Raw genomic sequence first — 53,128 nt, forward strand, 5'->3', positions numbered from 1 at the left:
ATGGTCATGCCCATCTTGACGATGTTTTCCACGCCCTTGGCGACCGAATGGTCGATGTCGAGCAGCTTCATGTCGAGGAAGACCTTCGTTCCGCCACTGGCCAGTTCCCTGGCGAAGTCGAGGCCGCCGGCGAAGGCCAGTTGATAGCCGATCTTGTAGAAGGAGACGATGCCATCGAGTTCGCGCACCGCCTGCTCGGCTTCTTTCACGGTCGGCACGTCGAGGCCGACGATCAACCGGTCCTGCATCGTCGTGGCAATCACGCCTCGATCCGCGTGGCCAGCATGCGCGAGGTTTCGATCAGCGTGCGGCATAAATGCTCCATCGATTTGTGCAGTCTTTCGTCACGGAAATGGCCGTCCTCGCCGAAGGCGTCCCCGCCGTCGGGCACCGAACATTCCGGTGTCACCACTTCCATCTGGCAGCGCACCAGAACGGCGCGCAGGTGGTTGATGCAGCGAATGCCGCCAAAATGGCCGTTGGAGGACGAGCAGAGGCCGGCGACCTTGCCGGCAAGCGGCCTGACCGATCGGCCGCCCTCCCGGCGCACGCGGCTCACCCAGTCGATCGTGTTCTTGAGCAGCGGCGGGATCGAGCCGTTATATTCCGGCGTGGCGATCAGCAATCCGTCATGGGCGGTGATCAGCCGCGCAAGCTTGTGGGCGTTTTCCGGGACGCCGTTCTCCTTTTCCAGATCCTCGTCGAGGATCGGCAAGGAATAATCGGCAAGCGAAATGCGGGTGACTTCGGCGCCCTGCACCGCAAGTTCCTTCTGCGCCAAGTCGGCGGTCCTGCCGCTATAGGCGCCGCTGCGCACCGAGCCGGCGAAGACGAGGATTTTCGGGATCACTGCCATTGGCCACCCTTGTTCCGGGACTGGTACAGCCAGAGGCCGCGCAAATCAACGCGCCAGAGCCATAAAACATTCGCGATTGGCCGAGGCCTTTCCAACTTCGTCATCCCTGGGCGAAGCAGGAGCGAAGCTCCGTCGCGGAGACCCTGGGATCCATTCCGTGACCTTGGCCGTGGAGTGTAGCGGAGCAGAATTCTGCACCGCGGCAGCGCACGGAAGCCACGGCGTGGATCCTCGGGTCTGCGCTGCGGCGCTATGCTCCTTGCTCCGCCCGTGGATGACGAAGTGACGGACGTTTAAGCCAATCGCAGTTATGCGATCCGCAAACAGCTCTGCGCCGTCGCTAATGCGCCTCGCGGCGGTAGATCCACAGCTGCGTCGGCGGGATGTTACGGAAGATGAAGTCGAAATGCTTGACCGTGTAGTCGCCGCGGCCGGCCGGGATCGGCGACATCGGACCATAGGTCAGTTGCACGATCGGCCGTCCGGCCGGGATGCGGTCGAGCAGGCTCTCTATATAGGCGATGCGCCGGGCGACCGGGAAGTTGAGCAGCGGCACGCCGGAAACGACGGAATCGAAGATCATCCCGCTTTTCTCGCCGAGCGTGGCGTTGAGGTTGAAGGCATCGCCCTCGATGACGTTGACGCCGGGATAGAGCCGGCGCAGATGACGGACGAAATCGGCGGAATATTCGACCGCGTAAAGGTTCTCGGGCCGCACCCCCTGCGCCAGGATGGCGCGGGTGATGACGCCTGTGCCGGGGCCGACCTCGAGCACCGGCAGGCCGGACCTGGGATTGACGATAGAGGCCATCTTGCGGGCGGTGATCGAGCTGGTCGGAACGATCGAGCCGACCGTCTTCGGCTTGTCGATCCAGCCCTTGAAGAATTTGAGTTCGTCGTCGAACTTTTCGGCAAGCGCCTTCCGCAGTCCGTGACTACGCGTCATGCAAGCTCTCCTCAGCGCTCCCCTTGAACCTACTTAACACCTGGTTGACGCAAGGCAAGGCGCGGCCATGCCGATGTCGTGGATAAGATAGATTTTGTCGCGCCTCAAAATGCGCGGTTTCTAGCGGCATCCTCGCGCTTCCGCCCAATGCAGAAGCCGGGCGGTGCTCAATGCTCGCCAAAGGATTCGAAGAAATCCTTCATGCGGGCGAAGAACCCGCTCGATTGAGGCGAATTGTCCTTCGATGAGAGTTGCTCGAACTCCTCCAGCAGTTCACGCTGGCGACGGGTGAGGTTCTGTGGCGTCTCGACCGCGGTCTGGATGTAGAGGTCGCCGACATTGGGCTGGCGCAGCACCGGCATGCCTTTGCCCTTGAGCCGGAACTGGCGTCCGTTCTGCGTGCCTTCCGTCACCTTCACCTTGGTCTGCGTGCCATCAAGCGTGGTGACCTCGAAGGAGCCGCCAAGGGCGGCGGTGGTCATCGAGATCGGCACCTTGCAGTAGAGGTCGGCGCCGTCGCGCTGGAAGAATTCGTGCGGCTTCACCGCCAGGAAGATGTAGAGATCGCCGGACGGGCCGCCGCGCAGGCCGGCCTCGCCTTCATTGGCAAGCCGGATGCGGGTGCCGTCCTCGATGCCGGCCGGAATGTTGACCGACAGCGACCGCTCCTCGGTGACGCGGCCCTGGCCGGCGCATTTCGGGCACGGATCCTTGATGGTCTGGCCGCGGCCCTGGCATTGCGGGCAGGTCCGCTCGATCGAGAAGAAGCCTTGCGTGGCGCGTACCTTGCCGTGGCCATTGCACATCGAGCAGGTGACAGGCTGGGTGCCTGGCTTGGCGCCGCTGCCCGAGCATTCCGAGCAGGAGATCGAGGCCGGCACGCGGATTTGCGCGGTCTTGCCGGAAAACGCTTCTTCCAGGGTAATTTCCATGTTGTAGCGCAGGTCGGCGCCGCGCTCGCGGCCGCCCGAAGAACGCCGCTGGCGCCCGCCCATCATGTCGCCGAAAATGTCCTCGAAGATGTCGGCGAAGCCGCCGGCGCCAAAGCCATGCGCGCCGCCATTCATGCCGCCCTGTTCGAAGGCGGCGTGGCCGAACCGGTCATAGGCCGCGCGCTTCTGCGGGTCCTTCAGCGTCTCGTAGGCTTCGTTGATTTCCTTGAACTTGTGCTCGCAGGCATGATCGCCGGGATTGCGGTCGGGATGGAACTGCATGGCGAGTTTGCGAAAAGCGCTCTTCAGCTCCTTCTCGTCGGCGCCCTTTTGCACGCCCAGCGTTTCGTAGAAATCAGCTTTCATTTTTTCCCGCAGTCCGGATGCTCAACGTCTTGATGCATGTTGCGTCGTTTGCCGGCAGGCTGTCTCGATTTAGGAGCGGTGCTGCCCGGATGCTAGAGCCGGCGCGTTTCTGTTCGTCTTTTTCGGCGATTTTTCCGCAAGAGGTTGCAAAAAAGCCCGGCTTTGCGCCGGGCTTCCTACAGCGCGCGTCCTCTCGGACGCGCAAAGAACACTGTAGCACCTCTGAGTGGGCGCATGACCCCAAAAACCGATGTCGATTTTGGGGTCATGCGCATTATTTTGCCGTCAGACCGTTCAGGCCGACTTCTTCTTGTCGTCGTCTTCGTCGATTTCCTCGAAATCGGCATCGACCACGTCGGAATCCTTGGAGGCGTCCGCCTTGGCATCGGCTTCCGCCGCTTCCTTCTGCGAGGCCTCGTACATGGCCTGGCCAAGCTTCATCGAAGCTTCGGCAAGGGTCTGGCTCTTGGCCTCGATGTCGGCCGGGTCGTCGCCTTCGGCGGCGGTCTTCAAGGCCGCGATCGCATCGGCAATCGCCGTGCGCTCGGCCTCCGAAACCTTGTCGCCATATTCCTTCAGCGACTTCTCGGACGAGTGCACCAGCGCCTCGGCCTGGTTGCGGGCCTCGACCACGGCGCGACGCTTCTTGTCGGTCTCGGCATTGGCCTCGGCGTCCTTGACCATCTTCTCGATGTCGGCGTCCGACAGACCACCCGAAGCCTGGATGCGGATCTGGTGCTCCTTGCCGGTGCCCTTGTCCTTGGCCGAGACGTTGACGATGCCGTTGGCGTCGATGTCGAAGGTGACCTCGATCTGCGGTACCCCGCGCGGCGCCGGCGGAATGCCGACCAGGTCGAACTGGCCAAGCGCCTTGTTGTCGGCGGCCATTTCACGCTCACCCTGGAAGACACGAATGGTCACGGCCGACTGAGAATCCTCAGCGGTCGAGAACACCTGGCTCTTCTTGGTCGGGATCGTCGTGTTGCGCTCGATCAGGCGGGTGAACACGCCACCCAGCGTCTCGATGCCGAGCGACAGCGGCGTCACGTCGAGCAGCAGCACGTCCTTGACGTCGCCCTGCAGCACGCCGGCCTGGATGGCGGCACCCAGAGCGACGACCTCATCGGGGTTGACGCCCTTGTGCGGCTCCTTGCCGAAGAACTGCTTCACGATCTCCTGGATCTTGGGCATGCGCGTCATGCCGCCGACCAGGACCACCTCGTCGATCTCGCCAGCCTTGAGGCCGGCATCCTTGAGCGCCGCCTTGCAGGGGTCGATGGTGCGCTGGACGAGGTCTTCGACCAGGCTTTCGAACTTGGCGCGCGTCAGCTTCAGCGTCAGGTGCTTCGGCCCGGTCGCGTCGGCGGTGATGAAGGGCAGGTTGATTTCGGTCTGCGTCGTCGACGACAACTCGATCTTGGCCTTTTCAGCCGCTTCCTTGAGGCGCTGCAGGGCGAGCTTGTCGGCCCTCAGGTCGATGCCCTGTTCCTTCTTGAATTCGGCCGCCAGATACTCGACCAGGCGCATGTCGAAGTCTTCACCGCCGAGGAAGGTGTCGCCATTGGTCGACTTCACCTCGAACACGCCGTCGCCGATTTCGAGCACCGAAATGTCGAACGTGCCGCCGCCAAGGTCATAGACGGCAATGGTCTTGCCATCCTTCTTGTCGAGGCCGTAGGCGAGCGCTGCCGCGGTCGGCTCGTTGATGATGCGCAGCACTTCAAGGCCGGCGATCTTGCCGGCATCCTTGGTCGCCTGGCGCTGGGCGTCGTTGAAATAGGCCGGAACGGTGATGACCGCCTTCTCGACCTTCTCGCCGAGATAGGCTTCCGCCGTTTCCTTCATCTTCTGCAGGATCATGGCCGAGATCTGCGAGGGCGACTGCTTCTTGCCGCCGGCCTCGACCCAGGCATCGCCATTGTCGCCCTTGACGATCTTGTAGGGGACAAGCTTCTTGTCCTTCTCCGTCACCGGATCGTCATAGCGGCGGCCGATCAGGCGCTTGACCGCGAAGATGGTGTTTTCAGGATTGGTGACCGCCTGGCGCTTGGCCGGCTGGCCGACGAGACGTTCGCCGTCGCTTGAGATGGCGACAATCGAAGGCGTCGTGCGCGCGCCTTCCGCATTCTCGATCACTTTCGGCTCCTTGCCGTCCATGATGGCGATGCACGAGTTGGTGGTGCCGAGATCGATACCGATTACTTTTGCCATTTTTCTAGTCTCTCCGCTAAGCAGGCTTTCAGGACCCGTAAGGCGTTCCGACGAAAGCCCCTGTTCAAAAGAAATCCCGTTCGGCAACCGGTGTTCCGACGCCAGACGGCTTGGCGCGTATATAAGAACAGCCTGCATCGGGCGCAAGCATTCTGCGCAAGGCTTCCATGAACCTTTCCACTCCGGCCTGCGACTGACGTTCAGGTGCCGCATGGCGCGGCTCGGAAAGGAAGTCCCATGACCAGCAATCCAGAGACTCCAGGGTCTCCGGGAACAACAGGAACTCGGCGCAGCCACCGCCTTCGGGACGGGGTCGATGCGCTGGGCTTTCGGCTGATTCCGTTGACCCTGCACAGGAGCAGGCGTATCGTAGAAGTGAGGAAAGCAGACAATTCGATCAGGGAAGAACGTGCCGGAACGCCGCGCCTTGCCCTGGTTTGCGCGGCAACGCCGGATGTTTCTCCCGTGGCTAACGGGGGTAGCGCCATGTCTCGCGTCCGCGGCACGCTCGTGTCCTCACTGAACGGCGGCGTGCGCGGTGCGGCGCGTGTTGGCGGCGGATTGCTGGCGGTGGCATTCACCGCCAGCCTGTGGCTTGGCGGCGCCCAGGCGCAGGAGAGCCAGACCCGGATCATTTATCCCGGCTCGATGGCGGTCACCGGATTTTCCGGCACCATCATTCCCAATCTCGACTCTCCCGATTCCGAAAGCGGGGGCTTGCCGCCCGGCGTCGATCCCGTGGATGAAACCTTCATCGACACCACCCAAGCCACCTTGCGCGTGTTCGACGTCTCCCATCTTGGCGGGCCGGCTTCCGGTCAACTCGTCTTCACGCCGCCGCCTTTCGAGGTGACGGCGGGCCAGATCGGCCAGGTGTTCGGCCTCACCTACGACGACGGTATGCGCGATGGCGTTCCGCCGGGCATTCCCAACCTCTACGCCGCCGCCACCTCGCTGCATGGCGTCGCGATCGTCACGCCGGACGCCGACAAGGACGGCAGGCCGGAGCGGCAGCGCCGCGGCAAGGCCGGCGCCACTTTCATGGACGGCCAGTTCGGCACCGAAAACGGTGGCGGACCGGGCACCATCTGGAAGATCGACGGCATCACCGGCCAGGTCTCCAAATTCGCCGAGATCGACACCAACAGCGGTCCCGGTATCGGCAACCTCACCTTCGATCCCAATCACCGTCAGTTCTTCGCTTCGGACCTCGACACCGGCCTGATCCATCGCATCGACGCCAATGGCAAGCTGATCGACACGTTCGACCATGGCGTCGCCGGTCGCCCGGCGCATGGTCTGGCTCCGGTCGCCGACGATGGCGCGGTGATGGACATACAGGGCGCGGCCTTTGACACCGAAGACCCCGAGACCTGGGGCTACACACAGGACGGGCGCCGCGTCTGGGCCGTCTCCTATCATGGCGGCCGGCTCTACTATTCGGTCGGCGAAAAGGCCGAGATCTGGTCGGTGGGCATTGCCCGCGACGGCACCTTCGCCGGCGACCCGCGCTGGGAACTGACGGTCAAGGCCGACAAGGACTATGCCGTCACCGACATCGCCTTCGACAACAGCGGCTTCATGTATCTCGCTCAGCGCGGCCCGGTCGAAAACCGTTATGATTACAGCCGCTTCGCCGATTCCGGCAAGGGCGAGGCGATCCGCTACTGGCGCGAAAATCCCGACGATCCGGCGACGGAATCGGCCTGGGTGCACATGCCGCAGGAATATGCCGTCGGCTTCCCGCAGGCCAATCGGCAATCGGCTGGCGGGCTCGACCTGCAGTATGGCTATGACGCCGACGGCAATCTCGACACCTCGGTCTGCACGCAGACGCTGGTCAACACCGGCGACAGATTGCGTGACAATCCAGCACTCGCCGGGCAACTCGCCGCCGGCGGGCCGCTTCCTGTGCATGGCGTGCAGATCACGCCCAAGGACCTGGTCAAGCCGGCGAATGTGCCGCCCTTCGGCTCCTGGTTCGTCGACTTCGACGGCTATTTCGAGGATCCCGAAATGGAAGGCCATGTCGGCGACGTCGCCATCTGGCATCCCTGCGAGGGCCGCGCCGGCTATTATGAAGAAATCCCGGGCGGCTATCTGCCCCCCTTCTACCCGCCGGACTTCCCACCGCCCGGCAATCTGCCTCCCTGTCTCGATGTCGACGATGTGCAGTATTTCTGCACGCCTTCAGGCCTTGAGGCCGATCTCTATCTCCATGACCACGCCGGCTTCGGCGGCGATTCGATCAAGGTCCAATCCAGGACGCCAGGCGTCGGGGTGACCACACCCATATCGCATGCGCCAGGCAGGCCGTACACGATCGACATCACCGGCCACAGTCCGGGCGACAGGGTCGATGTCGGGCTGTGTTTCTACAGGAAGTCCGACAAGGACAAGGGTGGCTACTACCCTTGCTGCAAGATGACCTTGCCGCTGCGCACGCCAGCCATCAGGTGCGAACGTTGAGGAGGGAAAGATGACCATTCTTGCTCCTTCCCCGCTCGCGGCGAATCCTCAAAACACTGTCATGGAGACGATCATGAAACCCCTGTCATATGCCAGGCGCGGTGCGCGCTGGCTGATGGCGGCCGGTATCGCGGTCGCTCTCGCGCCCGCACTGCCGGCTGTCGCCGCCCAGGGCGTCCAGGCCGCCAGCCCGGATGTCCAGCCGCTGCAGTTCGACAACCCGCGCATCATCAATCCTGAACCCGGACGCGTGGTGCCCTTCTTCACCAAGACGGGCGGTCAACGCAGCTGCGACTACGTCTTCTACACCTTGACCTTCGGTCTGCGCGGCGATCCCCAGAGCTTTGCCAACCCGCGCCTCGCGGCCGCGTTGAAGGCGGCAAAACTCGAATTCAAGGACCAGCTTCCGCATGGCCTCTCGATCGTCGACGTGCAGGTCGCCGGCGATGGCACGGACGCCTCCGGCGGGCCCTTGCCGGGTGCCGTCATCAGCAATTCGGCCGGTCCCAACGATACGGCAACGGTTTCCGATTTCCGGATTTCGGCTTCCGATCTCGATGGCTCGGGCGCGCTGAACGAACGCGTCATCACCTTCAGGATCACGGCCAAGATCGACCATGCGGCGTTCCCCGCGCCAACCGTGGTCGACAATCAGGGCCTGATCAAGGTCACGAACGGAACCGGCCCGGGCACCACCATCCCGTCGCAGGATCCGGGAAAGCCGGATGACGGCAACCTGCTGACCGGCGAAAAGACCTCTGTCCGCATCGACGTCACCAAATGCGAACCGCCGCCTCCACCCCCGACCGATCATGAATGCTTCAAGGTCGAGCGCGGCACGGTCGACTGCGTGCCCGGCGGCGGCGCCTTCATCTACCACTTGCCGGTCGGCTCCGAGATGGGCGGCAAGTGGATACAGCTTTCGACGACGACGCCAGGCATCGCCATCATCCCCGACACCCAGCAGGTGCCGGCGGGCGGCGGCGTGCTTAACTGGAAGATCGTCGGCGCCTTACCCGGCGAGACCATCCACATCATCGTCACCGGCATCAACACCTATGCCGGGCCGAAGGAGGGCTGGGGGCTCTGCTGCACGCAAACGATCGACATCGTCATTCCGCCCGATCTCAAATGCCCGCCACGGGACAAGGAGCCGGACCTCAAGGTGGAAAAACATGCCGATGTTCCGCGCTGCACGATGGCCGGCGGCTGCGATTTCACCATCCGGGTCACCAATGTCGGCACCGCGCCCTATAACGGCAAGATCGTGCTCGACGAGGTGACGCTGCCGGCCGGCTCGACGCTGAGTTCAGGGCCCAATCCGCCCTGGGTCTGCGTGCCCGGCGCCACTCCGATGACGTGCACCTATCCGGTGACCACGCTCAATCCGGGCGCTTTTGTCGACCTCACGCTCGGCTTCAAGCCGGCCGCGGGCTGGCAAGGCAGCGTCCTGCGCAACTGCGCGGCCTACAACTACGCGGCCAGCGGCAAGCCGCTGTTCGGCAGCCAGGCCAACGACCGCGGCTGCGCTTCTATCCCGATCTGCCGCCGTGGCGATCGTGACCGCGATTGCCAGCCGCCGGTCGAGAAGAAGGTCGACCTGATCCTGAAGAAGCGTGCCCGCTCCGAAATCTGCACCGCCGATGGCGTCTGCAGCTTCGTCATCGACATCATCAACAATGGCTCCGCTACCTATAACGGGCCGCTGACGGTGATCGACAATTACCCCGACGGCGCGCCTACATCCTCGACCTTCGGCCCGAGCCCGCCCTGGACTTGCGGTCCGAATGGTCCTGGCCAGTTCCGCTGCGACAATCCCGGCATCTCGCTGCCTCCAGGCGCCTCGACGCCGATCGTCGTCAAGGCGGTGGTGCCGGCCAGCTACCGGTCGGACATGGTCGAGAACTGCGCCGAAGTTAAGCCTATCCCCGGCGAGGCCGATCTCACCAACAACAAGGCTTGCGCCAAGGAACGCACCCGCCATCCCAACGCTGGCCAGCCTGGCCTGCGCATCACCAAGGTGTGCAGCGGCTCGTTGGCCGGCGCAGCAGTCGTCTCCTGCCGCATCACCGTCACCAATGCCGGCACGGCTGCCCCCACCGGTCCGGTGCGGGTCAACGACGCCGCTACATTGGTATCCGGCGGAGCGCCGGTCCAAATCCAGACCGTCACATCAGACGGCGCGGAATGGGCGTGCGGTCCGGTGCCGGCCAACACGCTGTCGTGCCAGCTTCCCGGTGCCGTCATGACGCCCGGAACCTCCAGGCACTTCGACGTGACGGTTTCGGCCAATGGCCAATTCGAGAACTGCGCGCGCGGCTCCTACGGTCCGGCGCAGGGCGACGACGTCGTCTATCCGATCGGCCAGGCCTGCGCCAAGGGCGGCGGCGCTTCGACCATCCGTGTCGAAAAGACCGGCGACCGCGAGTGCCGGCCCGGCCAGCCCTGCTCGTTCGACATCACCATATCGAACGATGGGACGAGCCCCTTCTCGGGTCCGGTCCGCATCGGCGATGCGATCGGCGTGGAAGGGCTTGGCCGGCTGGAAGGCGTTGCGATCACTTCGATCGACCCGCCCTTCGGCTGCTCGCCCGAACCGGCAACCTTGCCCGCGTCCTGCATAACGAACCTGACGCTCGGCGCCGGCGAAAGCCAGTCGCATCATGTCACCGTGATCATTCCCGATGATGGGCGTCTGGCCACTCTGCAGGGTAACGTCAACGGCCAGAACTGCGTCGGCGTTCTCTCCCCCGACACACGGGTGCAGGGCGGCGGTGACGTGCTGTCCGGCGACCAGGCCAACCTGCAAGGCGATCGCGGCAAAGCCTATGCGTGCCACCCCTTCACCATCGCCCATGAGGTGAAGAACCAGTGCTCGCCAGGCTTTGTCATGAACAATGCCGGCAGGTGCGTCTGCCCCGAAGGCACCACCTTCCGCAACGGCCAGTGCGCCGGCGGCGGCACCAAGCTCCTGCCGCTTCCCGTGCCTCCGCCGCCACGCTGCGTGCTGCTCGAAGGCCAGATCCGCACCGGGGACGGACGCTGCGTCTGTCCGCGCGGCACGGAGCTGGAGAATGCCGTCTGCGTCAAGACAAGCAGGCCGGACTGCACGATACCCGGTTCCGTGCCGGCCTCGGACGGCAATGGCTGCTCCTGCCCCGATGGCACGTATCTCGACAGGAAGGCAAATGCCTGCGTCCGCGACAGGCCGAGGCCTGAGCAATGCACCATCCGTGGCCAGATCCACGACGCCGATGGCGATTGCATCTGTCCGCAAGGAACCGAGGTGCGTAGCGGCGCCTGCCGTCCGGTTCGGCCGAAGCCGCAGCAGTGCCGCATCCCCGGCCAGACACGCAATGCCGATGGCGATTGTGTTTGTCCGCAAGGGACCGAGCTGCGCAACGGAGCCTGCCGCCCCGTTCGGCCGGAGCCCGACCAGTGCACGATCCGTGGTCAGGTCCACGACGCCGACGGCAATTGCGTCTGCCCGCGGGGTACCGAGGTGCAAGGCAATGCCTGCCGGCGCAAGCAGCCGCAACTGGAGCAGTGCGATATACGCGGCCAGGTCCACAACAAGCGCGGCGAGTGTGTCTGCCCGCGCGGGAGCGAGGTGATCAATGGCGCATGCCGCAGGCAGCAGGTGGAATGCGCCCCGGGCTCGCAGATGATCAATGGCCAGTGCCAGCCGATCATCAGGCGGCGTTGCCCGGAAGGCACTATCGGGCGGTATCCGAACTGCCGGCCCATACGTGAGCAGGCTCCCCTGGAGCTCAACCCGGGCCTCCTGCTGCAGCAGGTCCTGCCGAGGCGCGGCCTGCAGACCGACCAGCAACAGGATCCTGCTCCAAACAGGATCCTGAAACTCCAGCAGCAGTAACCGCTGCGCGGCACAGACCAGAAACCCGCCCGAGCAATCTGGCGGGTTTCTTTCGTTATGACCCATAGGGGCGAAAAATGGCTGGAAGACCGCCCTTTGGCCTGTGGCCTGCTGTGCTTGCGCCCTCGACAAGTCACCTGGAGCGCTTTAGGCAGTCGTTTCGGAGCGACCGGATGAAAAGGGCGCCCGGAAAGGCCGCGAGATGAGCAAAAAAACCCTGATCGCACCCTCGGTGCTGGCATCGGATTTCTCCAAGCTCGGTGACGAGGTCGAGGCCGTGGCGGCGGCCGGCGCCGACTGGATCCATCTCGATGTCATGGACGGCCATTTTGTCCCCAACATCACCTTCGGCCCGCCGGTGATCAAGGCGATCCGCAACCGCACCAAGGCCTTCTTCGACTGCCACCTGATGATCGCGCCGGCCGATCCCTATCTCGCCGCCTTCGCCGAGGCCGGCTGTGACGGCATGACGGTGCATGCCGAGGCCGGGCCGCATCTCGACCGCTCCCTGCAGACCATCAGGAATCTCGGCAAGAAGGCCGGTGTGTCGCTCAATCCGGCAACGCCGGAAAGTGCTGTCGAATATGTACTCGACCGGCTCGACCTGATCCTGGTCATGACCGTCAATCCGGGCTTCGGCGGCCAGGCCTTCATCCCGGGGATCGTCGAGAAGGTGAGACGGGTCAAGGCGCTGATCGGCGACCGACCGATCCGCATCGAGATCGACGGCGGCGTTTCGCCGGAAACGGCTCCCTTGGTCACCGCCGCCGGCGCCGACGTGCTGGTCGCCGGCGCCGCCGTCTTCAAGGGCGGCAGCGTCGAAGCCTATCGCGCCAATATCGAGGCGATCAGGACAGCGGCCGACAAAGCCGCCGGCTGACACGTCACGGGTTGCGCCGTTTCCATTCCGGCAGGCCGGCGAAGGCAATTCCAGGAAAAATGCATGGCGGTTTTCCGTCCGGAATTGCGCGGCAACAAGGCTTCGAGCGGGTCGATGCGTTCCGTCAGACGCGGAACCGGCGCCAAGGGCTCGCGCGCGGGGCACGATGGGTCGAGGGCCTGCTGCCGAATCACTGGGCCGGACGGGAGGCCGGATTCGGCTACATTGTCGATGTCCTTTGCGCGCGGCAGAAAAGATGATCGCATGGGCACACAAGCAACAGATGATTCCGCATGCATACTGGTTGCAGAGCCGCACAAATTCGCGTGATCAGCGGCGGTCGGGGGCATATTTCTTCGTTCTTAAGTACAATGGCGCCATCCTCTGCTTGAGCGCCCAGAGGCCGGCGCTATGTGGTACATGTACGGAAGGGGAAATGTTTTTCGGACTCGAATTGCCCAAGACAAGAGTTGGGGGACAGGGAGTCGCTTTTGACATACGGCGCTGCCAATCTGCACGACGACAGCACAGGATCCAAGAGCACGCTTGCCAGCACGGTCTATCATCAACTTCGTGACGATCTTCTCGCCGGCAACCTGGAAACCGAAAGCAAGCTACGGGTCGAGTGGGTTGTTTCCAAATATGGTGCCGGTGCCTCTCCGGTCCGTGAGGCCCTAAATCGCCTTGCCTCCGAAGGGCTGCTCGGCCGCCATGACCAGCGCGGTTTCTTCATCATGCCGATCAGCGCGGCGGAGCTCGAGGAGCTGACGCGCACCCGCTGCTGGCTCGAGGAACGCGCGCTTCGTGAATCCATTGCCCATCGCACCGCCGAATGGGAAGAGCAGCTGGTGCTGGCGCTGCATCGCCTGGGGCGGGCGTCGCGTCTTTCGCCGCAAAATCTCTCCTCGCTCGATCCGGATTGGGAGAAGTTGCACCGAACCTTCCATCGGGTGCTGATCTCGGCCTGCCGGTCGCACTGGCTGGTGAGCTTCTGCGATCAGCTTTCCGATCACGCCTACCGCTATCGGCAAATGGCCAATGGTGGCGAGGGCGTTCAGCGCGACGACTTCGCCGAACACCGGCTGATCGCCGAATGCGCACTGGACGGCAATGCCGACGGTGCCGTTCAGGCCCTGATCGATCACTACCAGCTGACCACGGCCCTGTGCATGGAACGCTTCAAGCAAGCCGGGGATTCAAAGGCCGCCACCCCGACCCAAAGCACCCGACGGTAGCGGCCGGGTTCTTTCGGCGTCTCACTGCTCACCGCCCGCGACCTTTGCCGCGATCCAGTTTGCTGGACCCGCGTTTGCGGTCTTGACGGCATGGCCGGGAAACGCGAACTCTTTGCCGCCGGCGCATGCTTTCCCATGGGGATGCCAGGCGCCATTGCCCTCGCTGCAGGAAGACTTCATGAGCAATCATCTGTTCGATGCGTTCCGGTCCCGGATGCCGGCGCCCGATCGTTTGTTGATGGAAACCGACGATGGGCGATCGCTGACCTATGGCGACATGCTGGCGCGGTCGGCACAGCTCGCGCATGCGCTCCTGCAACTGGATGTCGAGCCCGGCGACCACGTCGCCGTGCAGGTCGAGAAGAGCCCGGAGGCGGTGCTGCTTTATCTCGCCTGTGTGCGCGCCGGAGCGGTCTTCCTGCCGCTCAACACTGCCTACACGCTGACCGAGCTCGGCTATTTCTTCGAGGATGCCGCGCCGCGGGTCATTGTCTGCGATCCGGCGAAATCGGCTGACATAGCGCGCATGGTTGAGCCATCCGGTGCCGTCGTCGTCACGCTCGACCGCAACGGCCAGGGATCGCTGACGGACCAGGCATCGCGGCAATCGACCGATTTCCATGACGTCGAGCGCGGCAAGGACGATCTCGCGGCGATCCTCTACACATCCGGAACGACCGGCCGTTCGAAAGGCGCCATGCTCAGCCACGGGAATCTCGCCTCGAACGCACGGGTGCTGGTCGAGCAATGGCGGTTCACATCAGGCGATGTGCTGATCCACGCGCTGCCGATCTTCCATACCCACGGCCTGTTCGTCGCCACCAACGTCATCCTGATGGCCGGCGCCTCGATGCTGTTCGAACAGAAATTCGATCCGGCCCGCATCGTCTCGCTGCTGCCGCGCGCCACGGCGCTGATGGGCGTGCCGACCTTCTACACCAGGCTGCTGCAGCAGGACCGGCTGGACCGCCAGGCAGCGAAGAATATCCGCCTGTTCGTGTCCGGCTCGGCGCCGTTGCTGGCCGAGACGCACAGGGCCTGGCGCGAGCGCACCGGCCACGCCATCCTCGAGCGTTACGGCATGACCGAGACCAACATGAACACCTCCAACCCTTACGACGGCGAACGGCGCGCCGGCACGGTCGGCTTCCCCTTGCCTGGCATCGCGCTTCGTATAGCCGATCCCGACACCGCCAGGCCGCTTGCCCAGGGCGAGGTCGGCATGATCGAGGTGAAGGGTCCGAACGTGTTTTCCGGCTACTGGCGCATGCCGGAAAAGACCAAGGCGGAATTCCGCGCCGACGGTTTCTTCATCACCGGCGATCTCGGCATGGTCGATGCCGACGGCTATGTCCACATTGTCGGCCGCGGCAAGGACCTGATCATTTCAGGCGGCTACAACATCTACCCGAAGGAACTTGAGAGCGAGATCGACGCGCTCGACGGGGTCGCGGAAAGCGCGGTCATCGGCGTTGCCCATCCCGACTTCGGCGAAGCTGTCACCGCGGTCGTGGTCCGGACGCCGGGGTCGCGGATCACCGGGGCCGAAATCCTTGGCGCCATCGCCGGGCGCCTGGCAAAATACAAGCACCCGAAGCGGGTGATCTTCGTCGACGAATTGCCGCGCAATACGATGGGCAAGGTACAAAAGAATCTTTTACGCGACGCCTATAGGGATCTCTACGCATGCTAGGGAGTGGTTGACGCAATTCTGGACGAAACCCGCCTCACACTTTCCTGGAATTGCTCTCCGACGGCGCCACCTACTTCTGTGGCTTGTGGTTCCGAGCACCGGAACCCCACAAGGCACGCTGGAACAGGCTGCGTTTGCGATTGCGCGGCGCAAGGTCGATGTCGCTGACCAGTTTTGCGCCGTCCTTTCGCCGTTCCAGGGTGATCTTGCGGGTGTGGAAGGCTTCGAGCTCGGCGCGGTGCGCCACGCTGATGATGGTGACATCGGGCAATTCGTGGATCACCGTCTTCATCATCTGGTCCTGGCTCTTTTCGTCCAGCGCCGAGGTCGCCTCGTCCAGCACGACGATATCGGGCCTGTGCAGCAAGAGGCGCGCGAAGGCGACCCGCTGCCTTTCACCGCCAGACAGGGTCTGGTCCCATGGGGCTTCTTCTTCGAGCCGTTCGGCAAGGTAGCCCAGGCCAACCTTGTCGAGGGCGGCCTTGATCTGCTTTGCCGCCCAGTTGTCGGCGGCGGCGGGATAGGCGACCGCGCGGCGCAGCGTACCGGTCGGGATGTAGGGGCGCTGCGGCAGCATGAACAGCCGCCGGTCGGGGTGGAAATTGACGCTGCCGCTGCCCCATGGCCACAGGCCGGCGATCGCCCGCACCAGCGTCGACTTGCCCGAGCCGGATTCGCCGGACACCAGCACCCGCTCGCCCGGTTCGACCACCACTTCGGTTTCTTTGACCACCGAGGTGCCATCGTCGAGCGTCACGCAGAGATTGTCGAGGCTGAGCATCGCATCGCCCTTGGTGTTGCCGTGCTTGATGCGCCCCAATTTATCGTTCTGCTCGGCGCGCTCGAGCCCGTCGAGCGACATCATCAGCGAGGCGATGCGGTGGGCCGAGGCATTCCAGTCGGCAAGTCGCGGGTAGTTGTCGACCAGCCATCCGAAGGCGCCCTGCACGATGGCGAAGGCGGAAGCCGCCTGCATCACCTGCCCGAGCGACATTGAGCCTTCGAGGAATTTTGGCGCGCACAGCAGCACCGGCACGACAGGGGCGAACAGGCTCGAGCCCTGCGAGACCAGTGCGGTGCGCATATGCTGGCCGGTCAGCCGCGCCCATCGCTTCAGCACGCCGGCGAAAGTCTTGTCTATGCCGCTGTTCTCCTCTTCCTCGCCTCCCAGCAAGGCGATGCTCTCGCCGTTCTCGCGCACACGCGTCAGCACATAGCGGAATTCGGCTTCGGCCTGGTTCTTGTCCTCCGAAAGCCGCACGAAATTGCGGCCGATGATGAACATCGAGGTGGAGGTGATCGCTGCGTAAACCACGGCGGTGATGACGAGGAAGCCGGGCACGGTGATGGTCGAGCCGCCGAGCGGAAAACTCAGCGCCCCGCCGATCGTCCACAGCACCACGATGAAGGTCGAGGCTGACAGGAAGGCGGAAGTGACCCCGGCGACGAAATCGACGGGCGACTCGGTTGCGACGCGCAGATCCTCCGACAGGCGGGCCTCGGGGTTCTGGTGGTCGCCCTTGACGAGGTTGAGCTGGTAGTAGCGGCCGTGATCCAGCCAGCGCGCGATGACCGAGGTGGTCAGCCAGGAGCGCCAGCGGCGCTGCATCGTCATGCGCAGATAGACCTGCGCGACGACAAGGCCGATGCTGCCGGCCACGAGCGGCAGGAAAATGGCGCTGAGAAAGTACACCGTACGGGCCTGGCGCTGCTCGATGGCGTCGAAGATGGCGCGGTTCCAGACATTGATCCCGTATTGGAAGCCGACATTGGTGCCGATCAGGACCAGCAGCCCGATCGTCAGCGGCCAGGCGAGCCTGTCGCCATGCCGTCCCCAATAGCCGCGCCCGCTGATCCAGAAACGCCTTAGCAGGTATTTCTTGCGCGCCTGAGCCGCCTCCTCGGGCGTCAGTTCCGGATCGGGTTCGACGGCATCCGGCGGTGGGGGCGCGGCGACGCCGACAACCTCGGACGCCGCTTCGGCGGTAGGCACCTTCTTGTCACGTGGCTCTTTTTCGCGCGGCTTCTCTTCGCGCGTCTTGTCGTCACGCGGCTTTTGGCGTCGTGGCTTTCCCCGACCCGGCTTCAAGGCGCCGCGCGGTTTGATGCCATCGGCCGGTTCGGATTTGGGTCTCGCCTCGGACATACGCCCGACAACGACCTCGAAATCAAAAGGTTTCATGCCGTTTGTTCGAGATGACAATTCCCGACAGCGCCTGTCATTCCCGGTACAGCAGCCCGGCGACATGGTCGGCGATCGCCAGGCTTGCCGTCAGGCCGGGGCTCTCTATGCCGAACAGATTGACGATCCGGCCCGCGCGATGATCGGACGGTCCCTGCACCACGAAGTCGGCGGCGGGTTGACCGGGGCCCGACAGCTTCGGCCTGATGCCGGCATAGGCCGGCTGCAGCGCGCCATCGCCAAGGGCGGGCCAATAGCGCCGGATCGCCTCGTAGAAGGCGGCGCTTCGGCCCCGATCGACCGTGTAATCCACATGGTCGATCCACTCGACGTCGGGTCCGAAGCGCGCACTGCCGCCGAGATCGAGAGTCAGATGGACGCCAAGGCCACCCTCGGCCGGAACCGGATAGATCAGCCGCGAAAAGGGTGACCGGCCCGGAAGGGCGAAATAGTTCCCGCGCGCCAGCCACTGCCGGGGGATGAGATCCCTCGGAAAACCGTCGATCCGGCCGGCCACGGCCTGCGCATCGAGGCCCGCGGCATTGATGAAGGCATCGGCCTTCAAGGCGAAGGTCTCGCCATTGGCATCGCGCGTGTCGATCCGGATCCCATCGGTTTCGATCGTGGCTCCGGCGACAGCGGTCAGGAAGGCGAAGGATGCGCCGGCCGCTTCGGCATCGCCGCGCAGTGACAGCATCAACGCGTGGCTGTCGACAATGCCTGTCGATGGCGACAGCAGCGCGCCGGCGCATGTCAGCGCCGGCTCCAGGCTTTCGGCCTCGTCGCGCGTCAAAAACTCGAGATCGTCCACCCCGCAGCGCCGCGCATTGTCCTGGATCGCCCGCAACCCTTCCGTCTGGCTAGGCTCGTTGGCGACGATCAGCTTGCCGGGGCGGGCATGGGCGATGTTGTGCTCGGCGCAGTAGGCGTAGAGCCGCCGGCGTCCTTCGACGCAGAGTCGGGCCTTTAGGCTTCCCGGCGCATAATAAAGCCCGGCATGGATGACTTCGGAATTGCGCGAACTGGTGACGGTGCCGATCGCATCGGCCTGCTCGACCACCACCACCTCGCGGCCCGACAAGGCGAGCGCCCTGGCGATGGCAAGCCCGACCACGCCTGCTCCGGCGACGACACAATCGATTGTCTGCATGGCCTCGCCTTCAGCGGGAAGCGCCGGCCTCGAACACCTTGTCGCCGCCGATCCAGACGCTTCCTATGTTAAGATCGTCCGACAGAGCAACGATATCCGCCGCCGTGCCGTTGGCAAGGCGGCCAAGCCGATGCGACTGGCCGATCGCCTGCGCCGGGTAGAGCGACGCCATGCGCAAGGCTTGCGCGAGCTCGACGCCGACGACGCCGTGCATGAACCGCACGGCCGAGATCATGTCGAGATCCGCGCCCGCCAGCGTCCCGTCGGCGAGCCGCAGGCTGCCGTCCTTGCGGTAGATGGTCCGGCCATTGAGCGTGAACGAGGTCATATCAGTGCCGATCGTCGCCATCGCGTCGGTGACCAGCACGATTCTGCCCGGCCCCTGCTTGGCATCGAGCGCGATCCTGATGGTCGCGGGATGGACATGGATGCCGTCGGCGATCAGCCCGGCGGACAATGTGTCGATGTCGATGGCCGCGCCCGCCAGGCCGGGCTCGCGGTTGCCGATCTGGCTCATCGCGTTGAACAGATGGGTGACCACGCTGGCGCCGGCTTCGGCAAAGGCTTTCGCGGTGGCATAACCGGTGTCGGAATGGCCGAGGCTGACGATGATGCCTGCCCCGGCCAATGCCGTGACGCGGGCCAGGTCGACGGATTCCGGCGCGACCGTGGTGAGCAGCACCGGCAGCTTCTGCCGCGCCGCGATCAGTATTGCCTGATCGGCGTCGGTCATCGGCCGGATCAGCGCCGGATCATGCGCGCCCTTGCGGGCGATCGACAGATGCGGCCCTTCGAGATGCAACCCGAGGAAGCCCGGCACTTTTTGTCGCGCGGCTGCTTCGCCGGCGGCAATCGCGGCGGCGGTGATTGCTGGCGTGTCGGTGATCAGCGTCGGCAACAGCGCCGTCGTGCCGAACGGCGCGTGCGCCCGGCAGATGGTTTCGATCGAGGCCACATCGGGGTGGTCGTTGAGCATGACGCCGCCGCCGCCATTGACCTGGATGTCGACAAAGCCCGGCACCAGCATGCCGCCGCCGGTGTCGACGGCGCGGATATCGGCGGGCAGGGCGCCCTGGCGCAGAATGGATTCGACAAGACCGTCGCGCACGACAAGAGCCGCGTCTTCGTGCCAGTCGTCGCCATCGAAAATGCGGCCGCCGGTCAGGGCAAAACGGTCGCTCATACGGTCTCCGTCACCTTGCGAAGGTTGCGCGGCGCGTCCGGATCGAGGCCGCGATGACGGGCGAAAGCCTCGACGAACACGTAGAAGGAGACGATCAGCGTCAGCGGATCGGTCAGCGGGTGACCGGTTGCGACATGCGGCAGGCGCGTGGCGCGCTTGGCAAGCGCGGAAGTGACGAACACCGGCGCGCCCTTGGCCGCCAGGACATCGGCGGCTTCGGCGATGGACAGCTCGGACGCATCGCGCGCGGCAAGCGCCAGCACCGGAAAGTCGGGACCGATCAGCGCCAGCGGGCCATGCATGACTTCGGCCGCGCTATAGGCCTCGGCATGCATGCCGCAGGTCTCCTTGAATTTCAGCGCCGCCTCGTTGGCCATTGCCGCGGACGGGCCGCGGCCGAGGATGAACAGCGATTTCTGCTTCTCGATCGTCTCCGCGAGCACCGTCATCCAGTCGCAGGCGATCGCTTCGCGGAAATGGTCCGGCAAGCGGGCAAGCGCCTTGAGAAGCGCTTCGTCGCCGGTGGAATGCGCCATCAGAGCAAGACCAGCGACGGCGGAATTGACGAAGGTCTTGGTTGCCGCGACGCTGCGCTCGGGCCCCGCCAGTATGTCGATCGCATAGTCCGAGGCGCGCGCCAGCGGCGACTCGGCGGTGTTGGTGACGGCAATGGTCAGCGCGCCGCCGGCCCGCGCGGTTTCGGCCATGGCGACGATATCGGGGCTCTTGCCCGACTGCGAGATCGCCAGGCATGCGGAGCCGCCGAGACGCAGCTTGCGGCCATAGATCGAAGCGATCGAGGGGCCGACCGAGGCGACGGCAAGGCCCGCAGTCAGTTCGACGGCATATTTCATGAAAGTGGCGGCATGGTCGGACGAACCGCGCGCCACGGTAACGACGAACTGCGGGTCGCGTTCCCTGATCCCGCGCCCGGCTTCGGCGAGCACCGCGCCGGAGCCGTCGAGCAGGCGGGCGACGGCTTGCGGGATCTCCTCGATCTCGCGCTGCATATGTGTGGTGTTGGAAATCATGGTCGGCCCTCTTCGCTCGGCCCTGTCAGCCGCAGTTCGGCGACGAAATCATAGGCGTCGCCCCGGTAGATCGAGCGGGTGAATTCGATCACCTTGCCGCTCGCCAGATAGGAAATACGCTCGATATGCAGGCCGGCAATACCGGGCGGCACCGCCAGCAGCCGCGCGTCGCCGTCGCCAAGGTTGGCGGCCGAGATGCGCTGCACCGCCCGCACCGGCCGGTTGCCGGTCAATTCCAGCGCCGCATAGAGCGAGGAGCCTATCCCCGCCGGGTCGGGCAGCACGCTGGCCGACAGCGAGGCGCGTTCGATCGCCAGCGGCGTGTCGTTGGCGATGCGCAGGCGCGCCACGCGCGCCACCAGTTCGCTCGACGACAGGCCGAGCACCATCATCTCGTCGGGAGAGGGCGCGTAAAGGCCACGGTCGAGCCATGCCGAACGCACCGCCATGCCGCGCCGCGCCATGTCTTCGGTAAAGGAGGTCAGCCGCGACAGCGACTGCTCGACGCGCTCCATGCGCGGCGCCACAAAAGTGCCGGAGCCATGGCGCTGGACCAGGATGCCGCCCTTGACCAGATCCTGCACCGCCTTGCGCACGGTGACGCGGGAAATGTCGGCCTTGGTGGCGATATCGCGCTCCGAAGGCAGCGCGTCGCCCGGCCCGATCAGGCCGCGGTTGACGGCGTCCTCGATGCTTTTCCTGAGCTGCAGGTAAAGCGGCGCGCCGCTTTGCGACGATTGTTTCAGCGCGGCGAAGATTTGGTCCGCGGCGTCGTTCATCGAGCCGCCTCCGCGTGTCCCGCGAAAAGGCGGGCCGCCATCTGCACCGCACCGCCCAGCGCGTCATAGAGCGGTTCCCTCAGCAGCGCCTTGTAGCGCGCCGACAGGCGCGGCGCGTAGAGCGGCGCCAGCCCGCCAAGCAGGCAGAGCGGCGCGTCGTCCGAAAGGCCGAGCGCGCCGAGTGAAGCCTCGACATCGCCGACCGCCTTGTCGACGATCCAGTTGGCGACGGCGTCGCCCTTCTCGGCGTGCTCGAACACCTTGGGCGCGAAGCCGCCGAAATCGCCGGGCTTGGCGTTGGTGGTGAATTCGACGACGTCTTCGGGATTGTTGCGGAAGATGGCCATCATGGCGTCGGTCAGAGGCGAACGCGCGCGCACCCCGTCATGGGCCAGCAGCGTCTGTTCCAGAAGGTCGCGGCCGATGCGGGCGCCGCTGCCCTGGTCGCCGACCTGAAAGCCCCAGCCGCCGATGGCGCGCGATTTGCCGCTCCTGCGCGCCATGTAGGCGGTGCCGGTGCCCAGGATCGCCATCGCGCCGTCGCCCGAACCGACGGCGCCTTCCAGCGCGATTTCCGCGTCGGTCTCAACGCGGCTGGTGCTGAACGGCAGGATCGCTTCGAGCTGTTGCCGGTAGGTGCCGACATTGGCGCCGGCAAGACCGAGAATGGCTGGCGTCTGAGGGATCAGGTCCGGATTATGGCCGGCGGCGATGAATGCCTGCCGCGCGGCCTCGACGATGTTCGAACGGGCGCCGGTGAGGTCGGTGCGGATGTTGGCGGCGCCGCTTTTGGCGCGGCCGACGACGGTGCCGTCCGCCGTTGCAAGGGCGGCCCTGCAGCTGGTGCCGCCGCCATCGATACCGAGCACGAAATTCACGCGATTTCTCCTCCGGGCGGATAATACCAATAAAATACCAATAGCCAAGGATTAATTTCCGTTTCAAAAAGATTAAGGCGTATCTCGTTGAAAAACCCACGTATTTCGCCGGCTCATCGAATTCCTGGCCGCGAAGCCACTAATGCATGTGGACAAGTGGTATTTTTTTGGTATTGTTTCCTGCATTGGAGGAGCAGGGATGGCCGAAACGCGTACCGAAGCGCTGCACAGGAATGCCGAGGGACTGGATATCCAGGCCCCCGAAGCCATCCTTGTTTCGCTGGCGGATGCGCAGGTCGAAGCCGCGAAGGCGGTCCGCAACGCCATTCCCGCCATCGCCAAGGCGGCCGAGATCATCGCTGGCCGGTTGAGCGGCGGCGGCAAGCTCGCCTATGCCGCGGCCGGCAGTTCGGGCCTGATGGCGCTGGCCGACGCCTTGGAACTGCCTGGCACCTTCGGCATTCAGCGCGACCGCATCGCCATCCTGGTCGCCGGCGGCGAAGAAGCTTTCCGGACATTAGCCGGTGGGCCCGAGGATGATACCGAGGAGGCCGCGACGGCGGTCGCCAACGCCGGCATCGGCGTGGGTGATTGCCTGATCGCCCTTTCCGCCAGCGGCACGACGCCCTACGCGGTGCGGGCCATCGAGGAAGCCGCCCGCCGGGGTGCGGCGACCATCGGCATCGCCAACAACAGGGATTCAGCCCTGCTTCGCCAGGCCGAAACCGCCATCCTGCTCGAAACGCCGCCTGAGGTGATCGCCGGTTCGACGCGCATGGGCGCCGGCACCGCGCAGAAGATCGCGCTCAACATGCTGTCGACCTTGACCGCCGTCCATCTCGGCCACGTCCATGACGGCTATATGGTCAACCTCACGGCCGACAACATCAAGCTGCGCGACCGCGCCACGCGCATCGTCGCCGCGGTCAGCGGGCGCGACAGGGACGAAGCGGCCCGGCTGCTCGAAAGGAGCGGCGGCGCCGTCAAGACAGCCATTCTGCTCGCCGCCGGTGCCGACAGCGCCGACGCAGCGCAGAAGATACTGGAGGGGACCGGCCAGAAGCTGCGGCCAGCCCTTTCCGCGATCGAGGGGAACAAGGGCTCCAAAGCCTAGGTTCTCATCAAAACCGAACCTGAAAAAGGTCAACAGGGAGACTGAGCATGACAACGAAACTACTGACGGCACTGCTTCTGGGCACCAGCATTCTCGGCTCGGCCGGGTTGGCTCACGCCGAGGACGTAACGCTCAACATCGAAAGCTGGCGCGGCGACGATCTCTCCATCTGGAAGGACAAGCTGATCCCGGCCTTCGAAGCCAAGAACCCCGGCATCAAGGTGGTGTTCGCGCCATCGGCGCCGACCGAATATGACGCCGCCCTCGGCGCCAAGCTCGCCGCCGGCTCGGCGGGCGACCTGATCACCTGCCGCCCGTTCGACAAGTCGCTCGAACTGTTCAAGAAGGGCAACCTCGCCGACCTGTCCTCGCTGCCCGGCATGGATAATTTCTCCCCCGTCGCCAAGTCGGCCTGGCAGACGGATGACGGCAAGTCGAGCTTCTGCGTACCGATGGCATCCGTGATCCACGGCTTCATCTACAACAAGGACGCCTTCGACAAGCTCGGCATCAAGGTGCCGACGACCCGCGACGAGTTCTTCGCCGCGCTCGACAAGATCAAGGCCGACGGCACCTACATCCCGATGGCCATGGGCACCAAGGACCTCTGGGAAGCCGCGACCATGGGCTATCAGAATATCGGCCCCAACTACTGGAAGGGCGAGGAGGGCCGCGCGGCGCTCATCAAGGGCACGCAGAAGCTGACCGACAAGGACTGGGTCGCGCCCTATGAGGAACTGGCCAAGTGGAAGCCGTATCTGGGCGACGGCTTCGAGGCGCAGACCTATCCGGACAGCCAGAACCTGTTCACGCTCGGCCGCGCCGCCATCTACCCGGCCGGCTCGTGGGAGATCGGCCTGTTCAACACCCAGGCCCAGTTCAAGATGGGCGCCTTCCCGCCGCCGGTCGAGAAGGCTGGCGACACCTGCTACATCTCGGACCACACCGATATCGGCATGGGCCTGAATGCGGCATCCAAGCACGCGGACGCGGCCAAGACCTTCCTGTCCTGGGTGGCCTCGCCGGATTTCGCCACCATCTACGCCAACGCGCTGCCGGGCTTCTTCAGCCTGAACTCCTCGCCGGTGAAGATGCAGGATCCGCTGGCGCAGGAATTCGTCTCCTGGCGCGGCAAGTGCAAGTCGACCATCCGCTCGACCTACCAGATCCTGTCGCGCGGCACGCCGAACCTCGAGAACGAGACGTGGGTTGAATCGGCCAACGTCATCAACGGCACCGATACGCCCGAAGCCGCGGCCAAGAAGCTGCAGGACGGCCTCGACAGCTGGTATCATCCGGCGAAATAAGATCTCAGGCACGGAGCAGGGCCGTTCCAACTGGGCGGCCCTGCCTCTTCCGATAGCATCGACTGCGAACGACGGCGCCGTCCCTCATCCGCCTGCAGGCACCTTCTCCCCCTACAATGACGGGGAGAAGGGACGAGCCGCAACGCTGGCGATCCCCTCTCCCCGTCCTTTACGGGGAGCGGGTAAGGGTGAGGGGCAGCGCTGCCGTCGAACGCATTGCCTAGAGCAATTCCAGGAAAATTGCGTAGCGGTTTTCCGTCCGGGATTGCGTAAGAACAAAGAGTTAGAGCGGGTCAACGATTCTATCGAACGCCGAACCGCTCTAGACCTTGATCGGCGGGGACCGAACTCATGGCCGCGGAAATACGACCCAAAAGACCGTTTCGCTGGCACATCGCCGTCTTCCTGGCGCCGGCCGTGCTCGTCTATACGGCGATCATGATCCTGCCGCTCGCCGGCACGCTGCAGCTGTCGCTGTTCCGTAATATCGAGCAGCACCAGGTCTTCGTTGGGCTGGACAATTTCCGCACGTTGTTCGGCGATCCCAACTGGTCGGTGAATTTCTGGAACGCGCTGAGGAACAATGTCTGGTTCTTCATCATCCACATGCTGGTGCAGAACCCGATCGGCGTGCTGCTGGCCGCCCTCCTGTCCAGCCCAAGGCTCAGGTTCTCGGCCTTCTACCGCACGGCGATCTTCGTGCCGACGATCCTGTCCTTCGTCATCGTCGGCTTTGCCTGGAAGCTGATCCTGTCGCCGCTGTGGGGCGTGGCGCCGCATCTCATGGATTTCGTCGGCCTCAAAAGCCTGTTCACGCCGTGGCTCGGCAAGGAGCAATACGCGCTGACCGCGCTCAGCCTGGTTTCGGTGTGGCAGTTCATCGGCATCCCGATGATGCTGATCTACGCCGCCCTGCTGTCGATCCCCGACGAGGTGCTCGAGGCCGCCGAATGCGATGGGATCACCGGTATGTCGCAGTTCTGGAAAATCAAGCTGCCGCTGATCCTGCCGTCCATCGGCATCATCTCTATTCTGACCTTCGTCGGCAATTTCAACGCCTTCGACCTGATCTACACCGCGCAAGGGGCGTTAGCCGGACCGAACTATTCGACCGATATTCTCGGCACCTTCCTCTACCGCGCCTTTTTCGGCTTCCAGCTGCAGGTCGGCGATCCCAACATGGGCGCGACAATCGCCACCATCATGTTCCTGATCATCCTCGGCGGTGTCTGCGTCTATCTGTTCCTCATCCAGACGCGCCTGCGTCGCTACCAGTTCTGAGGGATGGATATGTCGAGCCAAGGCACCCCCCTCTGGCCTGCCGGCCATCTCCCCCTCAAGGGGAGAGATTGGACGTCATCGCCGGTTTCGCAAATTTTCAGCGTTGCAAAAAAGGCAGCGACATCGACGCTGCTGATCTCCCCCCCTGAGGGGGAGATGTCCGGCAGGACAGAGGGGGGTGCCTTGGCACCGTTCCTTGCAATTGCGGCTCGTCAGGAGGCCGTCCAATGAGCATCGCCACCCGTTCGCTGCCCCGCACCATCGGCGCCCATGCGATCCTGTTGACCTACACGGCGATCGCGTTGTTTCCGGTGATCCTGGTCATCATGAATTCGTTCAAGTCGCGCGCCGGCATCTTCGGCGCGCCACTGACGCCGCCGACGCCGAAAACCTTCGACCTGATCGGCTACACCACGGTGATCGGCCAGGGCGATTTCATCCACTATTTCCAGAACAGCTTCGTCGTCACCGTCGGCTCGCTGTTCTTCGTGCTGCTGTTCGGCGCCATGGCCGCGTTTGCGCTGTCGGAATACCGCTTTCGCGGCAACACGCTGATGGGACTCTACCTGGCGCTGGGCATCATGATCCCGATCCGCCTTGCCACCGTCGCCATTCTGCAATTGATGGTGGCGAGCGGACTGGTCAACACGCTGACGGCGCTGATCCTGGTCTATACCGCGCAAGGGTTGCCGCTGGCGGTCTTCATCCTGTCGGAATTCATGAAGCAGGTGTCGGACGATCTGAAGAATGCCGGCCGCATCGACGGGCTGTCGGAATACACCATCTTCTTTCGCCTGGTGGTGCCGCTGGTGCGGCCATCGATGGCGACCGTCGCCGTCTTCACCATGATCCCGATCTGGAACGATCTGTGGTTTCCCCTGATCCTGGCGCCATCGGAAGAGACCAAGACGGTCACGCTCGGCGCCCAGCTTTTCCTCGGCCAGTTCGTCACCAACTGGAACGCCATCCTGGCCGCGCTGTCGCTGGCGATCCTGCCGGTGCTGGTCCTCTACGTCATCTTCTCGCGGCAGCTGATCCGCGGCATTACGTCGGGGGCGGTCAAGTGAGCGGGGACCGCCAGTTGTCCGTACGGCTGCGCTTCACCCCACCCGGCGCTGCGCGCCGACCTCCCCATCAAGGGGAGGTAGAAGGTCGTCGCTTCATTCTCGGCCGCCTGGGCTCTCATTTCCGAGTTGCTTCTTCGGCAGGGATTTTCACGCCGACGCCCTACCTCCCCTTGATGGGGAGGTCGGCGCGCAGCGCCGGGTGGGGTGACACCCTATCAAGAAAACATGGAATGTCTGGAGCAGTCAGGTGAGCGATAAACTACCCCTTCGCGTTGTCGTCGCCGGCCTCGGCAATATGGGCCGCAGCCACGCATTCGCCTACCACACCAATCCCGGCTTTGAGATCGCGGCGCTGATCAACCGCTCCGACGTGCCGCTGCCGGACGGGCTGTCGGGCTATGGCATCAGGCGGTCCTTCGATGACGTGTTGCGTGACGAGAAGCCTGACGTCGCCTGCATCGCCACCTATTCGGACAGCCATGCCGACTATGCGGTGAAGGCGTTCGAGGCCGGCTGCCATGTCTTCGTCGAAAAGCCGCTGGCAACGACGGTGGCCGACGCCGAGCGCGTCGTCGCGGCGGCCAAGGCCAACGGCAAAAAACTGGTGATCGGCTACATCCTGCGCCATCACCCCTCCTGGATCAGGCTGATCGCCGAAGCGCGCAAGCTCGGCGGCCCTTACGTCTTCCGCATGAACCTCAACCAGCAATCCTCAGGCGCCACCTGGGAGACGCACAAACAATTGATGCAGACGACCTCGCCGATCGTCGACTGCGGCGTCCACTATCTCGACGTGATGCTGCAGATCACCGATGCCAAACCGGTCGAGGTGCGCGGCATGGGCGTGCGGCTGACGCAAGAGGTCGCGCCGTCGATGTACAATTACGGCCATCTGCAGGTGCTGTTCGACGACGGGTCGGTCGGCTGGTACGAGGCCGGCTGGGGTCCTATGATTTCCGAGACGGCATTCTTCGTGAAGGACGTCATCTCGCCGAACGGCTGCGTCTCGATCGTCATGAAGGAGGGCGTCAAGTCCGACGACATCGACACCCACACCAAGACCTCGACCATTCGCCTGCATAGCGCGGCGACCGGACTGGACGGCAAATTCGCCAAGCCGGACGAGATGTTGTCGATGGCAGGCGAACCTGGGCACCAGGATCTTTGCGATCTCGAACAGGCCTTCGTGCTGAAAGCGATCCGCGAAGACCTGGACCTGACCCGCCATATGGACGACGCGGTCAAGTCGCTCGCCGTCTGCCTTGCCGCCGACGAGAGCGTGCGCAGCGGGAAGGCGGTGAGGCTTTGACATACGGATCGCTGTCGACCAGCGCAGCAAAACGGCGCGAGGCCTGGAAGCTGCCAATCTCCCCCCTTGAGGGGGAGATGGCCGGCAGGCCAGAGGGGGGTGCCTTGGCGCCTGCTTACGAATTTGGAGGACTGCCGTGGGCTCGCTGAAGATCGAAAATGTGAAGAAGGCATTTGGGCCGGTCGAGGTGCTGAAAGGCATCGATCTGGAAGTGACGGATGGTGAATTCGTCGTCTTCGTCGGTCCCTCCGGCTGCGGCAAGTCGACCTTGCTACGGGTCATTGCAGGCCTGGAGGATTCGACCTCGGGCCGCGTACTGATCGATGGCGAGGACGTCTCCGTCACGCCGCCCGCGAAACGCGGCATCGCCATGGTGTTCCAGACCTATGCGCTCTATCCGCATCTGACGGTGAAGAACAATATGGGCCTTGGGCTCAAGCAGGCGAGCACGCCGGCCGCCGAGATCGACCGCCGCATCGGCATCGCCTCCTCCATGTTGTCGCTGGAACCCTATCTCGAGCGGCGGCCGGCGGAACTCTCCGGCGGCCAGCGCCAGCGCGTCGCCATCGGCCGCGCCGTGGTGCGCGAGCCAAAGCTGTTCCTGTTCGACGAGCCGCTGTCCAACCTCGATGCGGCCCTGCGCGTCAACACCCGGCTGGAAATTGCGCAGCTGCACCGCCGGCTGAAGGCGACGATGATCTACGTCACCCACGATCAGGTCGAAGCAATGACGCTGGCCGACAAGATCGTGGTGCTCAATGCGGGCCGGATCGAGCAGATCGGCGGTCCGATGGAGCTATATAATTCGCCGGCAAATGAATTTGTCGCCGGCTTCATTGGCTCGCCGAAGATGAACTTCATCGACGGCGCCCGCCTTGGCGAGACGGCCAAGACCATCGGCGTGCGGCCGGAACATCTGACGGTCGATCCGAAATCAGGCGCCTGGAAGGGAACGGTTGTGCACGCCGAGCATCTCGGCGCCGACACCAATCTTTATCTCGATTGCGAAAAGGCCGGCCTGATCACGGTGCGGATATTCGGTGTCTACGACGCCGAACCGGGCGCCACGCTCTATGCGACGCCGGATCCGGCCAAGACCTATCGGTTTGGAGCGGATGGGAAGACAATCAAGCAATAACTGGAGAGGCCGGCGCTGCCCCTCATCCGCCTGCCGGCACCTTCTCCCCGTATAGTGACGGGGAGAAGGAATGGCCGCAACGCTGGCGTCCCCCTCTCCCCGTTCTTCACGGGGAGAGGGTAAGGGTGAGGGGCGGCGCCAACTTATCAACCCTACACGTCCGCCCTGAAAGTCTGCTTCTGCTGGCCGAGCCCTTCGATGCCGAGTTCCACCACGTCGCCGGCCTTCAGGAACACCGGCGGCTTCATGCCCAGCCCGACGCCGGGCGGGGTGCCTGTCGAAATAATGTCGCCGGGATGCAGCGACATGAACTGGCTGAGATAGGACACCAGATACTTGACGCCGTAGACCATGGTTCTGGTCGAGCCGTCCTGCATGGTCTTGCCGTTGACGGTCAGCCACATTTTGAGGTTCTGCGGGTCTGATACCTCATCCTTTGTCACCAGCCAGGGGCCGGTCGGGCCGAACGTGTCGCAGCTCTTGCCCTTGGTCCACTGGCCCTGGCGCTCGGCCTGGAAGGCGCGCTCGGAAACGTCGTGCGCGACGCAATAGCCGGCGACATAGTCGAGCGCGTCGGCTTCGCTGACATATTTGGCTGTCTTGCCGATGACGACGCCGAGCTCGACTTCCCAGTCGGTCTTTTCCGAGCCGCGCGGGATCAGCACGTCGTCGTCCGGGCCCACAATCGCCGAGCTTGCTTTCATGAAGATGATCGGCTCCGGCGGTACTTTGGCACCGGTTTCGGCGGCGTGGTCGGAATAGTTCAGGCCGATGCAGATGAACTTGCCGGTGCCTGCCACACAGGCGCCGAGTCGCGGCTTGCCGGAAACCGCCGGCAGCGATTTCGGATCGAGCTTCGACAGCATCTCCAGCGAGGCCGGATGCAGCACCGTGCCGGCAATGTCGGCGACATGGGCGGAGAGATCGCGGATCGTTCCATCCGCATAGAGCAGGCCGGGACGTTCGCTCCCCACCTCGCCATAGCGCAGCAGTTTCATGCAGTTCTCTCCTCAGTCAGATTGGTTCAGATCGACCAGCCGCCGTCGATATTATAGGCCTGCCCGGACGTATAGGTGGCGCCGGCGAGATAAACCGCGAGATCGGCTATTTCCTCCGGCGTGCCGAGCCGGCCCATCGGCTGGCGCGCGATGAAGGCGGCACGGGCGGCGTCATAGTCGCCTTGCGCATGCATGCGGTCCTGCAGCGACGGGCTCTCGACCGTGCCGGGGCAGATGGCGTTGCAGCGTATGCCCTTGCCGACATAGTCGGCGGCAACCGCTTTGGTCAGGCCGATCACCGCAGCCTTGGTAACCCCATAGGCGAAACGGTTTGGCACACCCTTCTGCGAGCTCGCCAGCGAGGCCATGTTGATGATCGACCCGTCACCACGCTCCAGCATGCCCGGCAGCACGGCGCGGATGGTGCGGATCATGGCGCGCACGTTGAGATTGAACGCGAAATCGAGATCGGCGTCCTTCATCTCCAGGATTGATCCCGAATGGACGAAACCGGCGCAGTTGAACAGCATGTCGACGCGGCCGATCTCGGCGAAGGCTGACTTGACCGCCTCGTCGTTGAGAACGTCCAGCTTGCGGGTCTTGATGCCGGAAGTCTTGGCGAGCTCCGCCAGCAGCACCTCATTGATGTCGGTGGCGTAGACCGTGGCACCAGCCTGGGCGAAGGCCAGCGCGCTTGCCTTGCCGATGCCTTGCGCCGCCGCTGTGACGACGACGACCTTGCCTGCCAGATCCGCCATGCTTTTCTCCTCGCCTGCTTGATGCATCCGCTCTATCGGTGGCCGGCCGACACGTCATGGACCAGTCAGGCTCGATTGTGCGGCCTGTGCCGTAGCCAGTTCACAGATAAAGATGTTTTTTCTCGTTAAAGAACATGCGTCCGTGCGTCAAGTCCGATCGTCATTGCGCCAGCATGGCGGTGTCAGTCGCCATAGGGCACCCAGACATTCTTCACCTCGATGGCGCGGCGCAGCAGGGCGTCGCCGGCGGCCTCTTCCGAGGCCCAGTCCAGGCTGCGCCCATTGCCGCTCCAGACGCGCTTGAGGTTGCCGATAGAGTCCGCTTCCGCCTTGGCGCAGGTGTCGGCGTCGGCGAACAGCCAGAGCCCGTCGACATCGTCATGCTTGGCCAGCACGGCGGCAAGCTCGGCGCTGCGGCCGGTGACGATGTTGATGGCGCCGGCGGGCACATCCGAATACTCGATCACCTGATAGAGGTCGGTGGCCAGCAGCGGGTAGCGCTCGGAAGGCACGGCGACCACGGTGTTGCCCATGGCGAGCGCCGGCGCGACGAGCGAGATGAAGCCGAGCAGCGGCTGATCGTCGGGGGCGACGATGCCCAGCACCCCGACCGGCTCATGCAGCGCCAGCGTGACGGCGCGAGCCGGCGGCTGGTGCACGCGGCCCTCGAACTTGTCGGCAAGACCGGCATAGAGGAAGAGACGCTCGATCGACTGATCGACCTCCTCGCGCGCGGCCTTCGCGGGCACGCCGGTCAGCTGGACGAGCCGGGCAGCGAATTCATCCGCGCGGCCAGAAAGGTTCTCGGCCAGATAATAAAGCACTTGCGAGCGGTTGTAGGCGGTCGCTTCCGGCCATGCCTTGCAGCCGCGAGCGGCTGAAACCGCGTCACGGATATCCTTGCGGTTGCCGAGCCCGACTTCGCCGGCGAGCTTGCCCTTGGCGGTGGCGACGGCGAGCGAGTAATTACCGTCCGGCCGCACCTGTTTGCCGCCGATGAACAGCTTTGCCGTGCGGTCGATAGCCGAACCTTCGGCCTGTTCGACCGGCTGCGCCGAGGCCGTCGCCGGCTTGATGACCGGGCCGAGCGGCAGCCTTGCCGCGAGGTACTCGAACATGCCCTCGCGCCCGCCCTCGCGGCCAAAGCCGCTCTCGCGATAGCCGCCGAAGCCGCAGGCGGCGTCGAACATATTGGTGCCGTTGACCCAGACGACACCGGCCTTCAGCTGCGACGCGACGTGCAGGGCGAGGTTGACATTCTCGCTCCACACCGATGCGGCCAGCCCGTAACGGGTGTTGTTGGCAAGCTCGATCGCTTCCTCCGTGTTGCGGAAGGTCATCGTGGCCAGGACCGGCCCGAACACCTCTTCCTGTGCAAGAACATTAGCCGGCGAAACACCGGTCGCGAGCGTCGGCAGATGGTAGTAGCCTGAGGAGGGCAGGACCGCATCCGGCTGCCAGCAGACGGCACCCTGCCTGGCGCCCTCGGCGATCAGGCCCTTGACGCGATCGAGTTGCGTCAGATCGACCAGAGGGCCGATATCGGTGTTCTTGTCGAGCGGACTGCCGACGCGCAGCCGGCTCATGCGTGTCTTGACCTTGGCGATGAAAGCGTCGGCGATGCCTTCCTGCACCAGCAGCCGCGAACCGGCACAGCAGACCTGGCCCTGGTTGAACCAGATGCCGTCGACAAGGCCTTCGACGGCGCTGTCGAGATCGGCATCCTCGAAGACGATGAAGGCCGATTTGCCGCCAAGCTCCAGCGACAGTTTCTTGCCCGACCCGGCGGTCGCCTTGCGGATGATCTTGCCGACCTCGGACGAACCGGTGAAGGCGATCTTCTGGATGCCGGGATGGTTGACGATGGCCGCGCCCGCTTCCGGACCGCCCTGGACGATGTTGACGACGCCTTTCGGCACGCCGGCCCGTTCGCAGATTTCGGCGAACAGGATCGCGGTCAGCGGCGTGAACTCGGCCGGTTTCAGCACAACCGTGCAGCCCGCGGCAAGTGCGGGCGCGATCTTCCAGGCCAGCATCAGCAGCGGAAAATTCCACGGGATGATCTGGCCGACGACACCGACACCCTTTTGGCCGGGGAAATCCCTGTCCAGCGCCTGCGCCCAGCCGGCATGGTGGATGAAATGGCGGATCGCCAAGGGCACGTCGATGTCGCGGCTTTCACGGATCGGCTTGCCGTTGTCGATTGTCTCCAGCACCGCGAACAGGCGCTGGTGGCGCTGCATGGCACGGCCGATGGCGTAGAGCACCTTGGCCCTGACATAGCCTGAGGACGCGGACCATTTCGGCAACGCCTTCGTGGCGGCCGCAACCGCCGCGTCGATATCGGCGGCATTGGCATCGGAAATCTTTGCCAACAGTTTGCCGGAAGAGGGCTCGCTGGTGTCGAAGGTCTTGCCGCCGCTTGCTGCCTTCCAGTCGCCGCCGATGAACAGGGCCTTGCTGAAATCGCGGCCGGCAAGCCAGGCATCGGCCTCGTTGCGAGCCTCCGGCGCCGGGCCGTATTCCATGGCGTGATAGCGTTCGAGGATGTTCATGGGGCGCTCCAGATAATTGTCTTGGCAGGCGCTCTGTCGCGCCCCCCTCTGTCCTGCCGGACATCTCCCCCACAAGGAGGGAGATCGGCAGCGTCCGCTCCGGCGCCTTTTTCTTCAACGTCGAAAATTGGCGAAGGCCATCGCGACAGCCAATCTCCCCACCTGTGGGGGAGATGTCCGGCAGGACAGAGGGGGGCGCGAAGGAACTCCACGTTCAAAAACCCAGACCCTATTATCACGCCATGGCGTGGCGGTGATTGGCCGAATAATGTCCAGTCAGATGATGCTCGAGTTGCCGCTCAATGTCGGTCAGCAGGCTCGACGCGCCGAAGCGGAACAGATCCGGCTCCAGCCACGGCCGGCCGAGCTCTTCCTTCATCAGCACCAGCCAGTCGAGTGAGACCTTGGCGGTGGAGATGCCGCCGGCCGGCTTGAAGCCGATGAGATAGCCGGTTTCCTCGAAATAGGCCCGGATGGCGCGCACCATGGCGAGGCCGACGGGCAGCGTCGCGTTGACGCTTTCCTTGCCGGTCGAGGTCTTGATGAAATCGGCGCCCGCCATCATCGCCACCATCGAAGCCAGCATGACATTGCGCAGCGTGGCGAGGTCGCCGGTACCGAGAATGACCTTCAGATGCGCGTCGCCGCAGGCCGCGCGCATCGACACGATCTCGTTGTAGAGTTCGCGCCACTTTGCGCTGAACACCAGGCCGCGCGGTATGACGACGTCGATCTCATCGGCGCCGTCGCGCACCGAAGCCTCGATCTCCTGCAGCCGGGTCGAGAGCGGCGCCAGGCCGTGCGGGAAAGCGGTGGAGACCGCGGCAACGTGAATGCCGGTGCCGCGCACGGCATCCACGGCGGTGGCGACAAAGGGGTGGTAGACGCAGACGGCAGCGGGACGGATGGTTTCGCCCGCAATGCCGAGACCCTCGACGATGTCGCGGCGCAGCGGATTGATCGCCTTGGCGCAGAGCCGGCGCACGCGCTCCTCGGTGTCGTTGGAGTTCAGCGTCGTCAGATCCATGCAGGCAATCGCCCGCAGCAGCCAGGCGGCCTGGTTGTCGGCCTTGATCGAGCGCCGCTTGGTCAGGCTGGCGACGCGCCGCTCCAAGGCCGAGCGGTTGACGCTGCGCACCGATTCCAGGAAGCCGAGATCGAGCTTCATGCCAGGGTTGCGGGCAATGCCATGTTCCAGCGGCACTGCCGTGTTCGCGGCGGCACGCGCAGGCAGCGGCGTGACCTTGCCGCCCAGATCGGCTTCGCGGATTGTGCTGCTCATCTCCTGCCCTTTCATTCAGCGACATGCGCTTATGTCTTGGTGCGTGTCGTTGTCCCAAACCGCTCGATACGTCTGGACGACACGCAAGAAGATAGCCCGCGAAGCCGCGCTTCACGAGTCCTCAAGCGAGGGATAGCCGAAAAAGGCTGCGAAAGCAGCTGATTTTTTGACCGGAAGGTCAAAACTCGATGATCGAGGGGCCAGCAGACCTCAGCCGACGAAGGCGCGTTCCACGACGAAGGTCGAGGGATGGCTGAGCGAGCCTTCCTGGAAGCCGTGGCTTTCGGCCAGCTCCTTGACGTCCTTCAGCATGTGCATCGAGCCGCAGATCATGATGCGGTCGGTCTCGGGATTGAGCTTGTCGATGCCGAGGTCGGAGTAGAACTTGCTCGAGCCGATCAGAGCGGTGATGCGGCCCATGCGCGCCGATTCCTCGCGCGTCGTGGAATTGTAGAGCGTGACGCGGCCGGTGGTCAGCTCGCCGATCAGCGGGTCGTTCTCGAGTGCGGCCACCAGCTCCTGACCGTAGATGAGCTCGGCATTGTCGCGGCAGGTGTGGGTCAGGATCAGCTGGTCGAATTTCTCGTAGGTGTCGGGGTCGCGCAGCAGGCTGGCGAAGGGCGCGATTCCGGTGCCGGTCGAGATCATGAACAGCCGCTTGGCCGGCGTCAGCGCGTCGACCACCAGCGTGCCGGTCGATTTCTGGCGCATGATGACGGTGTCGCCGACCTGGATATTCTGCAGTTCCGAGGTCAACGGGCCATCCGGCACCTTGATGGAAAAGAATTCCAGCTCTTCATCCCAGGCCGGGCTAGCCACCGAATAGGCGCGGAACACCGGCTTTTCGGCATTGGGCAGGCCGATCATCACGAACTCGCCGGAGCGGAAGCGCAGCGACTGCGGGCGGGTGATGCGGAACGAGAACAGCCGGTCGGTGTAGTGCTTCACCGAGACGACCGTTTCGGCATAGACATTGGCCGGTATCGGGAACTGCAGCGGGCGGGCGCCGGCGGTGTTGAACGCGGAGGTGGTGTTCATCAAAACCAACTTTCTGGCCCAGCCGGGAACGCGGGCGCCAAACCTTTTCCTGCGCGCCCGGACCGTTCAGGTCCCGGCGTGCTGCTCACACACTCCAAAGCGGTAAGCTCTTGTGTCCGGAATTTATTAGTATACAAACGATATTTGCGTCAAGATGGCTCCGTAAAACACCTTTCCAAACTGTGACATATCCGTAGTCCCAGCATTTCGGGTTTCGACAATGAAAGAGAATTTTTCGGTGCAACCGTCGGATTCCCTGGGCAGCGTCGTCGCCGGCATCGATGTTGGCGGAACGTTCACCGACCTGCTTCTGATCGACGGCAGGGACGGCGGCAAGGTCCATATCGCCAAGACGCCCACCACGGTCGACAATCAGGCCTTCGGCGTGGTTTCGGCGCTCGGCGCCACCGGCTTCCCGGTCGACGGCATCGACCTCATCGTTCATGGCACGACCACCACCACCAACGCGGTGCTGGAGCGCCGGCTGGCCAAGACCGGCATGATCACGACGCGCGGCTTTCGTGACGTCATCGAACTGGGCCGGCGCACGCGGCCTCAAGCCTATGGCATGACCGGCACATTTGTGCCGATCATCCCGCGCAATCTCAGGCTCGAAGTCTCCGAGCGCGTCGAAGCCTCGGGCGCCATACGCACCCCGCTCAACGAGGCCGGGATGCGCGAAGCGGTGAAGGCGCTGGTCGCCGCCGGCTGCGAATCCCTGGTCATCCATTTCCTGCATTCCTACGCCAACCCCGCCCATGAGCGGCGCGCCGCCGAGATCGCCGCCGAGCTCTGGCCGAACGGCTACATCACCACCGGCCATGCGCTGCTGTCGGAAGCACGCGAATTCGAGCGCGGCGTGACCGCTTCGGTCAACGCTTCGGTGCAGCCGATCCTCGAGCGCTATGTCGAGCGCCTGCGCAAGGAATTGGCCGACAAGGGCTATGCCCGCGACTTCCTGATCATGAACGGCAATGGCGGCATGATCTCGGCCCGCTTCGTCACACGTGAATCGGCCAAGACCGTCATGTCGGGCCCCGCCTCCGGCGTCATCGCCGCCGCCTATACCGGCAAGCGCGCCGGCTTCGAAAACCTTGTCACCTACGACATGGGCGGCACCTCGACCGATGTGGCGCTGATCCGCAACGCCGAGCCGGCGGTGTCGAACGAGATCGAGATCGAATATGCCATGCCCATCCACGTGCCGATGGTGGCCGTGCACACGGTCGGCGCCGGTGGCGGTTCGATCGCCCGAGTCGACGCGGCCGGGCTGATCCAGATCGGCCCGGAAAGCGCCGGCGCCAATCCCGGCCCGATCTGCTATGGGCGCGGCGGCCTGGAGCCTACCATCACCGACGCCAATCTGGTGCTCGGCCGGCTGGCGCCGAAGAAGCTGCTTGCCGTTGACAATCCGGTCACATCGGAGCGCGTTACGGATATCTTCGCCGAAAAGATCGGCAAGGCGACCGGCCTGTCCGGCGTCGAGGCGGCCGGGGCGGTGCTCAGGCTCGGCAACATGAAGATGGCGGGCGCCATCCGCATGGTCTCGGTGTCGCGCGGCCATGACCCGCGCGACTTCGCGCTGTTCGCCTTCGGCGGCGCCGGGCCGCTGCATGCGACAGCCCTGGCGCGCGAACTCGGCCTGCCCCGGGTATTGGTGCCGGCGCGGCCGGGCATCACCAACGCGCTCGGCTGCGTCGTCGCCGATCTGCGCCACGACTTCGTCAACACCATCAACCAGCCCGTCGCCATGCTCGATGAAGCCCAGCTCTATGCCGTGTTGAAAGGCCACCGAAACGAAGGCGAGGAACTGATCGGCAAGGAAGCGGTGAAGCCGGAAACGATCCGCGTCACCCATTCCGCCGACATGCAGTTCGTCGGCCAGACCCACATCATCAATGTGCCGCTGCCGTCTTCATCGGTGACCCGCGCGACGCTGCAAGCGCTGTTCGAAAAAGCCTATTTCGCCCGTTTCAAGGTCGAACTGCCGGAGATCCGCGCCAACCTCGTCAACCTCAACACCTCGGTCACCGGCGTGCGCCCGGCGATCGATCTGTCGCGGTTGATCGACCCGGCCGGGCGGGCAAAAACGCTCGACGAGTCGCGGCGCGAGATCAGGCCGGTCTGGTATGCAGGCCGCTGGCACGACACGTCGGTATATGCGCGCGAAAGACTGCCGCTCGACGCGGTAATAGAAGGTCCGGCGATCCTCGAACAGATGGACGCCACCACCGTGCTCGAGCCCGGCGACCGCGCCCGCTCGGACTTCGACGGCAACATCATCATCGACATCGGCGAGGCCTGACAATGCCGGCTTTAAAAGGGGCAAAGCTCGACGCGATCACGCTTTCGGTCCTCCAGGCAGCGTTGCAGCAGGTCTGCGACGAGATGGACCTGACCTTTTCCCGCGCCGCCTTCTCGCCTGTCATCGCCGAGGCCAACGACCGCTCCGACGGCATCTATTCCGCCGTCGACGGCTCGCTGATCGCGCAGGGCAGCCAGGGCCTGCCGGTCTTCGTCGGCGTCATGCAGTATTCGACCAGGACGGTAATCGAAATGATCGCCGATGGCCGCTGCCTGGCCCCGGAGCCGGACGACATCTACATCGTCAACGATCCCTATCTCGGCGGCACGCATCTGATGGATGTGCGCTTCGTCATGCCGGTCTACCGGGGCAAGAAAATCTTCTGCTGGCTGTCGAACACCGGCCATTGGCCTGATATTGGCGGTTCGGTGCCCGGCGGCTTCTCGGCTTCCGCCACCGCGGTCGAACAGGAAGGCCTGCGGCTGCCGCCGGTAAAACTGTTCAAGAAGGGCGTGCTCGATCCGGAGATCTACGCCATCATCTGCTCCAACATCCGTGTCGCCGACCAGCGCATCGGCGATATCAGGGCCCAGGCCGCCGCACTGCTGATCGGTCAGGACAGGCTCAACGGCATCCTCGATCGTTACGGTGACGAAACCGTCGTCGAAGCGATCGCCGAGTTGCGCCGCCGCGCCGCCGAGCAGATGCGCGCCAACATCGCGGCCATTCCCAACGGCACCTACCGCTCCCAGGCGTTTGTCGATTCCGACGGGGTGGTCAACGAGCCGCTGACCATCGCGCTCGCCGTCGAGAAAAAGGGCGACACGCTGACCTTCGATTTCGCAGGCTCGTCGAAGCCCTGCGCCGGACCGATGAACAGCGTGCTGGCGACGACCTTGTCCTCGGTCTATCTCGCCATGCGCCATATCTTCCCGGACGTGCCGATCAGCGCCGGCGCCTTCGAGCCGCTGATCGTCAAGCGGCCTGATGGCACGTTCCTTGACGCGAAATATCCCCGTCCCGTTTCCGGCTGCGCGGCGGAAGTCTCGCAGCGCATCGCCGAGGCGGTGTTCGCCGCCATGGTGCAGGCGCTCCCGGACAAGGTGACGGCCGCGCCCGCCGGCTCCAGCGGCAATTTCGCGCTCGGAGGCAACGACCCGGCGCGCGGCCGCGACTATGTCATGTACCAGATTTCAGGCGGCGGTTATGGCGGCAATTCCGGTCATGATGGCCTGACCAATGGCTGCTCGACCATCGGCATCTCCAAGTCGCCGCCGGTCGAGATCATGGAGCAGGCCTTTCCCGTGCTCTACCGGCATTATGCCCTGCGTGAAGGTTCGGGCGGCGCCGGCAAGCATCGCGGCGGCTTCGGCCTCGCCTATGAGGTCGAGATCCTGCGCGGCGAAGCGCGTGCTTCCTTCGTCATGGACCATGGCCGCTTCGGCCCGCAGGGAGCGTTGGGCGGCAAGGATGGCGAGCCCAACAGCGTCACCGTGTTCCGCAATCACGAGGAACATGTGCCCCCGCATCTGTCGAAGGAACAGGACATCGCGCTGAAAGCGGGCGACCGCGTGCGCGTCGGCACGCCCGGCGGCGGCGGCTATGGCGATCCGCGTCAGCGCGATCCGGACGAGGTGCTGAAAGACGTCATGCTCGGCTACTACACGCTCCGGCAGGCGGCCGAGAAATTCGGCGTCGTGATTGCGCCGGACGGGCTGGCCGTCGACAGAGTGGCGACGGACAAAATGCGGGACAGCTGATCCACTGCAGGCAGACGCGAAGTTTGCGTCCCCGGGATCGACAAGGCATGTCGTTTCCGTCTCCGCCGGCAATGCAAAAGCTCGTATTTTCCATCGGCAAGCGATGGAGACAGTTTTGGCCGAGCGGCGATCCCCTTTCTACAGCAGCATCGTCGCGCTGGGGGCGACCATGGGCCGTGTCGGCGGCGATTTCATCTCGGCCAAATACTACTCCGGCATTGCCGATGAGCATCTGAACACCCGCGCCAATGTCGGCGTTCAGGATCTCAGCACCATGGGCAAGATGGACATCAGGGGTCCGGATGCCGAGGCGCTGGTCAATCATGTCATCGTCAACGATGCCGCGGCGATGAAGCCAGGCAATGTGCGCTACTCCACGGTCTGCCGCGAGGATGGCGGCATCATGGACGACCTGACCGTGTTCCGGCTGGGGCCGGAGCATTTCATGCTGGTGACCGGCTCGGTCAACCGACTGAAGATGCTGCCCTGGCTCCAGCATCATGCCCAGGGGCGTCAGGCCTATGTCACCGACATCACCGCGGCGGTTGCTTTCCCGACCATCCAGGGTCCGCGTTCGCGCGAACTCCTGAAGGCGCTGGTTTCGGATGCTGATTTGGACGGGCTCAAGCGCTGGGCGTTCACCTCCGGGCGCGTCGGCGAGACCAGGGTGCTGATCTCGCGCACCGGCGTGACCGGTGAACTCGGCTTCGAACTGTTCGTGCCTGCCGACGAGGCGGTCTCGGTCTGGGAGGCGCTGATGAAGGCCGGTCGGGACTTTGGCTTGAAACCCTATGGCGTGCTGGCAATGTTCACGCTGGGCCTGGAAAAGGCCTATCCGGCGCATGGTATCGACATGGATGAGACCCGCACGCCCTTCCATGTCGGCCTCGACCGCTGGATCAAATTCGACAAGGGCGATTTCATCGGCCGCGAGGCCTTGCTCAAGGTCCGTGATAACGGCCTCGACGAACGCTGGACCGGGCTGATCGTCGACGGCGACAAGCCCGCCGCGACGAACGCCCGTGTGCTAGCCGATGGCGACGACGCCGGCGTGGTCACCTACAGCGACCATGGCTATTCGCTGGGCGAGGTGCTGGCGACCGCGCATCTGCGGTTGCCCTTCACTTCTGTCGGCACCGAACTCAGCATCGGCATCGACGGTGAACCGACCCGTGCGGTGGTGGCGCCGATGCCGTTCTTCGATCCGGAGGGGACAAGGCTGCGGGGTTAGAGCAATTCCAGGAAAAGTGTGAAACGGTTTTCCGTCCGGAATTGCGTCAAAACAAGCAGTTAGAGCAGTTCACCGTTTCTGTGAAACGGTGAACTGCTCTAACCCGGAAATCGTTTTCGGGTTCCCTTCGGGTCCTGACATGGCCGTGGATTAAGCGTCACGGCAAACTAGTTGTGGCCACTGATCGGCGCTGCAGCGACTTGTCCCGGCCGAAGCCGGACTGCTTGACGCCGCCGAGCGGCACGGTGATGTCGGCGCCGCCTTGGCATCGAGATTGGCAGAATACTCGATGGAGAAGTGAGGCACCGCTTCCCGTTTCCTGAACTATTGCATTGCTGTAGTTAACGCGTTAATTACATGGGGTGCCGCCGAAGTCAAGTCTTGCATCGGGCTTGGCCCGACGATACGGGATGACGGTGACGGGCTTGCGGGCCAGCGCTGCTGGCAAAGCTAGCCGCCGATCGCGAGTCAGCGCTGGAGAGAATTTCACTTGCTGCCGGAAAACACGCGTCGTTCCCTGCCGATGGCACTGCTTCATGCCCGCGAAGCGGTGATGGCGCGGTTTCGCCCCATGCTCGCCGCGCATGACGTGACCGAACAGCAATGGCGCGTGCTGCGCATGCTGAGCGAAGCCGGCCCAGTCGAGGCGACGGAGCTCGCCGATCGTGCCTCGGTGCTGCCGCCAAGCCTGACCCGCATCATCAAGGCGCTCGAGAGCCGAAACTTCATCACCCGCAACAAGGCGGAAGGCGATGGCCGCCGTGTCATCCTGACCATCGCCCCGGCCGGCGCCGCCCTGATCGACGCCCTGTCGCCCGAACGCCGCGTCATCTACGACGACATCGAACGGCGGTTCGGGCACGAGCGGCTGGAACAGCTTCTGGACCTGCTGGAAAGCCTGATCGACGGCGAGAACTGAACATTCGGGCGGCGCTCGCATTGATGCCTCCTGGCGCCTCGGAAAATGGCGAAAACTTCCGTCGCTTCGTTATCCTAGGACGGAGCAAGGAGCGCAGCGACGCGGCGCAGACCCCAGGATCCATGCCGCGACTTCCAAACGCCGCCACCGTGCAGAATTCTGCGCCGTTGTACCCTCGACCAAGGTCGCGGCATGGATCCCAGGGTCTCCGCGACGCCGCTTCGCGGCTGCTCCGCCCAGGGATGACGAAGTTGGGAGGGCTTCGGCCAATGGTGCATCCGCCTCGACAGCGGTTGTTCACCCCCAAAACTCCCCAGCCGCGTCGGCTGTGTGTAGTTGCGGTCGACATAGAGCAGCGCCGAGCCGCCGCTGCCGTGCCGCACGTCGATGACGCGGCCGATCATGACGTTGTGCGTGCCGACGACATGCACATCCTCGATCTCGCAGTCGTCCGACAGTGCCGGTGTGCCCGACGTCAGCGTCTGCCAGCGTGCCGCCGAATAGCGCGCCTCCATGTCCCTGGTCGCGCCGGCGAACTTTCCCGCCAGATGCATGTGGTCATGGGTCAGCACGTTGACGCAGAAGCGCCGGTTGGCAAGGAACATGGCCGCCTGCGTCGAACGCCCGTTCATGCAGACCAGGAGCGTCGGCGGTTCGTCGGAAACGCTGCACATGGCGGTGGCGGTGAAGCCGCCGCGTCCGGCCGGCCCGTCGGTGGTGACGATGTTGACCGGCGCGCAGACCCTTGCCATGGCGTCGCGGAAATCGGCCTTCGAAATCTGCGTGGCCATTGGAGTTCATCCAGCCGTCGAAGCCAGGGGCGGGAGCCAGGTGTCGGCAGTCCAGCCATTCTCGTCATAGTCGGCCATGCAGGTATCGACGAGTTCCTCCATCGCCTTCAGCCGGCCGCCGCGTTCGGCGCCCTTCAGCACCTGCAGCCGCACCTCTTCCGGCGCGCCGGCGTAGTTGAGTTCGTAGAGCGCGTGCCGGCCGCCAAACTCGGTCCCTGTCGCGTCCCACAACAGCTTCATGATCTTGATGCGCTCGACATGGCCCATATCGTTGGAGCCCCGCACATATTGCGCGAGGTATCTGTCAATCTCTGGGTTGTTGAAATCGCGCACCGACGACGGCAGGTAGATCAGGCCGGAGGCGATCACCCGGCGCACCGTGTCGATGACGCGCGGATAGGCTTCCGACATGAAGGTACGGTAGGCCAATGCTGCTTCCAGATTGGGCAGCACGGCGCCGTTCGCGCACGGGATCGGGTTATAGGCCATGGCATTGGAAAAGCTCCAGAACATGTGCCTGAGAGCAATCACCTCGCCAAGTGCCGCCTGGTTGCCGCGGAAGGCATCGCCGCCGGTGGCGCGCAGCGCCTTGGCCAGCAGGCCGGCAAGGAAGTCGAGCTTGACGGCGAAGCGCGTGCAGCCCTGGAAGCAATAGCCATGCATGAAGCCGGATGCCGGATGGAACGACAGGATCTTCTGCGCGTCGCGCAGCACCAGCACGTCCTCCCAGGGGATGAAGACATTGTCGAGCACCAGGATCGCGTCGTTCTCGTCGAAGCGTGACGACAGCGGATAGTCGAAGGGCGCCGCCACCGTATTGGCCGTCTGCTCGTAGGAGACGCGGCAGAACATCTTTATCCCAGGCGCGTTCATCGGCACGATGAACATCACCGACAGCGACGGATCCTCGGTGACTGTCGCCGAACTCTGCGCCAGGAAATTGTAATGGGTCAGGGCCGAGGACGTCGCCACCACCTTGGCACCGGAAACGAGAATGCCGGCATCCGTCTCCTTGGTGATGTGGACGAAGACGTCCTTCACCTGTTCGGCCGGCTTGTGGCGGTCGATGGGAGGATTGACGATGGCATGGTTCATGAACGGCACGGCTTCCTGCGCGCGCTTGTGCCAGGACAGCGCATTGTCCTTGAACGGCCCGTACCAGTCGGCATTGGCGCCGAGCGTGTTCATCAGCGCCGCCTTGTAATCGGGAGTGCGGCCCATCCAGCCATAGGACATGCGCGACCATTCGGCGATCGCCGTCTGCTGGGCGGCGAGTTCGCCGGAAGATTTGGCAACGCGGAAATATCTGTGGGTGTAGCCGCCCGACCCGGTATCGGTGACCGAGGTCAGCGTGTCGCGCCGCTTGGCGTCATGCAGCGCATCGTAGAGCCGCGCCAGCGACCGCGCCGAATTGCGCATCGCCGGATGCGCGGTGACGTCGCCGATGCGTTCGCCATTGATGTAGACCTCGCGGCCGTCGCGCAGGCTTTCCAGATATTCCGCCCCGGTAAACGGGCGCGCCCTGTCCGCACGAAAATCTTCTGACCGCATGATGCTCCTCCACTCGATATTGCAACCCTAGCGCCTTGGGCGTCGATCGGTTATGGACGGAACGGCAAAACCGATTGGACTTTTTCCGGCGTCATGAGCCAGAATTCCATTCCCGATTTCTTCGTCTATGGCGAGCCGGCGCGGCCGCTCGACGTCGGTTTCCTGCATGTCGAGACGGTACCTGCCCGCGGCAGCATTCATCTTGGCCAGGTCGCGGCGCACAAGCATCCGCAGATGGGTCAGATCACCTACTGGACCAGTGGCTCCGGCACCTATCGCATCGAGGACCGCTCCTGGGACTTTTCGGCGCCAGCCGTCAGCTTCGTGCCGAGCAATGTCGTGCATGGCTTCTCGATCGGGCCTGGCACCGACGCCATCGTCGTCTCGGTCGCCGACGATGCGCTCGCCGCCCTTGCCGCTCAAAGCCTGCTGCCGCTGGACCGGCCGGTCTTTACCGACAGTCTGCCGCAACATGCCGCATGGCAAAGACTGGCGGCGGTGCTGGAGATGATCGCGGCCGAATACGCCGAAGCGCAGGCCGGCAATGACAAGACTTTGCCGGCGCTGATCGCGGTCGCGCTCTCCCATATCGCGCGCCGCGCGCCGGCGATAATTGCCGCTCCACCGTCCTCCGATGCATCACTGGCCTTTGGCCTGCGGCGGCTTGTCGATGCGCATTTCCGCGACAACTGGTCGGTCGACCGCTACGTCGTGAGCCTCGCCACGACACCGCATCTCCTCGACAAGGCCAGCCGTGCGGTGCTGGGTGCCGGCGTCAAGCGCACCGTCAGCGAGCGGCGGCTGCTGGAGGCCAAGCGGCTGCTGCTGTTCACCGTGCGTACGGTCGAGGACATCGCCTACGAGATCGGCTTCGACGATCCGGCCTATTTCTCGCGCTTCTTTCGCGAACGGGTAGGCGAGGCGCCCGCCGCCTGGCGCCGGCGACAGTTGGAAGCGCATTGAGTCCGCGCTGGCTGGCGGATACGGGCGCGGGCCCCGCATCCTGTTTCCGGCTAGCGTGCGGCGAGAAGCCAAACCCGTGCGCCGCATTTTTTCCGCACGATCAGCACCGGTTCCGCCGTCGAGGCCTCCGCCCATGCCTCGGCGAAAGTGATGGCCGGCGTGCGGTGTAGCGGCCGCGACCAGCCGCCAATGAGTGACGAGGGGGAGGCGCAGCTTCACGAGATCGGGATGAGCTCCGAAACGATGTGGTCGGTTGCCCGGCTGCTTGCGGCAAGCCCCTCTTTCACGCCCCTGCGGTCGGCTTCCGGGCGATTTTGGCTCATCTTGCGTTTTCCCTGCAGGGAGACGATCGGCATGCGGATGCCGACAATGCCGCGCAGTTGGGCGTTGATATAGGCTTCCGGTGCGTCGGTCGGCGCCCAGGGTGCCCGGCGGCCGCTTTCATGAAGCGCGGTGAGCCGGGTTACGACATCGCGCAGCCGCTCGGTATCGCTGAAGAACTCGACGGGTCCGCTGGCTTGGACAGCCGTGTAGTTCCAGGTGGGCACGACCTTTCCATGTTCAGCCTTGGATGCATACCAGGAGGGCGTCACATAAGCGTCCGGACCCATGAAAACGGCCAATCCAAGACCGATGACGGCAGCTTGCCACTGGGGGTTCGCCCGCGCCAGATGCGCATAGAGAACGCCTCTTTCTCCCTCGCTCTCGTCAAGAAACATCGGCAGCGGAGTGGCCATGGGACCGTCGGATGTCGCCGTGATGAAGCTTGCCAGGCGACATTGCCGCATCATGTCGTAAATCTCGGCCGCGTCGGCCACTGTGAAGGCGGTTGGGGTGTACATTCACGCTCCTTGATTTGAACGCATCATTCCACTCAACTGGTCCAAAATATGCAGCCAGTTCGGGAGAGTTTCATTGGGCCACTTTGAACAGCGACCGCGCGGAACGGGCGTCACCCGCCGCATCTATCTCTCCCTGCGCGAGCAGATCGAATCCGGCATCTACAAGGCCGGAGCGAAGCTTCCGTCCAGCCGCTCGCTGGCCGAGGAGCTTGGCGTGTCGAGGACGACGGTAACCGCGGCTTTCGATCAGCTGATTTCAGAAGGCTATGTCCAGGTCCGGCAGGGGTCGAAAGCCACCGTGGCCTCCACCGGAGGCCCCTCCCGCGTCTGTCGACCCCAGCTGGAGCCGAAGGCAACCCCTAAGCTTTCCGATTATGCAAGACGTGTCATGGCGTTGCCTTCGCACACCAGTGCCGGGCTGGCGCCACTGAAACACGACTTCCGCTATGGCGATATCGCATCGGCGGATTTTCCAAAACTCCTCTGGCGGAGAGCCTTGAACACAGCCTTTCTGACCTATCGCGAACGCCTGGCTTATGAGCATCCCGCAGGCAATCCACGACTCCGCCAAGCCTTGGAAGGCTATCTCTGGCGAGCGCGCGGCATAAGGTGCGAGGCGGCGCGGATCATCATCGTCAGCGGGTCCCAGCAGGCTCTGGATCTGTGTGCGAGGGTGCTCGTCAATCCGGGAGACAGCGTCGTCGTCGAGGACCCATGTTACGCGATGGCTCGAAACGTCATGCTTGCCATAGGCGCCAAACCTGTCGAGCTTGCCTGCGACAATGACGGGATGGACACCACGCGGCTTCCCGATCCAGCCCGGATCGCGCTTGCCTACGTGACTCCAAGCCATCAGTTTCCGCTGGGAGGTGTTCTGTCGGTCGGCCGCCGCCAGACCTTGATCGAATGGGCCAGTCTGGGAAACGCCTACGTTATCGAGGACGACTATGATGGCGAGTACCGCTATGACGTCAGCCCGATCCCGCCTCTGTATCTGTCGGGTCAGGACAAGGTCGTCTATGTCGGCACCGTGTCCAAGACGCTGTCTCCGACACTCCGGCTGGGATACATGGTTGTTCCCGGCCCACTGGTCGACCTCCTCATCCTGTGCAAGCAAATTGCCGACCGCCACAGTTCGGGGTTCGAGCAGGACGCTCTCGCGACCATGATCGAGACAGGCGCGTATGAGCGCCATGTGCGCAGGATGAGGAGACGCAATGCCGAAAGGCGAACCGCTTTCCTCAACGCGATGCGGGAAGCATTCGGCGGCGAGATCGAAATCGTCGGAACATCGGCGGGCCTTCACGTCGTGGTCTGGTTCAACAGCCTGCGGTCCGATGAGGAGGAGCTTTTCGCTGAGGCGGCCCGGAAAAATGATGTCGGAATTTATCCGGTCTCCCGGCTGTTCGCGGCCAAGGGCGACCCGCGCGCCGGCTTCATTTTTGGATACGCCTCGATGGCCGTCGAGGCGATCGACAAGGGCGTGGCCAAACTGTTCGAGGTTTTCCAGTCGAAGACGTTCCACGCATGAGGAAGCGAGAAAGGCTTGCGGCCGATCGAAAAATGAAATCCGCAACGGCCCCTTGCCGTTCATCCCCATTTTCCTCATGTTCAGAGTGCTTGCAGATGATCGATCGTTGGGGGGCGGCCGGATTCATCGTAATGGGAGGAAGTCGACTATGAAGGCATGCTATTTCGTTTCTGCCGCGCTTCTTGCCGCGGTGTCAATTCCCGCCGCGGCCGCCGAAATTTCCGATGGCAAGGTCAAGATCGGCATCCTCAACGACCAGTCCGGCGTCTATGCCGATTTTGGCGGCAAATGGTCGGTCGAAGCGGCCAAGATGGCGGTCGAGGATTTCGGCGGCAAGGTCCAGGGAGCGCCGATCGAGATCATCAGCGCCGATCACCAGAACAAGCCGGATATCGCCTCCAATATCGCACGGCAGTGGTACGACACCGAACAGGTCGACGCCATCATGGAGCTGACGACCTCTTCGGTCGCGCTCGCCGTCCAGGGGATTTCCAAGGAAAAGAAGAAGATCGACATCGTTACCGGTGCCGCGACCACGGACCTGACCGGCAAGCAGTGCTCGCCCTATGGTTTCCACTGGGCCTATGACACCCACTCGCAGGCGGTGGGAACCGGCGGTTCGCTGGTGCAGCAGGGCGGCGACAGCTGGTTCTTCCTCACCGTCGACTATGCGTTCGGCTATTCGCTGAAGGAGCAGACCGCCAAGTTCGTCGAGAGCCACGGCGGCAAGGTGCTGGGCGAGGTGCGTTATCCCCTCGGCTCGACCGACTATTCATCCTTCCTGCTGCAGGCGCAATCGTCCGGCGCCAAGGTCATCGGGCTGGCCAATGCCGGCCTGGACACCTCCAATTCCATCAAGCAGGCGGCCGAATTCGGCATCGTCCAGGGCGGCCAGCGTCTTGCAGCCCTTCTGTTCACGCTGGCCGAGGTGCATGGGCTGGGCCTGCAGGCGGCGCAAGGCGTCGTGCTGACCGAGGGCTTCTACTGGGATCGCGACGACAAGAGCCGCGAATTCGCACAGCGCTTTTTCAAACGCACCAACCGCATGCCGAACATGATCCAGGCCGCGACCTATTCGGCGGTGACGCAGTACCTGAAGGCGATCGACAAGGCCGGCACCGACGAGACCGAGGCCGTCGCCAAGCAATTGCATTCGATGCCGGTGAACGACGTCTTTACCGCCAACGGCAAGGTCCAGTCCGACGGCAACATGGTCCACGACATGTATCTCTACCAGGTCAAGTCGCCCAGCGAGAGCACCAAGGATTGGGACTATTACAAATATCTCGCCACCATTCCCGGCAATGAGGCCTTCCTGAGCGAGAAGGAAAGCGGCTGCCCGACGGCGGCCCAGTGACCGGCGCGGCCACGGTGCCGCCCGATCTGACCACGGATGAGCCGCGGGTGGTGTTGTCCGCCCGCGGGCTGCGACGCGACTTCGCCGGCTTCGTCGCCGTCAGGAATGTCGACCTCGATGTCCGCCACCGCAACATCCATGCCTTGATCGGACCCAACGGAGCCGGCAAGACGACCGTTTTCAACCTGCTCACCAAGTTCCTGGCGCCGACCAGCGGCAGGATCGAACTGCTCGGTCACGACATCACCCGCACGCCGCCGGCGAAAGTCGCGCGCATGGGGCTGGTGCGCTCGTTCCAGATATCGGCGATCTTCCCGCACCTCAGCGTGCTCGACAATGTGCGTGTCGCGCTGCAGCGGCCGGCCGGGCTCGGCGTGCAGTTCTGGCGCTCGCTGGCGGCGCTCGACCGGTTGACGCCACGCGCGGTCGAATTGCTGCGCTCGGTCGGTCTCGACGATGCCAGGAACAGGCTGGCCGGCGATCTTTCCTATGGCAGGAAACGCGTGCTCGAAATCGCCACCACCCTGGCGCTCGACCCGAAAGTGCTGCTTCTGGACGAGCCGATGGCCGGCATGGGGCATGAGGACGTGGCCACGGTTTCCACCATCATTCGTTCCGTGGCGAGCGAGCGTGCCATCCTGATGGTCGAGCACAATCTGACTGTCGTGGCCGATCTCTGCGACTGGATAACGGTCATGCAGCGCGGCGAAGTGCTGGCGGCCGGCGACTACGCCACAGTCAGCCGCGACGAACGGGTGCGGGTCGCCTATATGGGGACGGCCGATGACTAGCGCCGCGCCCCTGCTCGCGGCTCGCGGCCTCAACGCCTGGTATGGCGAGAGCCACGCGCTTCACGGCGTTGATCTCGAGGTATTTCGCGGCGAGACGGTCACATTGCTGGGCCGCAACGGCGTCGGCAAGACCACGACCCTGCGCGCCATCATGGGGCTGATCCGCCGGCGGACGGGCCAGGTCGTCTTCGACGGCGCGGACCTGATGCGGCTGCCGCTGCACCGCACCGCCCATCAAGGCATCGGCTTCGTGCCGGAAGAGCGCGGCATCTTCGCGACATTGACGGTGGACGAGAACCTGGTGCTGCCGCCGGTCGTCGCCCAGGGTGGCATGAGCGTTGAGGAGATATTCGATCTCTTTCCCAATCTGAAGGAGCGGCGCAACACGTCCGGCACCAGGCTGTCGGGCGGCGAACAGCAGATGCTGGCGATAGCGCGCATGCTGCGGACCGGCGTCAAGATGCTGCTTCTCGACGAGCCGACCGAAGGCCTGGCTCCGGTGATCGTGCAGCGCATCGGCGAGCTGCTGGTGACGATGAAGAGCCGGGGCATGACGATCCTGCTGGTCGAGCAGAATTTCCGCTTCGCCAGCCGCGTCGCCGACCGCTTCTACCTGATGGAGCACGGAAAGGTCGTGGCCGGATTTCCGGTCGGCGAACTGGCCGGCCGCATGACGCTGCTCCACGAAATTCTGGGTGTATGATAGCGCCATGACGATGATCTTCGGCATCCCCGTCCAGGCATTCCTCGGCCAGTTGCTGGTCGGACTGATCAACGGCTCGTTCTACGCCATGCTGAGCCTGGGTCTGGCCGTCATTTTCGGCCTGCTGCGCGTCATCAATTTCGCCCATGGCGCCCAGTATATGCTCGGCGCCTTCATCGGCTATCTGCTGCTCACGCGTCTCGGCATCGGCTATTGGCCCGCGCTCGTCCTTGCGCCGTTGATCGTCGGCCTGTTCGGCATCGTGGTCGAGCGCTTGGCGCTGTCGCGGCTTTACGATACCGATCCGCTCTATGGCCTGCTCTTCACCTTCGGTCTCGCGCTCGTGATCGAGGGCATCTTCCGCTACTATTACGGCGTGTCGGGAAATCCCTACGCCGTGCCGCCGCTGCTTTCGGGAGGCACCAATCTCGGCTTCATGTTCCTGCCCAACTATCGCGGCTGGGTCGTGGTCGCCTCGCTGATCGTCTGCTTCGGAACCTGGGCGCTGATCGAGAAGACCAGGCTCGGCTCCTATCTGCGCGCCGCGACCGAAAATCCGCGTCTCGTCCAGGCCTTCGGCGTCAATGTGCCGCTGCTGCTGACGCTTACCTACGGCCTGGGCTCGGCCCTGGCCGGGCTAGCCGGGATTCTGGCCGCGCCGATCTATCAGGTCAGCCCGCTGATGGGGTCGGATCTCATCATCGTCGTCTTCGCTGTCGTCGTGGTCGGCGGCATGGGGTCGATCCTCGGCGCGATCGTCACTGGCTACATGCTCGGCCTCGCCGAAGGCCTGACCAAGGTCTTCTACCCCGAAGCCTCCAACCTGGTGGTCTTCATCATCATGGCCATCGTGCTCCTGGTGCGGCCGGCCGGCCTGTTTGGAAGGGACGCCTGACATGGCGGAAGGGACGTCTGACATGGCCGACCTGACGCTTCGCGAAACGGCCGCCAGAACCCCGGCATGGCTTGAATGGACGCTGGTCGGGCTCGGCATCCTGGCGCTGCTGGCGGCACCCTTCTTCGTCTACCCGATCTTCCTGATGAAGATGCTGTGTTTCGCGCTGTTCGCCTGCGCGTTTAACCTCCTGCTCGGCTATACCGGGCTCCTGTCCTTCGGCCACGCCACCTTCTTCGGCGGCGCCGCCTACTTCACCGCGCATGCGGTCAAGGTGTGGGGCTGGCCGCCGGAAGCGGGTATCCTGCTCGGCATGGCGGGCGCGGCCCTGCTCGGCCTCGTCATGGGTTTTTTCGCCATTCGCCGGCAAGGCATCTATTTCGCCATGATCACGCTGGCCCTGTCGCAGATGTTCTTCTTCTTCTGCGTCCAGGCGCCCTTCACCCAGGGCGAGGACGGCGTTCAGGGCCTGCCGCGCGGCACCCTGCTTGGTTTCCTCGACCTGAACGTTCCGTTGAACATCTACTATTTCGTGCTGGCGGTGTTCCTGATCGGCGTCTTCGCCATCTGGCGCATCGTCAATTCGCCCTTCGGCATGATCCTGCGCTCGATCCGCGAAAACGAGAATCGCGCCATTTCGCTGGGCTATTCGGTCGCCAACTACAAGCTCGCCGCCTTCGTCATGTCGGCGGCGCTGGCCGGGCTGGCCGGCGCGGTCAAGGCCATCGTTTTCCAGTTCGCCACGCTCACCGACGTCACCTGGCAGATGTCGGGCGAAGTGATCCTGATGACGCTCCTCGGCGGCATCGGCACGATGGTCGGCCCGATCATCGGCGCCAGCCTCGTCGTCGGCCTGGAAAACACGCTGGCCACCTCCGGCTTCCCGGTCACCATCGCCACCGGGCTGATCTTCATGGTCTGCGTGCTGGTGTTTCGGCGAGGGATTGTGGGGGAGGTTTATGCGCGGCTGATGG

At 64.1% G+C, this 53,128-nt stretch carries 40 protein-coding genes and 1 pseudogene (1 of these 41 cut by a window edge); 22 read left to right on the forward strand and 19 right to left on the reverse strand.

Annotated elements, in window-relative coordinates; translation table 11 throughout:
• The 5 genes from pyrF to dnaK all read right to left on the reverse strand — a co-directional run.
• On the reverse strand, positions 1-248 hold the 5' portion of the coding sequence (pyrF, locus tag FJ938_RS05865; RefSeq protein WP_181169015.1) for an orotidine-5'-phosphate decarboxylase. Its footprint begins 436 nt before the window's first position; 248 of the gene's 684 nt are visible here — the first part of the coding sequence; the start codon lies at positions 246-248; its stop codon lies beyond the left edge, outside the window.
• Positions 249-259: 11 nt separating this feature from the next.
• Positions 260-856, reverse strand: coding sequence for an NADPH-dependent FMN reductase (locus FJ938_RS05870; protein WP_140692005.1), 597 nt, complete (start codon positions 854-856; stop codon positions 260-262).
• 340 nt (positions 857-1,196) lie between these two features.
• Complete coding sequence (gene pmtA / locus FJ938_RS05875) at positions 1,197-1,802, reverse strand: phospholipid N-methyltransferase PmtA (protein ID WP_140692007.1); 606 nt, start codon at positions 1,800-1,802, stop codon at positions 1,197-1,199.
• Between the two features lie 167 nt (positions 1,803-1,969).
• Positions 1,970-3,100, reverse strand: a complete 1,131-nt coding sequence (dnaJ, locus tag FJ938_RS05880; protein ID WP_140612585.1) for a molecular chaperone DnaJ — start codon at positions 3,098-3,100, stop codon at positions 1,970-1,972.
• A 294-nt stretch (positions 3,101-3,394) separates the two neighbouring features.
• Positions 3,395-5,311: a molecular chaperone DnaK gene (dnaK, locus tag FJ938_RS05885; protein WP_140612583.1), complete on the reverse strand. Its 1,917-nt coding sequence runs from the start codon at positions 5,309-5,311 to the stop codon at positions 3,395-3,397.
• A 486-nt stretch (positions 5,312-5,797) separates the two neighbouring features.
• Between dnaK and FJ938_RS05890 the strand changes: the two genes are divergently transcribed.
• From FJ938_RS05890 to FJ938_RS05910, 5 genes are all read left to right on the forward strand, one after another.
• The gene (locus FJ938_RS05890) at positions 5,798-7,780 is read left to right on the forward strand and encodes a hypothetical protein (protein WP_140692009.1); all 1,983 of its coding nucleotides are present in this window, start codon (positions 5,798-5,800) and stop codon (positions 7,778-7,780) included.
• Positions 7,781-7,790: 10 nt separating this feature from the next.
• Entirely contained in the window at positions 7,791-11,657 is a 3,867-nt protein-coding gene (locus tag FJ938_RS05895; RefSeq protein ID WP_140692011.1) for a hypothetical protein, read from the forward strand.
• Positions 11,658-11,859: 202 nt separating this feature from the next.
• Positions 11,860-12,537 carry a ribulose-phosphate 3-epimerase gene (gene rpe, locus FJ938_RS05900; protein WP_140692013.1) on the forward strand — a complete coding sequence of 226 codons (678 nt, stop codon included), beginning with the start codon at positions 11,860-11,862 and terminating at the stop codon, positions 12,535-12,537.
• 491 nt (positions 12,538-13,028) lie between these two features.
• Complete coding sequence (locus FJ938_RS05905; RefSeq protein WP_140612575.1) at positions 13,029-13,772, forward strand: GntR family transcriptional regulator; 744 nt, start codon at positions 13,029-13,031, stop codon at positions 13,770-13,772.
• Between the two features lie 178 nt (positions 13,773-13,950).
• Entirely contained in the window at positions 13,951-15,465 is a 1,515-nt protein-coding gene (locus FJ938_RS05910) for a malonyl-CoA synthase (RefSeq protein WP_140612573.1), read from the forward strand.
• Positions 15,466-15,535: 70 nt separating this feature from the next.
• On the opposite strand, the gene FJ938_RS05915 is transcribed toward FJ938_RS05910, so the two are convergent.
• The 6 genes from FJ938_RS05915 to FJ938_RS05940 all read right to left on the reverse strand — a co-directional run bounded on the left by FJ938_RS05915 (position 15,536) and on the right by FJ938_RS05940 (position 22,668).
• Positions 15,536-17,611 (reverse strand): ABC transporter ATP-binding protein/permease, encoded by a 2,076-nt coding sequence (locus FJ938_RS05915; RefSeq protein ID WP_140692083.1) that lies wholly within the window; start codon positions 17,609-17,611, stop codon positions 15,536-15,538.
• Between the two features lie 73 nt (positions 17,612-17,684).
• The gene (locus tag FJ938_RS05920; protein WP_140692015.1) at positions 17,685-18,797 is read right to left on the reverse strand and encodes an NAD(P)/FAD-dependent oxidoreductase; all 1,113 of its coding nucleotides are present in this window, start codon (positions 18,795-18,797) and stop codon (positions 17,685-17,687) included.
• A gap of 10 nt (positions 18,798-18,807) precedes the next feature.
• Complete coding sequence (gene nagA / locus FJ938_RS05925) at positions 18,808-19,980, reverse strand: N-acetylglucosamine-6-phosphate deacetylase (protein WP_140692017.1); 1,173 nt, start codon at positions 19,978-19,980, stop codon at positions 18,808-18,810.
• Positions 19,977-21,011, reverse strand: a complete 1,035-nt coding sequence (locus tag FJ938_RS05930) for an SIS domain-containing protein (RefSeq protein ID WP_140692023.1) — start codon at positions 21,009-21,011, stop codon at positions 19,977-19,979. Before FJ938_RS05930 ends, nagA begins: the two co-directional genes overlap by 4 nt.
• Positions 21,008-21,790 carry a GntR family transcriptional regulator gene (locus FJ938_RS05935; protein WP_140692025.1) on the reverse strand — a complete coding sequence of 261 codons (783 nt, stop codon included), beginning with the start codon at positions 21,788-21,790 and terminating at the stop codon, positions 21,008-21,010. The genes FJ938_RS05930 and FJ938_RS05935 overlap by 4 nt, the downstream gene beginning before the upstream one ends.
• Entirely contained in the window at positions 21,787-22,668 is an 882-nt protein-coding gene (locus FJ938_RS05940) for an N-acetylglucosamine kinase (RefSeq protein ID WP_140692027.1), read from the reverse strand. Before FJ938_RS05940 ends, FJ938_RS05935 begins: the two co-directional genes overlap by 4 nt.
• Positions 22,669-22,867: 199 nt before the next feature.
• On the opposite strand from FJ938_RS05940, the gene FJ938_RS05945 reads away from it, so the two are divergent.
• From FJ938_RS05945 to FJ938_RS05975, 6 genes are all read left to right on the forward strand, one after another.
• Positions 22,868-23,782 (forward strand): N-acetylmuramic acid 6-phosphate etherase, encoded by a 915-nt coding sequence (locus FJ938_RS05945; RefSeq protein ID WP_140692029.1) that lies wholly within the window; start codon positions 22,868-22,870, stop codon positions 23,780-23,782.
• A 47-nt stretch (positions 23,783-23,829) separates the two neighbouring features.
• On the forward strand, positions 23,830-25,089 hold the full coding sequence (locus FJ938_RS05950; RefSeq protein ID WP_140692031.1) for an ABC transporter substrate-binding protein: 1,260 nt from the start codon (positions 23,830-23,832) through the stop codon (positions 25,087-25,089).
• 351 nt (positions 25,090-25,440) lie between these two features.
• Entirely contained in the window at positions 25,441-26,370 is a 930-nt protein-coding gene (locus FJ938_RS05955; RefSeq protein ID WP_140612555.1) for a sugar ABC transporter permease, read from the forward strand.
• Positions 26,371-26,597: 227 nt separating this feature from the next.
• Positions 26,598-27,437 (forward strand): carbohydrate ABC transporter permease, encoded by an 840-nt coding sequence (locus tag FJ938_RS05965; protein ID WP_140612552.1) that lies wholly within the window; start codon positions 26,598-26,600, stop codon positions 27,435-27,437.
• A 247-nt stretch (positions 27,438-27,684) separates the two neighbouring features.
• The gene (locus tag FJ938_RS05970) at positions 27,685-28,746 is read left to right on the forward strand and encodes a Gfo/Idh/MocA family oxidoreductase (protein WP_140692033.1); all 1,062 of its coding nucleotides are present in this window, start codon (positions 27,685-27,687) and stop codon (positions 28,744-28,746) included.
• A gap of 136 nt (positions 28,747-28,882) precedes the next feature.
• Positions 28,883-29,884, forward strand: a complete 1,002-nt coding sequence (locus FJ938_RS05975; RefSeq protein WP_140612548.1) for an ABC transporter ATP-binding protein — start codon at positions 28,883-28,885, stop codon at positions 29,882-29,884.
• A gap of 152 nt (positions 29,885-30,036) precedes the next feature.
• On the opposite strand, the gene FJ938_RS05980 is transcribed toward FJ938_RS05975, so the two are convergent.
• The 5 genes from FJ938_RS05980 to FJ938_RS06005 form a co-directional block, all read right to left on the reverse strand.
• Positions 30,037-30,882, reverse strand: a complete 846-nt coding sequence (locus FJ938_RS05980; RefSeq protein WP_140692036.1) for a fumarylacetoacetate hydrolase family protein — start codon at positions 30,880-30,882, stop codon at positions 30,037-30,039.
• Positions 30,883-30,908: 26 nt separating this feature from the next.
• The gene (locus FJ938_RS05985) at positions 30,909-31,640 is read right to left on the reverse strand and encodes an SDR family oxidoreductase (protein WP_140692038.1); all 732 of its coding nucleotides are present in this window, start codon (positions 31,638-31,640) and stop codon (positions 30,909-30,911) included.
• Between the two features lie 182 nt (positions 31,641-31,822).
• The gene (locus FJ938_RS05990) at positions 31,823-34,195 is read right to left on the reverse strand and encodes an aldehyde dehydrogenase family protein (RefSeq protein WP_140692040.1); all 2,373 of its coding nucleotides are present in this window, start codon (positions 34,193-34,195) and stop codon (positions 31,823-31,825) included.
• A 235-nt stretch (positions 34,196-34,430) separates the two neighbouring features.
• Entirely contained in the window at positions 34,431-35,477 is a 1,047-nt protein-coding gene (gene deoC / locus FJ938_RS06000) for a deoxyribose-phosphate aldolase (RefSeq protein WP_140692042.1), read from the reverse strand.
• Positions 35,478-35,687: 210 nt separating this feature from the next.
• Positions 35,688-36,515, reverse strand: coding sequence for a ferredoxin--NADP reductase (locus tag FJ938_RS06005; RefSeq protein ID WP_140692044.1), 828 nt, complete (start codon positions 36,513-36,515; stop codon positions 35,688-35,690).
• A gap of 220 nt (positions 36,516-36,735) precedes the next feature.
• On the opposite strand from FJ938_RS06005, the gene FJ938_RS06010 reads away from it, so the two are divergent.
• From FJ938_RS06010 to hpaR, 4 genes are all read left to right on the forward strand, one after another.
• Positions 36,736-38,820 carry a hydantoinase/oxoprolinase family protein gene (locus FJ938_RS06010; protein ID WP_140692046.1) on the forward strand — a complete coding sequence of 695 codons (2,085 nt, stop codon included), beginning with the start codon at positions 36,736-36,738 and terminating at the stop codon, positions 38,818-38,820.
• Between the two features lie 2 nt (positions 38,821-38,822).
• Positions 38,823-40,580: a hydantoinase B/oxoprolinase family protein gene (locus tag FJ938_RS06015; protein WP_140692048.1), complete on the forward strand. Its 1,758-nt coding sequence runs from the start codon at positions 38,823-38,825 to the stop codon at positions 40,578-40,580.
• 115 nt (positions 40,581-40,695) lie between these two features.
• The gene (locus FJ938_RS06020; protein ID WP_246673202.1) at positions 40,696-41,811 is read left to right on the forward strand and encodes an aminomethyltransferase family protein; all 1,116 of its coding nucleotides are present in this window, start codon (positions 40,696-40,698) and stop codon (positions 41,809-41,811) included.
• Between the two features lie 523 nt (positions 41,812-42,334).
• Positions 42,335-42,730, forward strand: a complete 396-nt coding sequence (hpaR, locus tag FJ938_RS06025; protein ID WP_246673205.1) for a homoprotocatechuate degradation operon regulator HpaR — start codon at positions 42,335-42,337, stop codon at positions 42,728-42,730.
• Between the two features lie 299 nt (positions 42,731-43,029).
• Here hpaR and FJ938_RS06030 read toward each other — a convergent pair.
• Together FJ938_RS06030 and FJ938_RS06035 are read right to left on the reverse strand one after the other, a co-directional pair.
• Positions 43,030-43,521, reverse strand: a pseudogene (locus FJ938_RS06030) (flavin reductase); the annotation flags it as partial.
• A gap of 6 nt (positions 43,522-43,527) precedes the next feature.
• The gene (locus tag FJ938_RS06035) at positions 43,528-45,072 is read right to left on the reverse strand and encodes a 4-hydroxyphenylacetate 3-hydroxylase N-terminal domain-containing protein (protein ID WP_140613310.1); all 1,545 of its coding nucleotides are present in this window, start codon (positions 45,070-45,072) and stop codon (positions 43,528-43,530) included.
• A 93-nt stretch (positions 45,073-45,165) separates the two neighbouring features.
• Between FJ938_RS06035 and FJ938_RS06040 the strand changes: the two genes are divergently transcribed.
• A complete protein-coding gene (locus FJ938_RS06040; protein ID WP_140692055.1) occupies positions 45,166-46,035 on the forward strand; it encodes a helix-turn-helix domain-containing protein in 870 nt (289 codons plus the stop codon).
• A gap of 215 nt (positions 46,036-46,250) precedes the next feature.
• Here the strand turns inward: FJ938_RS06040 and FJ938_RS06045 are convergent, their stop codons facing one another.
• Positions 46,251-46,877 carry an FMN-binding negative transcriptional regulator gene (locus FJ938_RS06045; RefSeq protein ID WP_140692057.1) on the reverse strand — a complete coding sequence of 209 codons (627 nt, stop codon included), beginning with the start codon at positions 46,875-46,877 and terminating at the stop codon, positions 46,251-46,253.
• 73 nt (positions 46,878-46,950) lie between these two features.
• Here FJ938_RS06045 and FJ938_RS06050 point away from each other — a divergent pair, with 73 nt between their 5' ends.
• The 6 genes from FJ938_RS06050 to FJ938_RS06075 all read left to right on the forward strand — a co-directional run.
• Positions 46,951-48,408, forward strand: a complete 1,458-nt coding sequence (locus FJ938_RS06050) for a PLP-dependent aminotransferase family protein (protein ID WP_140692059.1) — start codon at positions 46,951-46,953, stop codon at positions 48,406-48,408.
• 148 nt (positions 48,409-48,556) lie between these two features.
• Positions 48,557-49,765, forward strand: coding sequence for an ABC transporter substrate-binding protein (locus FJ938_RS06055; protein WP_140613314.1), 1,209 nt, complete (start codon positions 48,557-48,559; stop codon positions 49,763-49,765).
• On the forward strand, positions 49,762-50,556 hold the full coding sequence (locus FJ938_RS06060) for an ABC transporter ATP-binding protein (RefSeq protein ID WP_181165778.1): 795 nt from the start codon (positions 49,762-49,764) through the stop codon (positions 50,554-50,556). The genes FJ938_RS06055 and FJ938_RS06060 overlap by 4 nt, the downstream gene beginning before the upstream one ends.
• Positions 50,549-51,259 (forward strand): ABC transporter ATP-binding protein, encoded by a 711-nt coding sequence (locus FJ938_RS06065; RefSeq protein WP_140692061.1) that lies wholly within the window; start codon positions 50,549-50,551, stop codon positions 51,257-51,259. Before FJ938_RS06060 ends, FJ938_RS06065 begins: the two co-directional genes overlap by 8 nt.
• 7 nt (positions 51,260-51,266) lie before the next feature.
• Positions 51,267-52,154: a branched-chain amino acid ABC transporter permease gene (locus FJ938_RS06070; protein ID WP_140613316.1), complete on the forward strand. Its 888-nt coding sequence runs from the start codon at positions 51,267-51,269 to the stop codon at positions 52,152-52,154.
• 22 nt (positions 52,155-52,176) lie between these two features.
• Positions 52,177-53,128, forward strand: a 952-nt coding sequence (locus tag FJ938_RS06075; RefSeq protein WP_140692063.1) for a branched-chain amino acid ABC transporter permease, incomplete at its 3' end; no start/stop codon positions are given.

Source organism: Mesorhizobium sp. B2-4-14, assembly GCF_006442155.1.
Taxonomy (GTDB): domain Bacteria; phylum Pseudomonadota; class Alphaproteobacteria; order Rhizobiales; family Rhizobiaceae; genus Mesorhizobium.

What these genes read in the sequence shown, in the direction of transcription:
- FJ938_RS05870 (WP_140692005.1), bottom strand. Translation starts at nt 856, where the DNA reads ATGGCAGTGATCCCGAAAATCCTCGTCTTCGCCGGCTCGGTGCGCAGC.
- pmtA (WP_140692007.1), bottom strand. Translation starts at nt 1,802, where the DNA reads ATGACGCGTAGTCACGGACTGCGGAAGGCGCTTGCCGAAAAGTTCGAC.
- dnaJ (WP_140612585.1), bottom strand. Translation starts at nt 3,100, where the DNA reads ATGAAAGCTGATTTCTACGAAACGCTGGGCGTGCAAAAGGGCGCCGAC.
- dnaK (WP_140612583.1), bottom strand. Translation starts at nt 5,311, where the DNA reads ATGGCAAAAGTAATCGGTATCGATCTCGGCACCACCAACTCGTGCATC.
- FJ938_RS05890 (WP_140692009.1), top strand. Translation starts at nt 5,798, where the DNA reads ATGTCTCGCGTCCGCGGCACGCTCGTGTCCTCACTGAACGGCGGCGTG.
- FJ938_RS05895 (WP_140692011.1), top strand. Translation starts at nt 7,791, where the DNA reads ATGACCATTCTTGCTCCTTCCCCGCTCGCGGCGAATCCTCAAAACACT.
- rpe (WP_140692013.1), top strand. Translation starts at nt 11,860, where the DNA reads ATGAGCAAAAAAACCCTGATCGCACCCTCGGTGCTGGCATCGGATTTC.
- FJ938_RS05910 (WP_140612573.1), top strand. Translation starts at nt 13,951, where the DNA reads ATGAGCAATCATCTGTTCGATGCGTTCCGGTCCCGGATGCCGGCGCCC.
- FJ938_RS05915 (WP_140692083.1), bottom strand. Translation starts at nt 17,611, where the DNA reads ATGTCCGAGGCGAGACCCAAATCCGAACCGGCCGATGGCATCAAACCG.
- FJ938_RS05920 (WP_140692015.1), bottom strand. Translation starts at nt 18,797, where the DNA reads ATGCAGACAATCGATTGTGTCGTCGCCGGAGCAGGCGTGGTCGGGCTT.
- nagA (WP_140692017.1), bottom strand. Translation starts at nt 19,980, where the DNA reads ATGAGCGACCGTTTTGCCCTGACCGGCGGCCGCATTTTCGATGGCGAC.
- FJ938_RS05930 (WP_140692023.1), bottom strand. Translation starts at nt 21,011, where the DNA reads ATGATTTCCAACACCACACATATGCAGCGCGAGATCGAGGAGATCCCG.
- FJ938_RS05935 (WP_140692025.1), bottom strand. Translation starts at nt 21,790, where the DNA reads ATGAACGACGCCGCGGACCAAATCTTCGCCGCGCTGAAACAATCGTCG.
- FJ938_RS05945 (WP_140692029.1), top strand. Translation starts at nt 22,868, where the DNA reads ATGGCCGAAACGCGTACCGAAGCGCTGCACAGGAATGCCGAGGGACTG.
- FJ938_RS05950 (WP_140692031.1), top strand. Translation starts at nt 23,830, where the DNA reads ATGACAACGAAACTACTGACGGCACTGCTTCTGGGCACCAGCATTCTC.
- FJ938_RS05955 (WP_140612555.1), top strand. Translation starts at nt 25,441, where the DNA reads ATGGCCGCGGAAATACGACCCAAAAGACCGTTTCGCTGGCACATCGCC.
- FJ938_RS05965 (WP_140612552.1), top strand. Translation starts at nt 26,598, where the DNA reads ATGAGCATCGCCACCCGTTCGCTGCCCCGCACCATCGGCGCCCATGCG.
- FJ938_RS05980 (WP_140692036.1), bottom strand. Translation starts at nt 30,882, where the DNA reads ATGAAACTGCTGCGCTATGGCGAGGTGGGGAGCGAACGTCCCGGCCTG.
- FJ938_RS05985 (WP_140692038.1), bottom strand. Translation starts at nt 31,640, where the DNA reads ATGGCGGATCTGGCAGGCAAGGTCGTCGTCGTCACAGCGGCGGCGCAA.
- FJ938_RS05990 (WP_140692040.1), bottom strand. Translation starts at nt 34,195, where the DNA reads ATGAACATCCTCGAACGCTATCACGCCATGGAATACGGCCCGGCGCCG.
- deoC (WP_140692042.1), bottom strand. Translation starts at nt 35,477, where the DNA reads ATGAGCAGCACAATCCGCGAAGCCGATCTGGGCGGCAAGGTCACGCCG.
- FJ938_RS06005 (WP_140692044.1), bottom strand. Translation starts at nt 36,515, where the DNA reads ATGAACACCACCTCCGCGTTCAACACCGCCGGCGCCCGCCCGCTGCAG.
- FJ938_RS06010 (WP_140692046.1), top strand. Translation starts at nt 36,736, where the DNA reads ATGAAAGAGAATTTTTCGGTGCAACCGTCGGATTCCCTGGGCAGCGTC.
- FJ938_RS06015 (WP_140692048.1), top strand. Translation starts at nt 38,823, where the DNA reads ATGCCGGCTTTAAAAGGGGCAAAGCTCGACGCGATCACGCTTTCGGTC.
- hpaR (WP_246673205.1), top strand. Translation starts at nt 42,335, where the DNA reads ATGGCACTGCTTCATGCCCGCGAAGCGGTGATGGCGCGGTTTCGCCCC.
- FJ938_RS06035 (WP_140613310.1), bottom strand. Translation starts at nt 45,072, where the DNA reads ATGCGGTCAGAAGATTTTCGTGCGGACAGGGCGCGCCCGTTTACCGGG.
- FJ938_RS06040 (WP_140692055.1), top strand. Translation starts at nt 45,166, where the DNA reads ATGAGCCAGAATTCCATTCCCGATTTCTTCGTCTATGGCGAGCCGGCG.
- FJ938_RS06045 (WP_140692057.1), bottom strand. Translation starts at nt 46,877, where the DNA reads ATGTACACCCCAACCGCCTTCACAGTGGCCGACGCGGCCGAGATTTAC.
- FJ938_RS06055 (WP_140613314.1), top strand. Translation starts at nt 48,557, where the DNA reads ATGAAGGCATGCTATTTCGTTTCTGCCGCGCTTCTTGCCGCGGTGTCA.
- FJ938_RS06065 (WP_140692061.1), top strand. Translation starts at nt 50,549, where the DNA reads ATGACTAGCGCCGCGCCCCTGCTCGCGGCTCGCGGCCTCAACGCCTGG.
- FJ938_RS06070 (WP_140613316.1), top strand. Translation starts at nt 51,267, where the DNA reads ATGACGATGATCTTCGGCATCCCCGTCCAGGCATTCCTCGGCCAGTTG.